Source organism: Methanosphaera cuniculi (genome assembly GCF_003149675.1).
GTDB lineage: Archaea > Methanobacteriota > Methanobacteria > Methanobacteriales > Methanobacteriaceae > Methanosphaera > Methanosphaera cuniculi.
The window spans coordinates 115,343-173,013 of sequence record NZ_LWMS01000031.1 but is presented as its reverse complement, the minus strand read 5'-3'; the positions used below and the strand labels follow the sequence as shown (position 1 = coordinate 173,013).

The window sequence follows — 57,671 nt, the reverse complement described above, 5'->3', positions numbered from 1 at the left end:
GTAATTTCTTTTTGTTTTGTTGTATTTTCTCATTAATGGGAGTTATACCTACATAATGTTGTGCATCAGCAAGTTTACTAAATTTCTTATCAGGTTCTTCTATTATACAGTAACCATCTTCTAGTATTTGGATTCCTTGTAAGGGGTGTGGACTTGTTACATCTTTTGTTTCATGCCATTCATAGTTTCCTAGTATTTTCTTAAATTCTTCTGCTTCTTCATATGATTCAAAATGATCTCCATAAATAAATGTTGGGTTAAGTTGTACACATAATAAGTAACCTTCACAAGTTTGTTGTATAAATGGTAGTTCTGATTGTACTCCTTTTATTGGTTCATGGAATATTTCTTTATATTCAACTTTAGTATTGTTTTGTTTCTGTGCTGGCTTGTATTTTTTTGTAGATTTCCAGATTGTATTTTCTAGTTCTTTTACTTTTTGTTGTGCTTGTATTAATGAAGGATAACGTCCATAACTTTCAATTGAGCCACCCTTTCCTGTTCGTTCTATGTAGTATAATATTCCACGTTTTTTAATATATTGTCCGATAGGTTGTTCTTGAGTTTCACTAATTATCATGACTTTGTTGAATCCTCCTTTTTCCACCCTGAACGTATAAGTTTATCACGTTCATGTTGGGCTGTTTGTAAGTTTTTGTAGCAGCCATAATATACTGGTCGTCCATTTAATGACTTACTTATATGATAGTATCCGTTGCATGAGTAGATGTAATGTGTATTTTCTACTTCTTTTTTTAGTATTCCTCGTGTGTTTTGAAGTGTGTGTATTGTATCATGAATTTTCACAATTAATATAACTCCTTTAATAATTTTTTTATTTTTGAAAAGAAATTTGTTATAAATAATAAAAAAAGGGGATAGATTAGGATTGTTTTTTTATCTGCCACATGAAATAATTCCAATTAATATTTTCAAGCTCATCTATTGCATTATGAATATTTTCAAGTGAATCAGTAATTAAGTATATACGTTCATCACCATTACGATCAAGCTTACTTAAAATATACTTCTCAGATTCAATTCGAATTTTATGCTTAACTTTAATGTAAGGATTAGGAGAGAACTCTACATGTTTGTTTTTGTAGAGTTCATGTACTTCACACTTCATTTTTATGATCCACCAACAATAGGTGTAAGTCCTAACATTATTTCATATGCAGGATATTCACGACTTTCAAGTAATCCTTCTTCTTTCCACATATCAAGTATTAATCTACGATTTTTTGGCTCTGATGGATTTAATTTCTTGTTTTGAAGTTCATTATTCATTTGTATTGATACTTTTCGTTCTAGTTCTGGTGAAATTTGGTCGTAGATTTCTTGTTTAGATAGTTTTGGTATATCATCAGGTTTAGTTTTTTGTACTTCTTGAACTGGTTTAGTATTCTTAGGTGTTGTTGTTTTACTTGTTTTTGTTTGTTTTGCACAGTCTACAGCATCAGGTTCTACAATATCAAGGAATAACATGTAAAGGTATCGTCGTGCATAAGTGATTGTTTTTCCTAGATTTTGTATTTGTTGATTAATATTATCAGGACAATCATCAGTAAGTTGAATACTGAATTTAAAGTCTATACTACGTCCTGTTTCAATATCTACTACTTGCATTGTAGCAGTATTATTTGTAACATCTGTAAGTGTTAGTAATCCAAGTTCATTACAGATACCATCTGCTACAGGCACTATATCATCAAGTGTGTAGTACTTGAATTTGTGAAAGCGGTTAAATCCACTTTTTTGTACTCCACTTTCAAGATACATGGTACGTGCTTGTTTTACTTTTTGGAAGAGTTGTATTTCTGCTTTTTTTCCTTCTATTATACAATTATCAAGTGTCATTTTATTTCATTCCTATATTAGTTATAAAAAAAATTTATTAAATAAAAAATATGGGGGTTAGTATTCTTTTAAGGGCTCATCCCAGAATTGATCATCATAAAGACATAATTTATCATGATAACATAAATTATTCATACATGCAAAGTATTTACTTATACGTCTACTTTTTTCACAAAGTTTACCAAAAGCACATCGTACTTCATCAATTGTAATACTACATAATTCTTTTTTAATGTCTATAGTTTCAGGATTATACGTGAAATCCTGGTAGATATGTCCACGTGTATAATTTACATCAGTAAATCCTTTGTATCTTAGTATTAATGCCATTAGCAGAGCATCACCAGTATCATATGTGTGAATATGATATGTATCATCATTTTCATCATGTTCCATATTGTACCTTGAAAGATGTGTTTTAAAGTCACGTGCAATTAATGGTTCGTTGTAGTATAATTGTTGGAAGAGTTCTGCTACTACTTCATTGGATAAATGTCGTAGTTGTTCTTTCAGTGTATTTAATGGTATTCCATGTATTATGAGAGTATTGGAATTAACATAGGTAACATTGTCTTTTTGATTCATATAAGCTGTTAGTATTGTATAAGCAATTACTCCCACGTTTCTATGAGTGTTAATTATGCAAATATTGTTTGTACGGTCAACTTCATCAATTTTTACTTCAGTATCCATCATTTCTTGTAAATCCATGCAAGGGCACTGGATCATACTTTCTTTATACAACATATATATCACCAAATCCAATTATTTCAATAATCTTAATATAATCAGGCTTATTATCAATGTGTATACAATGATATTCATCGTCTTTACAATATTGGATAGCTTTATTGTTCATGTTAAATTTGCCATGAATCTTATTCCCATTATTTAAGGTTATTTTAATATCCATTAAATTATTCATTGTAATCCTAACTCCTTTTCATCTTCATTAATTTCTTCACGTAGTAAATCCATCATATTTTTAAGTTCTGCACAATGTTCTCGTAGATCATCACGTATTTTTTCAATTTCTATTAAATCTTCAATTAGAACTCTACGTTGATTTTGAAGAAATTCTGTGGAACGTGTACATCCTCCATTAAGGTCAGATTCAATGATTCCAACTGCTTGAGTTGATGTTAATCCACTTTTGTTAATGATATTTTTTGTATCACTTGTTATTCTAGCTCCGAATGATTCTTTTTTCAAATTTGTTTTCAATTTTCACATCTCCATTATTTTGAACTATTTTTGCATTTAATAAATCTTGTATGTCTTGATGGTACTTCTTAGGCGTAACTTTTTCTTTCTGGACGTATTTATCATAATTTTCAAGTGCTTCCCAGTATTTTTCGGGGATGGCTTTCATTATTTCACAAGGATTAACATTGTAATTCTTAGATACATCAGTTAATACACATTCATGTGCTTTACGAACAAATCCTTTTTGACTTGCTTCATATTTTGCACGAAGAGGTTGTTTTACACGTTCTACTGCTTCATTGAATCGTGTATCTTTTGCAATTTGTACTTCTTCTGCAGATACTTTTATTGCTTCAAGTTGTGTGTCAAGGTTATTGATTTGTTGTTTTCTCATCTGGACTAACTCAGTTGTTTTTTCAAGTCGTTTTAGTGTTTTATTGTAGAGTTTTTCTATTTTTTTTAGTTGATTTTGTTTGTTTTTAATCCGTTTTTGTAATTTTTTCTCCATTCCACGTGGATTGATGTGGATTTGGTTTTCTTCTATGTTATCTAGTATTTCTAATAATTTTTCTAGTCCACTTCCTACATTGTATCCATAATCATACAGTTTCTTTTTGTCTTCTTCACTTAGTCGTCCTGTTACTCCTTTTTTTGCCATAATATTATACGCTCCTTAAAGTAAAATCATGATATGTTTTAGGAGATATCCTATGAATATTGCTCCTAGAAACATTGCCACATATTCGTATAGCTTTATAAAATGTATCCTACCAGACTTCCTATGAATACTAGAATGAATGTTATAGCATATGCTATCATTGTTGATTCTTCTATGTGTGGTTCTACAGGGCTGAATTCATATTCATTTTGTACTTTATTTAATCGTGGTTTATTCTGCATTTTTCACTTGCTCCATTTTTTTGAAATGTATTTATGAAATTACAAGTGTGCATTTGAAAAAAAGTAATAGAATTATTCATTTATAGTAAAAAAAAGAGTGATAATTTATTTTTTAGATACTATAATTTATAAAAAAAAATGATAAAAAATAGAGTTATTTTGATATTAAAATATTAAATACTTTTCAAAAGCATTTATTTTATGGTATACAAGGAGTTATTTTTTTTGTTCTTAAATATAATTGTCAGTCATTTATTTTTTTTTGTAAATATGGATAGTGGATTCTTATATTCCTACTTCTCATTTTACTTTAAAGTTTCTTGACTGTACATTATACAAAAAAATATATACATAATATATAACAAAAATAGTACATGAGGTGTATGGCTACAATTTATTTGTATTTCCTACATCATTGATAATCATTAATGACTTATTGAAACTATATTTTTGTTATAAATATAAAAAATATACTTCTTGTAAGGTATATGATAATTTGAGGAAAAATAAATAAATAGTTGAATTATCAAAATTTCCTAAGTCCTGATAAATCGACTTGATGATGTTTTATGTTTTTCTTCAAATTATAATTAATGATTTTTTGATTAAGTTAAATAATATCAAAATATCATTCTTTTTATCTATTATTTTTAATAAAGTATTAATATGCTCTTTTTTTTATTAATTTTAAATGTTTTCCATTGACTTTTTATTTTTTTTAATAGCTAATTAGATGGAAAGTAATTCCCCTTATTGCTATTTTTTGATATTTTTTACAAAGAATAGTGATTAGTGGGTAAGTAATACCTTCTAATTAATATTTTCTTTTACATACTTTATATATTTTTTTCATATGCTTTTTGTAATTTCTATATTATATTATAATATCCATACTATATAAATGTTTTGGTTAAAAGTAGTGTCAAAAAGAAGAATATCTAAAAAAATCAACTAAACTTTAACACAACATTCAATTAAACCAACATCACCAGATACAAAATCACACTTCTCCAAAAATACAATAAATTCAAGATAAGAAACATTATCAAGACACGGGAATATTGATTTAGGCAATGCAATCAAAAAACCTCCACGCTTATTTATAACACGACGACGTGCATAAATAATATCATCATCTGGACAAACATTAGTTAAATAAATATTATTATCATGCAGATACCAATATAAAACAATATCATTATCAAATAACTTAACAATACTTTCTGGTAAATTTGTACGATAATTTACATAATGAATATTCTCACCAGAACTATTTTGTTTAATTGTTTTTGATGAATAAATTTTAGAATAAGTACATGTAATCATACCATCATCTGTAGTTATTATTTTATCCATAAAAATAAAAGTCCTCCCAATTTAAATTAATCAATAGTTACACTAATTTCTCCCTTTTTCCCTGTAAAGAAATCTGTATTATCTGGATTTAATATGAATGTTATATTATTACATCCAGGGAATAATTTAGTAATATTAATAGGTACATTTAATTTACTGGATGTATTACTGATTTTAGTTAATGTTGTAGGAAATGATTCATATATTCCACCAGGTGAATGACTTGTAAGGTATATCCTGTTATTTTTAATGTAAAAATATAATATATTTTCTTCTGGTTGTAAATATTCTGTTAATACGTGTGGTAGTATTGTATCATAATGTGTGTATTTTTTTGTTCCATCGTGTTTTGTTTTGTATGATTCTGTTTTTAGCAGTAGTTTTTGGTGTATTTCTAGTGTTAAATGGTCTTCTTTGCGTGTGTATGTTATCATTTTGTTTTTTCATCTCCCTTTATTTTATTTATTTTATTGGGTTTAGTATTTAAATGTGTGTATTACGTATTACGGGGTAATTTTGTTTTTGTTTAACGTTTAACATTTTCTATTTTTGTTGTAAATGGATATATTGTTATTGGATAAATATTATATTGTTCGTATTTATGTAAACTATGTATTACGTATTACGATCTTAAATTTTTTTTGTTAAACGTTATACAAAAGTTATTTTATACGAATGTATCAGACAATAAGCCATGGTTCAAACTTATACGAACCATGTATTACGTATTACGATCTTAAATTTTTTTTGTTAAACGTTATACAAAAGTTATTTTATACGAATGTATCAGACAATAAGCCATGGTTCAAACTTATACGAACCATGTATTACGTATTACGAAGTAACATGAAAAATGTAAAACGTTATACAAAATATATTTTCCACGAAAGTATCTAGGAGTTTGGCACAGGAATTAAATTATATTATCTATATTTTATATTACATTAAATTATATGATACATATTATCTTTTACCTATTATTTATACTTAACTATAATTTATATATGTGTTTTAAAACAGCGAATAATATGTCAAACAAACAAAACAAGCCCGCACTGATGAAATAACTATTTTTTAATAATGAAATATTACATGAAATATAAATAATATTAAATGTGTTTCTGCTGTACATCTTCGGAGAAATTATAAAATGTTTAACGTTTTACAAAAAATTATTTGGTTTGTAATACGTATTACATATTTCGTATTTTATAGAACTATTATTATATGTTTATGATATGCAGTAGATACATTTGGAAGATTTCAAAAATGTATAACGTATTACAAAAAAATAACAGCAGCGTAATACGTAATACATAATTCGTATAACAACAAACAATAAATAATGTAAAAAATTGATAAAGTCAAAAAATATATTAAAAAAAATAGAAAATTTATTTATTTAGATTCATATTTAATCTCTGTACCATTTGGATACATAATCTTAGTAATTACATTAGCATTATTATTAGCACCAACAGTTTGGTTAGTCTTATACTCTGCTACGAAAGGTTGTCCTTCAAAATCAAATTCATTGACGCCTTTTTTATCATGAAGCCATAAATTATACTCTTTTTTAACATTTGAACTGATTGTTATAAGATCTTCAAATTCATACATATTCATATAATAACTTTCTTTATCTTTAGTTATGGATAAAGGATATTCATTATTTTCTCCTGCAGGCGTATCTGTCCCGTACATTACCATTGTTTCATTTCCTGTGAAGTTTATTGTTTTTACATCTTCATTGTCTCCAAATAGCCATGCACTTGCACTTGATATTGATAGAAGTGTTATTATGGATATTAGGAGTACTGTATATAGTTTCTTGTTCATTTTATCTTTGACTCCTTTAAGTTTTATTTATTTTATAATTATATATACTTGATTGAACATTATATATATTTTAGTATAATTATTATCCAAAGTATTATATAATAATATGTAGTATAACATATTAATGGAGGCACACATATTATGAGTATAACATATAAGACAACATCAACTGGAACAAATATAATATACAGACATCAAATATATCCTACTCAAAATATATATAAAGACAAAATATACAAAGGATACGAAACTTACATACCAAGAAGCCTAATTGAATACATGAATACAAATACAATACATATATATATCCAAGATGAAGAATATAGAATATCACCAGTTACACCAACAACACTAGAAAAATATCATACAATAAAAATTAAACAAAATAATATGATAAACATACCAATTAGTATAATTCCTGATAATGCAGATCATATTATATATACATTAAATATGAATAAAGTTGATATAAATACTGGACGGCTTGGAGAAATAACATTAAAAATTATAGGAGATGACAATACAATATGAATATCCAAATACAAGATGGAAAACCTATAGCAACATATACATATAAAATAATGGAAAATAAGATCCGACAAAAAAACAAAAATGGTGAAACAAAAATATTCACTAGTTATAAAGTAAGTATTCCTAAAGAATTATTAGAAGTGGTCAGTGATAATTTAGTAACTTATATCTATGAAAGAAATGGACATACATATATGACTTGTTGTGAACCTGATACTCTTACTCCTTACATGAAACGAAAAATATATCCTATTCCTAATGGTTATACTTTTACATTGCCGAAGAAGTTATTTAATTTAGGCAGTGAAAATGATTGTTGTGAATATATTTTGTATTTGTCTGAATTTGATGTTTTTTGTAAGGATAATGTTTTGGTTGAAATTATTGTTAAATAATTTTTTAATTTTTTTATAATAAAATTTACTTTTATAATTTTTAAACAAAAACATTTATATACTAGTTAAACTATATTATTATATAGAAAAATAAAACCTAAAAGGAGACATATCAAAAATGGAATCAAAACAAAAAATAATACAAAACATAAATCCAGACACTGAAAAAAATCAATTTATAAAAGATTACATTGAAAAAACACAATTCCAGCCACAAATTCAAAATGGAATTAAAGAATTCATAGAACATCATAAAAAAGAAATAGAAAACACACCAATTGAATATCCGGTTACTGAAACTCAAATTAATCATGTTAGACTATTGTTAGATAAAATAAGAGTAGCTAAAATAGATTCTGAATTATGTGATTCATTTGTAAATGATGTTCAATTTATTGATTTAATGGATATAGAATCAATTAAATATAATATCAGAGAACTTAACTGGTTCTATGAATTATATGTACCGTATTGTAAAATTTAGTAATAATATATTTTTATTACCAAATTTACTTTTATAATTTTTAAACAAAAACATTTATATACTATAAAAAATATAATAATAAATACAAAACTAAAGGAATGAACAAAAATGGAAACAAAACAAAAATTTGAATTTATAAACAATATGACAAACAAAATAGGAAAAATAAACACTCAACTAATAAACATATCAGAAACACTAAACACACACCCAGATGAAAAAACAATAACAATATACAACGATGCACTAGAATACATGGAACAACTAGACCAAAAACTAGACACATGCAGAAGAGAACTAGAACCTGAAAAATATGAACTAATTGACACATTCAGAAAACAAACATATAGGTTCGGAAGTATTAAACATGGAATAAAAGAATTCATACAATCACAAAAAAACAACCAACAACTATTAGAACCACAATTAAAAGAATACAAAAGAATACAAGAAAACTTAGAAAAATCAACACATATGGATATGGAATACTATGATGAAATAACCAACAAGGTTGAATTAGTTGAGGAACATATACAAATATGTGAAAGTTGTATCAGTGAATCAAAAGTAGACATGGAGATTTGTGAAATGATAGAAGAAGAATGTGAATATCTGGAAGAATACAGTATACAAGGAATTCAAGATATGTATGATCGTTTCATTAATTTATGTGAAGATTATGTAGCATTTTATGGATTAAGTGAAGATAATTGGTGGTAATTTTTAATTACACATTTATTTTTATAATTTTTAAACTAAAAAATATATTATGGAGAAAATGAAATGAATAGAAAGGAAATAATACAAAATATTGAAAATAAAATACCCCTCATACCATCAATACAAAACACATTAAATGATATGACAACATATGCAGAAGAAAACATACAACAATATGAAAAACAATTAAACAACTTAAACAAACAATTAGCAACATTAAACAATGAAATAGATAAGAAACCAGATAACATAGGTATTAAAATAAAAAAAATGAAAATAATCATGAAAAAAGCAACTCCGGAAAAAGCAATTCAATTTCATAAAACAATTTTATTTGAAAATATAGAACTTCGAAATATCTGTCATTCAATACAGGAAATGAGTAAGAAATTAAATTCATTTGATGATGAAGAGCTTGAAAATTTACATAATTTCTTAGAATATTTATGTATAGAATATGTACAAGAGTATACTTTATAAATAATTTTATTTTTATAATAAATAAACTAAAACATTTATATACTAAGAAAAATATATTAAGTAATAGAAACAAAAAAACAAAAAGGAGACAAAATACAAAATGAAACAAATCACCCAACGAAATATAGACCACACATGCCATGAAATACTCATGGCAATAAAAAACAAATGCGAAGGAGAACAACTAACACAAGAAGAAATAAACCGCTACAACAAAGCAGTAGATGACTTCGCCGTAAACTGTGAATCATACAATACAGGAGAACGAAAAGAAATAGTACAAAAAATACTCCCAGACACAAAAATCGATGAAATAGCAGCAAAAGTACAAGGACAAACATTCAGAGAATACCGAAAAACACTACCAAAAATAATAACACCAATACTACTAGAAATCCATGATGCAATCAAATATGCAGAAATCCAAAACCTACCACCCGAAAATGAAGAATTAGAACTGGTAGAAGTAGAACAAGGAATATACCAATTCAACAATAGAACATCATATGAACTATGGACACTAATAAAAGACTACTTCACATGGAACAAAGAATATGATGGATGGACATGCACCAGAGAACATGCAAAAATCATATCTGAAAAATACAACATTCAAACAACACAATAGGAGATGAAACAACAATGGAATTAAAAATAATACCTTTTAAATTAAGCATAAACGAAGCAGAATTAGAATATAAAGTATACATCAACAATTATGGAAGTATAAACGATGTAGAAGCAAGACACCCAGAAACCGGAGCATGGGACGGAACACCCCTACTAGGATGGACAAGCAACAACAAACAAGACTACCTAACACTTGAACACTGCAGAGACCAAGACAACACAGACTTTTACAATACACTAATAAACAATGAAAACAACACATTCGAATACAAATACACAGACCTCACAGGAACATACACTATACAAGTAGAGCGTGAATAATCATGCCAAAAATATACACAGGTGAAGATGTACTAACCGCTGCACGTAAACGGTTAGAATTCATCTTCAACGAATTTGACAACGTATGCCTCAGCCTAAGTGGTGGTAAAGATAGTAGTGTAATGGTACAACTAGCAGACAAAGTAGCACAAGAAATGGGCGTAAAATATGATATACTCAGCATACACCTAGAAGCACAATACAAGGATACTATAGACCATATAGAATACCTACGAAGCAATATGAAATGTATTCGTGACTTCTACTGGGTATGCTTACCCCTTAGTCTTCGTAATGCAGTAAGTGTTTTTGAACCAAAATGGACATGCTGGGATGAAAACAAGAAAGACAAATGGATCTGCGAAATACCAGAAGATGCAATTACAACCGACAACAACCCCTTTCCATTCTTCTATGAAGGCATGGAATTCGAAGAATTCACACCCAAATTCGGAGAATGGTACACCAACACACACAATGGAAGTTGTTGTCAAGGAGTAGCTATCCGATCTGATGAAAGCCTTAACCGTTTTCGTACTATTATATCCACAGCTAAAAACACATACAAGGATAAACAATGGACTACTCAACTAAAAATCAATGGAAAACCAGTAGACATATACAACTTCTACCCAATCTATGATTGGAGTACACGTGACATCTGGGGAGTAGTAGAAAAATACGACTGGCAATACAACCAAGTATACGAAAAACTATGGAAAAACGGTGTAGGAATACACAGCCAAAGACTATGTCAATTCTTCGGAGATGACCAAAAAGGAGGACTAGACCAGATAAGAGTAATTGAACCTGAAACATGGGAACGTGCATTACAACGATTAGCAGGTGTTAATTTTGGTAACATCTACGCCCGTACATCATTACTAGGAAATATTAAGAGTGAAAAACCCGAACACATGACATGGCAAGAATACAGCGTATTTCTACTTGAAAGTTTAGGATTATATGCACCTGAGTTACGTGATCATTATGTACGAAAAATACAGAAATTCCTTACATGGCATGAAGAACATAATGGAGTAAAAATAGAAGATATCCCAGATACTGCTGATAAAAAATTAGAATCACAAAAAAAGGTAGCAAGTTGGAGACGTGTAGCAAGAGCAATAGAACGTAATGATTTTTGGATGAGTAGATTATCTTTTGGTGAAACAAAACGAGACAAAGAATTATTACTAGAAATGAAAGAAAAGTATAAAGGAAATTTAATTAAAGAAGAAAATACAAATAGTAAACCTTTAAAACGTGTTGCTAAGGAGTTGAACTTATAAAATGATAGAAGACACTATTAAACAATTAAAAAAAGAACTAAATGATATAGATAACATCGACGAAAAAGTAGAAAAAATAAACATGATAAACAAGGAAATTGCAGAGTGCATGCCATTTGATGAACCAATCAGTCATGTTCAATGGATACAAGGAGATCAAATAGAAGCTAATGAATACAATCCAAACAAAGTAGCAACACCAGAAATGAACTTATTATATGAATCAATACGGGTTGATGGATATACACAACCTATAGTAGCATATAAAAAAGAAGATGGATATGAAATAGTGGATGGTTTCCACCGTAACCGTGTAGGAAAGGAACATGAAGATATCAAAGAACGATTACATGGATACTTACCATTAACTGTGATTGATAAACCATTAGATGAAAGAATGGGTAGTACTATCAGGCATAACAGAGCAAGAGGAACTCATCAAATACGTAGTATGAGTGATATAGTAATAGAATTATCTAGTGAAGGATGGAGTGATGATCGTATCTGTAAGAGTCTTGGTATGGAAATGGATGAAGTACTACGATTAAAACAGATTAGTGGACTTAAAAAAGCATTCAGTAATCATAAATTTAGTAAGTCATGGACTGAGTTTATTAGTAAAACATATGATGAATAAGAAGCTTTAACCACCCAATATACTACTTTTTTTAGATGAATATTCCATGATGATTTTCCAGTGTATCAAATTCAGGGTCATTAAATGTAACAAATCTTATCTTATCCCATCCTTCATAATCACCCATTAAATCATAACTACTAGGATAATTTAACTTATTTTTAATAATATAAGCCCATATATCATCAACTGTTAATTTAAGTAATGGATAACAACAATCATTCATAAAATAATCAGTATATGTTTGTCGACGATTACATGATTCTTGTTGTCTAATACCTATAAGTCCTATATCCCAGCCATATTTATCTTTATTTTCTGCAATTGTTCCAAAAAATTGTTTATATCCACTACTAGTATTTTCTCCTTTTCCTTTTCTTTTATTTACAATTAGATGCTTACAACCCATATCATGAATATTAACTAGTACTTCTTTTTCATATTTACGAGGCATAAGATCATCACCATAATCCCAATGCCATACATTAGCATCTGGATACATACTTAGTACCATATGACTTAGTACTATACTATCTTTTCCACCACTATATGCTATGTAAGGATTTTCATAATTGTTGTAGCATTTTTTTATTATTCTTCTTGCTTGTCTTATTCTTTGTTTATAATCTTCATGTCTACTATGCCAAATATAGGCTTGTTTTTGTCTACGATTCATAATAATTCTATATAACTCCATTTTAATTATTTTTTTTTAGTTGTAGTAGTATGGTTCATCACGGATCATCATTATTCTATGATCCCGGTGATGAAACATTGTTATTTTTATACGATCCGTGTCACGAATTCCTTCACGCTGAGGCTTCACATTACCCGGTGTACATGTTACATTATTAGCAGAGGACTTATTCGTCACTACTGGTTGTTCTACGTGACAGGACGTGTATGGTTTTGGTACTTCATTGTATATCATTACATTATTCATGTGTTCTATGTACATTTGCTTTAACTTCTCTGGGTTACTCTTGATATATGCTTCATGAACCATGCTTTTAGAACGTCCCTCCAGATCATCAACAATATTTGGTGGTAATCCTATATTACTTGCATAATATTTCCTCATAACATGACTTCGGAAAAAACGGAAACGTCCAACTTTACCCCATCTCATTTCATCATTTATCTTCTGAAAACGTACCTCTGATGCTCCAGGCGTAATGTTAAATAATGAATCTCCTAGTTGAATGTTACGACGGTGAATTAATACTTCAATGATACACTTTGAAGCTTCAGGACTACAGAAAGTATGATAATATTTATCCGTTTTAATCCGGCGTAGATACAATGTAGGTACAACATCATCTCTGTACCTTAATTCTTGGAGTGCTTCATGTATATCTGTTTTAGTAGTGTAATCCTTACAACCTTTAATAAAATCACCAACAGTTAAAGAAAGTGTTTCAGCCCGTGCAGTTCCACTACTACTCATGAAAAGAATAAGGGCTTTAAATTCTTGATCTGCAAGGTCGCAAGCTTGTCTTAACTGTTCCTTCGTAGGCAAATCATCATAAGTAGATTTATATGCAGAAGGCAGTTTCACATTAGGAAGGTTAGGTATTTCTATTTCGTAATGATTATAAAAAGTTTGAACTTTTGCAATATATCCTTTTATTGTTTCTGAACTATGATGTTTCGAGTTATTTATCAGGTATGATCTGTATTTGAGGAGTCTTTGTTTAATTGTACGATTCTTTTTAACATGTATAGTTTCTTCGTCATGTTGGGCTTCTTGTAGTAATTCTTGTATGGTCATCTTATGAAAATTACAATAATCCATGAGTACTGTGAGATATCCTTGAAATGTGCTTGGTGCTATATTTCTTTCTACACGTATTTGTCGTATTTCTTCTATTTTTTCGAGTTCATGACTATTTGGGTAAATGTCATCATTATTCTTTTTAATTAATCCAAAATGTTTATAAAAACGTCTTACACAACCAACATGATCATAACACGTCCTAAGACTAGGAATGGTTTTATTTAACTCCATTTTATATACTTCTAATTCATCTAATATTTCATCCGTGTTCTTCGTGGTTTTTAGTATTTCATCTAATGTATTACCAGTCCATTTCATGTATTCATCAAGACATAACCCGTAATGTCTTCGGGTTTGTTTCTTTAATCCTTTACAAAAATCATCAAACACAGTATACTTAAATGAGTCTGGGTCACGGGTTCTTTTAGAAGCTTTTTTAGGAAATACTACGCCATGTATTAGTTGGTAGTATTGTTTTATTGGCGTGAATTCTTTTCGTATTTTATCAAAGGTTTTCTTAGGGTTTTCTTCTGTCAGGTATTCTCCGTACCTGTCTAGTTCATGTTGTAGTTCATCTACTGTGAGTGGTGGTAATTTATCAATTGTTAAATTTTTATACTTTAAGTACTTGTTGAGCCCCTTGGCATATTGTTCTATTGTTCTAAATGATGTTATATTACTTTTATTTATATAGGTGATGAAAAGGGGGTTATTTAGTAATTCTTCTACTTCTTCATTCATTAGTAATCATGTACCCCCATTTTATCCTGTTGTAAAGAAACTAATACGTTTATCTCCACCATTAAGACTACATGCCTTACCAGTACCAGATTTAATATTAGCACGTGGAGTACGTCCAACAACACGTGTCCAAACACCTTGATTACCACCATTATTAGTTACACTTGTTTGATTTGATGATAAGTTAAAATTAAGTGTAGGATCATAACTTTGAGTTAATGGTGCTGGTTTTCTTTCACTACCCATTTGTGCACGTGGAGCAGGCTTAATTGTTTCAGGTGAAAGAGGTATTGCACCTATCATAACATTTCCCATACATTCTAAATATTTCTCTTTAAGCTTTTCAGGATTTGTTTTAATATATGTTTCATGTACTTTATTTTTACTTCGTCCTTCAAGTGCATCAACAAACTCTGTAGGTAGCCCGATATTACTTGCATGGAATTTTCTCAGTGCATGACTGCGGAAAAATCTGTATTTACCTACCCTTCCCCAATTTTTAGTATCATTTATACTCTGGAAAAAGTGAAGCATCGCACCGTCAGACCAATTAAATAAGGCATCATCATAGTTTACTTCTGGACGTAATAATAATTCTCTTATAATATGATATGATGCTTCAGGACTACAAAATGTATAATATTGCTTATCTGTTTTGATACGTCGAAGATGGATTGTTGGCACTACATCATTACGGTATTGTAATTCTTCCAGTATTTCTTTTAAATTTGTCTTTGTAGTATATTCCTTACATCCATTAATAAAATCACGTACTGTAAGTGATAATGTTTCAGCTCTTGCTGTTCCACTACTTGACATAAATAAGATAAGTGCCTTTCCTTTTAGATCACATAATTCAAGTGCTTCTCTTATATGATCACGTGTAGGAAGATCAAAATATGTTACTTGTCTTTCATTTTTCATTTTAACTCTTGGTAAATCAGGGATTTCTATTTCAAAGTGACTATATACTGTTTTAGTTTTACTTAGATATGTATTAATAGTTGTTCGAGTCATATTCTGTTTTATTAAAAAGGTTCTATAATCCATTAATCTTTGTTTAATTTTCCTATTTTTCATTCTGATTCCTTGTTCTTCTTCTTCTTCTGCTTCATCAACGATTTCTTTTAATGTCATATTATGAAATACTAAATACTCTTTTAACGAAGAAGAATAACATTTTATTGTATTTCGGGAAAGATTCCTCTCCTCACACATTTTCTTAAAAAGTGGATCATCATCTACATTATATGAAGGATCTTTTTCAAGAACTAATAGTTTAGGATTACCTTTTTTATTTAGTGGATAAATTTCTTTTTCAGGCTCTGGTAACTCAAAACACAAATGTTTACATAATTTTTTGACTTTTCCAACCATAATACGTACACTACTTTCAGCCATTCCATCTAAGTACATGTATCCCTGGAATTTATTAAAATATGACTTTAATAATAGGGGTGATGGATTACTTTTGATAAATTCATTAAAAGTCATTCCTATTGTATTAAGAAAATGTGAAAGTGCAGCTTTATAAGTAAGTTTGTTTTGTTTTGTTTTTATATTAAGTTCTTGACATGCTTTTTTAAAAATAGGATCATAATATATATCTAATTGCCCATTTTTATCAAATTGTGGAATTTCTTCTTTTTCATCCTCTTTTTTTGCTCTTATTTGTGCAGGGGAGGGTGTGCTTGTTTTTATTTTCTTCTTTATCCTTGAATTTAATCCATTACCAAGAGTATGTCCATTCTTTATTTTATTAAAGTGCCTGTATACTATTTTTACATGTTGTAATTTATTGTTTATAGTTTTCACTGCATAGCCGTCTTCTGATAATATATTTTCGTATTTTCGTATTTCTTCTTCTATTTCATCAGATGTCCTTTGAGAATCTAATGCTTCATCTAATGAAATATCCATAACTTCAACGTATGTTTTGAGATGATCAATGTAATTCTTTTTTGATCTCTCCCCTAAATTTCTATCATTACAAAATTTTTTAAAGTAATAATTATCTTTTATTTCATATTTTGAATTATCAATTACATTAAATGAATTATATATTTCTCTAATTTGATTAAGAGATCTTTTACGTAAATTTAATGCCATATCTTCCGTTTTAAGATTGTTTTTAAATAATTTTATTGTTTGTTTTGCTTCTTTTTCTGTCTGGTGCACCATATCATCTATTGTGATATTCATGGTTTCATGAAGCATGCTCAATACAATTTTGTAATTATGTTTTTGATAAACTTTGGTAATTCCATTTTTTTCACAGAATTCCTTAAAATATTTATTATCTTCCAGTGATTCCATTTATTCTTCCTCCATTTCATTTAATAAATCATTTTAAATATATCTAAATAATTTAATTCATTGTAGTTTTTCTATCATCCACTACTTATATTTCTTCTAATTTATCCATTGATCTAGTCCATCATCATCCTTAGATTCCTCCCCAGTACTAGTCATATAACTATCATCTTTCACCGGAAAAGGCGGTTTAATTCCTAATTCATTACAATATTTTAATAATTCCTTATCTATCTTCTCCATTTCAGCATCAATCCTACATATCTCATCATGTACTTCATCAAGATCTATTTCAGGTTCAGGTATAAAAGTATCTACATAACGTGGAATATTCAAATTAAAATCATTTTCTATTATTTCATCCATAGAAGCAAGATAAGAATATCTTTCAATCTCTTCACGATTAACATACGTATCGACAATCTTATCCACATGCTCATCTGTTAATATGTTTTGTTTTTTTCCTTTTTCAAATTCCTCTGAAGCATCAATAAATAATACAGGTTCATCAAGGCTACGATTCTTCTTCATCACATAAATCATAGTTGGTATACCAGTACCATAAAACAAATTAGCAGGTAAACCTATAACTGCATCTAAATAATTCTTTTCTATAATATGTTTTCTTATACTTGCCTCCCCACTACCCCTAAATAATACACCATGAGGTAAAACTGCTGTCATAATTCCATCATCTGCTAATAAATATAACATATGCTGTATAAAGGCATAATCTGCTTTACTTTTTGGTGCTAGTTTATCATACTCATTAAATCGTGGATCTTCTTTCAAGTACTCTTTGCTACTACTCCAATGTGCAGAGTACGGTGGATTACTTACTATTGCATCAAAACGTTCATCTAAGAATTGTGGTTCTTCAAGTGTATTTCCTTGTCTTATATCAAATTTTGTTGTAGGTACATTGTGTAACATAAGATTCATTCTTGCAAGATTATATGTTGTAGTGTTTAATTCTTGTCCCCTGTATTCTTCTACATTTGTTTCTTTACTTATTCTAAGTAAAAGTGAGCCACTTCCACATGTTGGATCATATGCTTTTTTAATAGTTTCTTTTCCATGTGATACAATACGTGCTAATATTGTACTTACTGTTTGAGGTGTATAGAATTCTCCACCTTTCTTACCAGCTGTTGCTGCAAACATACCTATTAAGTATTCATAAGCATCTCCTAGTACATCTGTTTCTGTATCTTCAAGACGGAAGTCTACTTCATCTAGTTTTAATAGTACTTTTCCTATTATGGTATTTCTTGCTTCTTTTGTTTTTCCTAGTTTTGTGGTTTCTAAGTCTAAGTCTTCAAATATATTTAATGGATCTTTTATGTCTTTATTTATACTTTCTTCTATTGCTTTTAATGATGTGTGTAATAGGTCTAGTATGTATTCATCATTGTTGACTTTATCAATTATTGACTTAAAATAATATTCCTTTGGTATATAATATCCAATTTTTTCACGTACTAGTTTTTCTTCATCTTGTCCTACTTCTTGTACTGTTTTTTCTACATTTTCTGATAAATATTTGTAGAATATGAAACTCAGCATATAACTTTTATATTCATTAGCATCCATGTGTCCACGTAGTATATCTGTTATACTCCATAGTTTGGATTCCATTACTTGTTCTGCCATTTTGTTTTGTTCCTCCTCATTTTATTTGTTTTAGAATATTATTAGGTTTCCTTATTGATGAAATTCAAAATAATACTTTGTAGATTTATCAATTAAAAAAAGAGTATGAATAGGGTGGGGAAGGTGCGAATAAATTTTTTTTTATGAATTTTGGATTTGACTATTTTATATTTCATTTTTTTTATGGATAATACTATAATGAGTATAATATAATGAAATGTATGTTTTATTTTTTACTTTCCCAAAATTAATATTGGAATTCATTTTATTTTTAACAATAATATTTAAATATATAAAGAGTTGATTTTATAAAAATAATAAAACAAAATTGTAAGCGTCTAATTATTCTAATTTCATTTTTTTTCAAAAGAAACCTGATTTTTTTTTTACAAGTAAAAAATAAACAATATTTGGTGTAATATTTTTTTTCGTTTTGGATTATTCTTTTTTTTTATTTAATTGGCATACACTAGAACCAATTCCCATAATGATTTTTCTCATTTGATTTAAAAAATCTTTTTAATGATAAATAAAAAATTAATTTATTTTTTTCGTATAAATAACATAAAATGCTAATTTGTTATGGAATATAATTTTTTAGATATTTTTTTCCTAATTTTAATTAAAGAATATTAATACTCATGTCCTTATTTTATCTTTTTGTTAATACCTAGAAAGGAAACTTATTTTTATGTAGTATAAGTATTCATTTTTTCCCTTAAACAATAATTTAGGAAAGTAAATAAATTGATTAAAACAATAATTTCATTTAAACTTATAATTTTTATATACTTCAATAAGATTATTTTATGAAAGGAGCAATTTCAAAAAAATAATATCATCCCTCAAAAAAAAGATGTACCATCATAATATTCAAATCCTTAATCCTTTTCTTCTACACCTCTTTAATTTTTTCTCCATATATTCCCCATTCCATCTTTCCTTTTTTTTGAAAGTGTTGGGTGATTCAAAGTTGGAATTTATTTTCTAATTAATACTTTCAAAAAATAAAAAAACCAATTTTTTGTTACATAATAATATGTTAATATCAAATGCCATTTTTTTTAATAACAAATCAAAAAAAAATATGAACACAAAATTATAATGTATTTTTAATTCTACTAATTTTTCATAGATTTGAATTCACAAATTCGAAGATTTCCTTAAAACCATCTTTACATTCACGTAGAGTTGTAAATTCCCTATATTCTTCAGGTGTTATAAGCCATCCATCCATGTTGCTTCGTTGGTTTTTAGCGATTTTCTCCAAATTTGTTTCCTCCAAAAATCTTAAATTTAGAACTATATATTTTAGTAAAGGGTATTAATCCCTATTAAGGTAACTTTTTTGTAATTACCTATATTATACTTTATTAATTACCTTTATTATACTTTATTCACATTTTAGCTAAATAACATTGTTAATTAAAGTAATATGGAACAAGTATTCAGTAAAATAAGAACATAATAAAAAAAATATAAAATAGAAAAAACAAACACCCACAAAATACCATAAACAAATAACTTGACCTATATTGAATCAATACGTTTCTTCAAGGTAAACAACATTCCTTTTAATTCTTCAAGTTCCTTCTCATTATTAGAATATTTCTGTTTTAATGATTCATATTCCATACGTTCACTGCGATTTAAAGCACTATTTATCCCACCAGTATTATAAACAGTCAACTTATCCATAAAGTACATATACTTATTCTTCAACTTCTCAGGATCAGCCTTAAAATAAGCATCATGGGTCGAATCAATAGAACGGCCAGATAAAAAATCAATAGTCATCGGATCAAGATTAGAATTATACAGCGTAGTAGCAAAAGCTTTACGTAAACTATGAGAATGAAAAAAACGCCTATTCTTCTTCCATCCAAGATTGAGTTTATCATTCAAACGTATAAACATACCACCAATACCTCCAACGTCCATGCCAAATAATGGACTCTCTTTATCCATGCATCTTAAATTACCTTTTAAATATCTTATAATTGCATTTGTTGCTTCAGGTGTGCAAAATGTAAAATATGGTGTATTTGTTTTTTTTCGTACTATTTGAAATGTTGGAACAATATAATTTTTATTTTCTAAAACTTCAATTACTTTTTTAATATTTGTTTCATCATGATAATCTTTTGTTGCTTCAATAAAATCTCCTATTGTAATATTACTCACTTCATTTCTTGCACATCCGCTGCTAAACATAAATAATATTATTGCTTTATGTTTTAAATTATTTGTTGATTCTAAAACATTTTTTATATCCTTTTTTGTTGGAATATCCTTTATAGTTTCATGTACTTCTTTTTTTATACTTATTATATTTGGTATTTCAATATCATAATGTCTATAAAATGATTTTATAATAGTAAGTTGCGTATTAATTGTTGTTGATGATAATTCATTTTTTATTAAATATTTTTTAAAATTATTTATTCTTTGTTTTATTTTCCGTTTTTTCATTCTTATTCCTTGTTCTTCCTCAATATCTGCTTCATCAAGTAATTCCTGTAATGTCATTTTATTAAATCTTGAATATTTATTTAATACACCCCGTTTACTTTTTCTAGTCTTTTTTCCTAAATTTCTTTCCATAAAATATTCATTTAGTATTTCTTCATTCATATTTTATTATATTAATAATAATCATATAAAAACTAACAGTATCATTAAGAGTTGAAAGTAAACTATTAACAATTACATAAAAAGTAGGTAGTAAATATGAAATAATACCATCACATGTAAAATTATCAAGAAAACTTGGAATAAGTAGAGTTGTAATGGCAGTAATTAGTTTAACATCACCACCTGCCCATAATCCAAAATGCCATAAAATATATGAAAATATGAAAATACAAACTATAGCTATATAATATTAAATTTGAAAATTTCCTGTAATATAAAAGTAATATGTTATAGTTGTTATTCCTATTATAATCATTGGAAATGTCAGATAGTTTGGTATTATTTTCCATTTAATATCTGTGTATGTTGCAATGCTACAACATATAAAAAGAGTTGTTAATGTGAATAATCTTATAAAATTTAAATCCATAAATTAAATTATTATTATTTTATATTTAGTTAGAATTATTTATTATTTTTTTTTAATTGTTTTTTTTGGAGGTTAATATGTTTTTTGCCCATTTTTATTTTTTAATCTTTGAAAAAAAAATACTTATCATCAACTATTAAATATTTTTTTACCACATACATCTCCCATCTTATGAGAAAATGGGGGATTATGAGGGATGATAATTTATTTTAAAAGAAAAAAAGAGGTTCTTTTTTTTATTTATTTTCTTTTTTATCTTTTGCTGCTTTTATGAATGATTTAAATAATGGATGTGCATTATTTGGTCTTGATTTGAACTCTGGATGGAATTGACATCCAAGGAACCAGGAGTGGTCTTTAAGTTCAATCATTTCAACAAGGAAGTCATCTGGTGATGTTCCTGAAATTACTGCTCCAAAGTCTTCTAATACATCACGATATTCATTATTTACTTCATATCTGTGTCTGTGTCTTTCTGAGATATTGGTATCTTTGTATGCATCATATGCTATTGTTTCTTCACGGATTTTACATGGATATGCTCCGAGTCTCATTGTTCCTCCCATATTATTGATTTTCTTCTGCTCTTCCATCATATCAATAACTGGGTATTCACATTCTACGTCAAATTCAGTACTATTTGCCTCAGGATGTCCGTTAAGTTGTGCTATTGCAATAGTCATTGCATGAAGACCTAGACATATTCCAAATATTGGTATGTCATTTTCTATTGCATATTTTACAGCTTCAATTTTACCATTTATTCCACGTTCACCAAATCCACCAGGTATTAGTATTCCATCATATTGATTTAGTTGTTCTGTGTCATAGTTATCATCTGCTTTTATCCAGTCAATATCTACTTCTACTTTGTTTGCTGCTCCTGCATGTTTTAGAGCTTCACGTATACTAATATATGCATCTTCTAGTTCTATGTATTTTCCTACAACTCCTATTTTTACTTTTGGTGAGTCGATTTTTAGGTCTTTTACAATTTCACTCCACTGGTATAAGTCTGCATTTTTTGCTGGTGCTTCTATGTTTAAGCGATTTAATACATATTTTCCAACGTTTGCTGAATACATTATGAGTGGTACTTCATATATTGAGTTTGCATCTGGTGTGTTTATTACTGCTTGTTGTGGTACATCACAAAAGTGTGCTATTTTTTCTTTAAGATTATCATCAAGTGGAAGTTCTGATCTGCATACAATCATGTCAGGATTTATTCCAAGTCCTCTTAATTCTTTTGTACTGTGTTGTGTTGGCTTGGTTTTAAATTCTTTTGCAGCTTTTAGGTATGGTACGTATGTTACATGTACAAACATACAGTTATCATGTCCTTCTTCATTTTTAAGTTGTCGTACAGCTTCGATGAATGGTTGACTTTCTATGTCTCCTACTGTTCCACCAATTTCTACTAGTACTACTTCTGCTTTTGATTTTTCTGCTACATCTCGTATCATGAGTTTTATTTCATCTGTTATGTGTGGTATGATTTGTACACATGATCCGAGGTATTCTCCTTTTCTTTCTTTTTCTATTACTGAGGAGTATACTTTTCCTGTTGTGATATTTGCTTTTCCTGATAAACTTACATCTAGGAATCTTTCATAGTGTCCTAAGTCTAGGTCGCATTCCATTCCATCATCTGTTACATATACTTCTCCGTGTTGGTATGGATTTAGTGTTCCTGAATCCCAGTTAAGATATGGGTCTATTTTAATTGCTGTTACACTTACACCGTATGATCTTAGGATTCTTCCTATTGATGCTGATGTTATTCCTTTACCTATTGAACTTACTACTCCACCTGTTACTACTATATACTTTGACAATATTATCATCCTTTCCATTAAAATTTTTTAATTAAAATCAAAATAAAGTTAAACAATGTATTATATAGTTATGTTAAACTTTGTTAAATGTTCATATATAAATATTTTTATCAAAAAATAAGTAAAATATTTAAAGTTAATTAAATATTTGTAATTTAGAGTATATAGATGTTTTTATAATATACAAACTAAATTTAATGAAAAAAAATTAGATTATTAGAAAAAAAGAAAGAAAAAGGGGTAGTTATTAAATACTATTCTTCATTATTTGCAATCTTAATCATTTCAGATAAAAGATTATGTCCTACTAAAACATCACCATAACGACCATCAGTCATATCTTCAGAAAATACTTCAACACTATCAGGATCATCTATTGATGTACTATAAATTGCAAATGGCACAGGATTACGTGTATGTGTTTTAATATCAATAGGTGTTGGATGATCAGGAAGAACAGCTATAGTATATTCCTCATCAATTTCAGGTAGTTTTTCAAGTAGATCACCTAGTATTATACTATCAATATTTTCAATAGCACGTATTTTTTCAGGAAGATTACCTTCATGTCCTGCTTCATCTGGAGCTTCAATGTGTATGAATTGTACATCATGATCTTCTAGTGAGTTTAGTGCATAGTCAACCTTGTTTTGGTAGTTTGTATCAAAGTATGCTGTTGCACCAGGTACTTCTATAACATCAAGATTAATATATCCACTTATACCTTTAAGAAGATCTACACCTGTAATTGTTGCTCCACTAAGATTATATTTTTCAGGGAAGTTACCAATTTCAGGTTTTGCACCTTGCCCCCATAGCCAGATCATATTAGCTGGAAGTTTACCCTCAGCAACTCTTTTCTGGTTTACTTGGTGATTTTCAAGAAATTCAATTGAATCAAGCATTAATTGATTTAAAACTTCTGCTTTTTGAGGATATTTATCTGATTTAAGATTATATTCATTAATATCTCCACCCACTACATCATGAGGAGGTGTATTAATTAAATCTTCTGTATCAAGATCATCAATTACAAATAAGTTACGATAACTTACACCAGTATAAAATGATCCAATATCACCAAATTCTTCATTAAGTGCTTTAATTAATTTATCTGCTTCTTCGGTTGTTATGTGATCTGCTGTAAAATCATTGATTTTATTATCTTTTATGTTAATAAAGTTTAAACGGAATGCTACATCATCAGAGTTTAGGTCTACACCTACACTTGGTGCTTCAAGTGGTCCTCTTCCTTTTAGCATTGATGGGTTAAATCCCATAATTGATGTGTTTGCAACATCAGATCCTGGTGTCATACCTTCAGGTACATTTATTGTTAATCCTGTGTATCCATTTTTTGCAATAAAGTCCATGTTTGGTGTTTTAGCTTCCATTACAGGGGTTTTTCCATTAAGTTGTTCTAGTGGTTCATCTGCCATTCCATCTGCTATTACTATTACGTATTTCATTTTTAATCACGATCCTTATATTTTCTATTGTATAATATTTATTTTGGGGTGTAACTTTCTTTTTTAGTGTGTATGATGATTACACATGCATCTTTTTTTAGTATATGGTTCTCCTGATAAATCCCAGTCTATAAGATCATAGTTTGCATATACATCTTTTACTATATCTCGTATTTCCATCATTGCAAGTCCAAAGAGGTTTTTTCCAAATACTTTATCATTTTCCTGATCTATTCCCCATTCAAGATTTGCACTTTTAAATACTATTGGATTATTTCCTGTTTTTATTAGCTCATTTGTAAAGTTGATATCTGATACAATTTTATAGTATAATGCATTGATATAAAATGTATATTTTATTTCATCCCAGAATTCTTCTCCTAGTGATTTAAATTCACTTTCAAGTAGTGCTACTATTTCTTCTACTGAATCAAATTTATCTTTTCCAATGTGGATATGATTTGATGTATCAAATAGTATTTCATCATACATTATGATTGTGTTTGAATCTATCTTATCATCAAATGTGTATTTTGGTTTACCATCAGCTTGCCAGAGTTTTATAAATATTGGTTTTTTTGGATCATTAATAAAATCTCGTGTTACATTAGATAATATGTCACTTGGTGTAATTTCATCTGTAAATGATGGTGCTTCTGGAAATATTTTAAGATATTCTTCTTTATCATCTACATTTTTATTAAATTTAATTAAGTATTCAGCACAACTTCCTGTTCTCCACACATCTGATTTTTTAGGATTTGTTGGATATTTAATCCATGGTGGTGCTATATATTTTTTATCTGTCATTTTAATTTCATCCCTTTTTTTGTAATTCTTTTTTTTGTACTTATTTTATATTGATTTCAATTTTCTTTTAGAATAAAAATTTTTATTTTTTTTTCTATTTTAGTTATTTGTTAGATCTATTAAATTTTATACATATACTTTTTTTTTAAGTTATAAACTAAAAAAAAATAGAGTACGTTTAATTCATTTTTATTATAATAAAGAAAAGTAGATCTGGTATTTTTTTTATAATCTGTTAATAAAAATTTAAAGAAAAAAAAAGTAAGTATATAATTTTTTTTTTATGGGAAATTAAAAGATAAAGAATAAGAAAAAAAACTTATAATATTTCCCTTATTTTTTTATATTAACGTTTTCTTATCCCTTTTTTTAATACTATGGAAATTAGGAAATAAGTGAATATTTTCTTTTTATTCACTGTTTCGTTTTCCTATACTTATTATATCACTTAGTATTGCTGATGCTGTTTCTATTGATCCTGCACCTACACCTACTACTGTTACATCTTCTGATAAGTCAGTTTTAAGTGTGATTACATTTAATGTTCCATTTACTGCAAATGGTGAACCTTCTTTTACAAGCATCGGAGCTACTGTTAGTTTTCCATCTTTTGCTTCTGCAACTAGTTTTATTAGATATCCATCTTCTTGTGCTAGTTTTATTGCATTTGATGATATGTCTGATATTCCATGAAGTGATACATCATCAAGTGTTACATCCCATCCCATGAGGGAATTTGCAATAATTACAATTTTACAAGCAGCATCAAGTCCTTCAACATCCTGGTATGGATTTGTTTCTGCAATTCCTAGTTCTTGTGCTTCTTTTAGTGTTGGTTCATATTCTGTTCCTTCATTTGCCATACGTGATAGAATATAGTTGGTTGTTCCATTAAGTATTCCTTGAACAGAATGAATCTTATTACCTGCAAGAGCTTCACGACCTAGATTGATTACAGGCATTGTTCCTCCTACTGATGCTTCAAATCTGAATTTTACTCCATTTTTTTGTGCTGTTTGAATAAGTTCTTTGAAATTTAATGCAAGGGGTCCTTTATTTGATGTTACAACATCTTTTTTATCATTCATTGCTTTTAGGATATTTGATTGTGTAGGTTCTCCATCTTCAATATTTGTTGGTGTAACTTCAACTAGACAATCATAATCTGCTTTTTGTAGTACTTCTATTCCATCAATTCCTTTAATTCCATATTCTGGGTATTCGGATATTTTACCGGTTTCATCTTTTACATCTAATGCTTTTTGTGCATCTAGTCCATCGTTGTTTATTGCAGCTCCACTACTGTCTGAAATTGCTGTTATTATAAGGTCAAGTCCGTATCTTTCAATTAGTTCATCATGTTTCATGAGGATAACTTTTGCAAGTCCTTGTCCTACTGCTCCAAAACCAAGAATACATAGTTTCATTTTGTTTATATTCATATTAATTCAATACTCCCCTTTAATAACTTAGATTTGTTTTATTAAAACTAACTCATCATTCTCTGCAATTTCTTGTATTTGACGAATAGCTTCAAGTTGTTTGTTATTCATTGTTTCAATAATAACTTTACATACTGATTCTTCAAGGTCACTACCAATGTTAAGATCTATACTTTTTATTTTAACATCATTAATTTCATCAATTTTATTTACTGAATCCATAATTTCTTGTGGCTGTTTATTACTGATAAATAATAGTGTTTGTTTTTCTTTTTGAAGAACACCATCAATTTCTATTATATCAATACCTTCTTCACGTATTAGTTTAATTCCACGTTTTAGGATGTCACGTGATCCTTCAATACTAAGATGTACTGGTATTTTACCATCTGCGGTTCTACTATCATGTTCGTGAATTATGGTTGATATATTAGCACCAAGTGCTGATAAGGGTGTTAGTATGTTTACAAGTTGTCCTGGTGTATCTGGTAATTCTATTAATAGTTTTAGTCTCATTTTGTCCATTTCCCTTTTTCTGATATGACACTACCATTTTTGTCAACATGTGCATTTCGTAATATTTTTTCATAATCAGAGTTTTTAGAAATATCTTCTCGCATACGATTTAAGTTGTCAACTAGGTATTGTGTTTCTTCAAGATCTGGAATTTGATCTAGTTGTTCTGAGAATTTTTTTAGTATATTTTCTGCTTCTTGGTTAATTTCCATAATATGTTATGCTCCTTTTATTTATTATGATATTTTTTTTTATTTTAATTAAGAAAAAATAAAGTCTAATAATATATTCTATATTTTTTTTAAATTATTTTATTAGTATTTGTTATTTATATATGTTTAAAATTATTTTAATAGTTTTTGTATTTCTTCTTTTTTAAGTAGTTTTTTTCGTATGATTTTATCAATTCCTGTTGCATATTGTGCTGCTTTTTTAGGTCTAAGAGCAATTTCTGGAGGTACTCCTATTTTAAGAGCAACATCACGCAAGATATGTTTACGAATATTATCATCACTTGATTTAAGAAGATAATTATATGGCATTTTTAGTGCTATGTTTATTACATCTTTATCTAGATATGGTACTCTAAGTTCCACACCATTTGACATTGTAGCTTTATCATCACGTTCTAAGTTAGTATTATAAATATTATTTAAATCATCTGTTAACTCTTCATAGAGTAGTTCTGGTGTTTCATATTTACGTTTATAACGATTATATCCAGCAAATAATTCATCTGCTCCTTGTCCTGATAGAATTACTTTATAATCATCCTTAGATGCTAGGTATGATGTAAGTTTAATTGTCATTCCCACTCCTATTTTCATAAGATTAGTGGATTCTATCGTATTAATTGTGAAGGGTAGTTGTTCTTCTATTATTTCTTCATTAATTATCCATGTATGAAGTGGTAAATTAAATTCATCTGCTACTTTTCGGGCTACTTTTAGATCTTGACTATTTTCAACTCCAATTGTATATAAATCTACACTTTTTTTAAGATCTAATAGTATTTTTACAAGAATTGTACTATCTACTCCTCCTGAAAATAGTACTGCTACATTATCAAGGTTTTCTACTCTTTTTTGTACAGATTTTATAAGTGTATCTGTAAGATTATCTACTGCTATTTCATAGTCTATGTCTTCAGGTTTGTGTAGGTATTCATCACGAAATTTAATGATTTTATCATTCATTAACATACATCGTGGGTTAAGATTTTCTATATCATTTATGCCAATATGTTTTAATGCTTTTTGTTCTGATGCAAATGCAAAGAATTTACTATTTTTACCATAATAAATGGGCTTAACTCCACACATATCACGTAGTGTGATGTAATCTTTTCCATCATAAATTGTGAAAGCATAATCACCATCAAAAAAACCAACAGAATCAACTACAGCATCATAAAGATTACCATTATAATTTGACTCAATAACTTTAAGAATAACCTCACAATCAGAATGAGTATGAAGATCTGTTATATTAAATTTGTGTATTAAATCCTTATAATTATAAAGCTCAGCATTAGCAACAATAACTAGATTACCACTACATATTGGTTGAAGTTCACATTCACCTACTATTGAAAGAAGATTATGTGCCATAGCAAAATCTGTTTTTTTACTAAATTCAGAGGTATTATAATATACTTGATCATCATATATTCCAAAACCATCAGGTCCTCTGTGTTTTAGAATTTTAAGCATTTCTATGATATTATCTTCTGTGAAATTTCCATGTATTCCTATAATTGAACACATAAAATAAACCAATCCTCCATTTATATATCTTAAATTCTTTTTTTTATTGTATGTCTATTTTCATTTTTTCTGCAAGTTCTTTTATTTGTGAATTATTATCTTTTAAGTATATATTTTTAATATGTAACTGTTTTAAGATGTTAAAATATGTTAATTCTAAATCATCACTACAATTAAGTCCTATAATTTCTTTATATTCCATATTTGGACTAGTAATTTTATATAAAATATTGTCCTTACTTAGAATGTATATAATTACTGATTCTGTGTTTGGAATTTCCAGATTATTTATATCATCTACTACTAAAAGAACGTTTTGTTGTGCATTTTCAACTGCATTAGTGCTATTTAATTCATCATCTATCATTGATCTTAGATTTTGATATGATTGGTTATTAATAAATTCTTCTAGTTGTTGTTTATGATCAGGATACTTGTAATTTAAGTAGATGCTATCTTCATATTCAAGTTTTAATTCATCATCATTTAATGGTGTTGTTTTATTGTTGTAGAGGTATACTGTTGGATCAACTACATTTATCCATCCTGCATCCATAAGTCTTATTGCATAATCAACTTCTGAGTAGTTATAGTTATATTTAACATCAAACATTCCAACTGTATCTATTGCATCTTTTTTAATAAACATACAGAAATGATTTAAAGTTGGTGTTTTAATTGGCTTATAATTTTGTTTTTCGATAATAGTTACTATATCATTAATTGATAAATTTGAATTAATCTTATTTTCTTCATATATTTCAGGTACTGAAAATACTGATGCATTATTTGATATTGGAGTTACTGTTGCTATAGTATCATCTGTATATGCTGTGGATTTTAGTTTAGAAAGCCAGTTTGGTGTTAGTATAGTTGATGATTTAAGAATTACCATATCATTTTTTAGTGTTTTAATAATTTGATTTATAGTTTTTATAAATGATTGTTTTTTATCATTAAATATTATATGAATATTTTCATGTTTTTGCATATACTTTTCAATGAGTGATGTTATATGTTTGTTAGTTTTATCCTCTTGAATTATTATAAGATCATATGGCATGTTTGTGTTTTCAAATAATGAATCAAGACATGTTTTAAGGTTTTCATAGTTAGTATCTGCTTGTAGTATTATTGTTGTTGGCTCATCTAGTTTTGTTAGTATTTTTTGCATTACTGATTTTGTGTATGGATTGTTGTTTAGTTTTGATTCTGTTTTAAGTATTTGATCTTTTATATTGGTATCATGTATTTGATATTTATATTGATGTAAGTATTTTTGTGGTATTTTCTGTGTTTTTGAATATGTTTTCATATCCTCATCATTGATAATTATTATATCCCAGAAGTCTGATTTAATAGTTTCATCATTACTAAAGAGTACATAATCATAGTTTTCGTTAATATTTTCTGGAATTTCAAGTTGACTTTCATCAGCATCTACTACCCGGTAGAAGATAGTATCATTTGTATGTGTTTTCATATCTTCTATTGTTTCATCAAATGTTTTTATTGGATTTAGTTTTTCATCTATTTCAAATAGCATGTTAATAGATGTATCTTCATATACTACTGGTATTTCAAGAAGTTTTGATGCTTTCATTAGATCTTCATTCATATGAGATAGTATATTATTATCATAGTCTTTGTTTGTTAAGTAGATTAGATCAAATCTTGGTATTACCATAAAACGGAAGAATACACGGATAAATTCATCATCATCATATCCTATGAGAGTGTGTTCATAGATTTTTACAAAATTAAATATTCCATCATATAAGAATAGTTCTATTTCTTCATCATCTACTGTCATAATATATGTATCATATTTATCTGCTATTTTGTAGAATTCATCATTAACTTGAGGGTTTCCATTTTTATCTTTCTGTGTTACATATAGTATGCGTTCACCATTTGCATAGAAATCTATCTGGCTGGTTTGTTGTATTGCATTTTGTATTTTTTTATCTTTTATGAATTCATCCCATAAACGGAAGACGTCAGGGTGTCTTTTCATATTTATTTTCTTATTTTCAGCTTTTAACTTGTCTGTTTTTTCTTTTGTAAATGATGCATGACGTTGATGATATATGAATATATCAAAGCTTCTGATATTTATCCATCCGGCTTCTCGTGCTCGTGATGTAAAATCTGTTTCTTCACCATATCCTCGTTTAAATATTGGGTCAAATGATCCTACTTTATTAAGTGCTCCTCTTTTTATGTATAAACAGAAACCATTTCCTGTTGGTGCAATATGATAGCTGTTAAAGTCAAGCTTAGATAGTTGATATGCATTTTTATTTACGAATAGCTGATCATCACTTCTTCCTAGTCTTTCTACACTAATATCTGAGTTATTAGAAAGTGGTGTTACAGTAGCTGCTGATGGCTTATAATATGCAGCTACAACAAGACGTGTAAGCCAACGTGGAGTTACAATTGTATCACTATTAAGAAGTACAATATCATCATTTCCAGATTCTTTAATTCCTAGGTTAACATTTGCTACAAAACCCATATTTTCCTTATTATTAATAACATGAATACCAGGTATATCTTTGAGTGATTCAAGAAGTGGTATTATACGTTCATCTGTACTGCAATCATTAATAAGAATTAGTTCATAATTAAGATGAGTATTAAGAAGTACACTACGAATACATCTGCATGTTTCCTCATATGCATTAAATATTGGAATAATTATTGAAATTTTACGTTCAAGATGATCAAATATATCATCAATTGTTCCATGCTGTATACGTTTTATATCCATAATTCCCTGTGAATTATCTAAGAGAATATTTATCATTTTATCTGATGAAACTTTCTGTCCATATTTAAGATAATGATAAAGAGGATTTACTAATACTTTATTAAAGGATGTATTTTCTATATATTTATTTGTATTAAATTCCTGACTTGGATTATATCCACGAGATGCTCCTATTATAATATAATGTAATATTGGATCATAGCCTTCTAAGCTAAATTCTCCATTATTATTTAGGTAATAGTCTATATCAAAAAGTTCTGAGTGAAAAATTTGATTATATTCACGATGAACTTTATTTTTATTATCTATATCTATCATGTCAAAGTTTAGTAGGGTTGGTCTGTATAATCGTCCTTCTTTTCTTCCAAACTTAAGAAAATGTATAAGTGGATCAATATCCATTTCTTTAACATCAGGATTATGTGCAACATACCATCTAATATCAAAAAAACGGCTTGGTGGAGTTAATTGTTGTTTATTGTTTTTAATATAATATGTGAGTAATTCATCATCAGAAAGATTTAAGTTACGCACATTAGGATTAAATCTTTTATAAAATGATGGATTATAAAATTCTGAATTTCTAAGTAAAGTTTTTGATTCCTTATCTAGCTTATTTCTTGTTTCTTCAGTTAGTTTAATCATTATAGAAAATTCCCTTTAAATTAATTGTTTTATTATGTAAATTTCTATTTTTTATATGATATTAAATTTTATAAAAAAAAATGTGTGCATTAAATTATTTAAATAGAATAATTTTCTTTTTTTAAGTAAAATGATAATATATAAAAAAAAAGTAATATGTAAAGGAGGTTATGTTTTTTTTCTAATCTTTTTTTAAGTTATAATGTTATTGATGGGTAAAATGCAGGTATGTAGTTTAATAGTATAATCCATACTACCATCCACATAAAGTAGAATGGTACAATTCCATTCATAATCCATGTTCCTGTTGAAATTTCTTCACGCCCAAACTTATTTTCTGCATGTTTTCCGAGAAGATATACAATTATTATTGAAATAACAACTCCTAATGCTGCATTAGTTATAGGAAGTATACCTTTTACACTAAAAACAAATGAAATAATACCAGCGATAACTCCACCAATAATATGTTCATAAGACATTACACTGACTGCTTTCATTTTATCAACTTTATCTTAAGTAAGTTTTTTATTAAAAGAAAGAATTTTTATTAATTTATTTTATTTTTCTTTCTTTTAATTCCCTTAATTAAATTTTTTTTTAATTTATATTGTTTTTTATTATTAGATAATAAAAAAAATAAATACTATTATAAAGATCTATTTTTAATGTTATTAAAAACTTTTCATATAATCATATTAAAAAAAAAATGAGGATGAAGATTAAATATTAAAAAAAAAATATTTTTTCTATTTTTTATAAATACTAAGATATTCCTCTGCCATAGTAGATGCATCTTTAATATGTATATCTGCTATTTTTTTAGCTATGTTTTGATATTTTTCATTATCTTCTGATAATTTAATTACCTGTTTATATGCATCTTCTGGTTTATCTGATATTATGTATCCTCCACTATTATTTTTTATACGCTCACCAACTGCTCCTTTTGCTAGACTTAAAACTGGAATACCACTACTCCATGATTCAGTTAAAATATAAGAGTATGCTTCAGGTATTAATGAGAATAATCCAATAAAATGAGGATTTATTGATTTAACTTTATTTTTAAAGTTTTCACGTTTATATCCCCCATGTATTCGTCCTAAACTTCCAATATTATATTTTGTTTCATTCACACCCATAAAATGTAATTCAAGACGATTTTCTTTATCTTGTTTTTTAAGTTCATATATAAATTTAATTCCCTTCTCTAAACTTATATTACCAGGTATAAGTATTCGTATTGGCTCATTTTCATTTATCTGTGGTAAAATTATATCATCAACACTTGGCATGCTAATATCATAGCCATGTTCTATAACTTGTATTTTATCTTTAAGAGATGGATAGGTTTCTGTGTAAATATCATATATCACCTGTGATGGTGCAATAATATGATTAGGATATTGTAATGCTTTATTCCACCATTTATTCCAAATTGGCTTAAATACTTTAAAATCTGGATATAACACATCACTCATGACATCAACAACATTACTGTTTAAATAATCATCTTGAGGATTATTTTCATTATAATTCATATATTCATCATCAACTATACTTCGTGTTGGACAAATATAGTATAAATCATGAAGTGAAAGAATTGTATTTATACCTTTATCATATGCAATTTTCATAAGATCCATTGTATGATATGCCATATGCTCAATATGTATTACATTAATATTATATTGACATAAAACTCTTTTGTAAATTGTTTTATATTCAGCATTATAGTTAAAATATAAGGTAAAATCATGCTTTAAATACCATTTTTGAATAAATTTAAACACTCGAGTAAAATCATTATCAAAAAGATCTATTACATCATCATGTTTTTTTGGTATATATTCATATATATTAATAGTTGAATTATCATTTTTAAGAAGATAAATATTATAGTATTGTGAAATATTTCTCATAATATCTAAAGTTGCATACATAACTTCCTTATCATAATCATCATTAATTACATATAAGATATTAGGTTTATTTATTTTTTTGAAATCCTCACAAACTTTAACATCAGTTTTCTTAGGATAAACATCATTTTCTTCATAAATATCAATATATGCATCAACCATATTTTTTAAGGTAGATGCTTTAATGGTTTTAGTCATGTTTTCACCTTTATTCTATCTTCTATGATCTTACTTTTAATATTACTTATTTGTGGATATGTATTTAGATATTTATTATAAAGTTCTTCTGATTTAAAGATTAATTCTGATGAATTTTGAATTATTTTAGATATAATAGGATCTATACTAGTAGTTATTTCATCAGTATCTTTTTGTGTCTTTTGTACATCTTGTGTTTGAATTTGCTGTTCTTGGCGTATTTTTTGTGTAAATGAAAGATTATCTGGAGTAGTTGTGTTTTCATGTTTTGGTAGATATTTATCTGTATTTATTGATGTGACTAGTTTTATTTCATTATCATCTATTATATTTTCTAGTACTTGATTTATATTTTCATCAAAGTCCTCAACTTGTATAAGTTTTATATTAAATTTATCTCTTAGTTCTTCTGCTATTGTTTTATACTGTTGTTGTTTTAGATTTTCTGATTTTTCAATGTATCTAATATTCCATCTTTTAACATATTCATAATCATCCATAAAGTCATGATCTGGTAGTTTATTTATATAGTCTGGTTGCAGTTGATTATATTTGTATAATTTTATACTTTCTTTATTTGATGTTAAAGCGTATATATCATAGTAATCTGCAAGTTCAAATATGAGATTTTCTGTCATGTTTGAGTTTACATAATCTTCTTTTAGTCCTGTTATTAGAATACTTGGTTTTTCCTCATCTTCATAGATCTTAAGATAAGCATCAGCCATATCACGTGTACTTGGGAATTTTATATCCTCAATTTGCTTTCTGACTTGAACATATTCATCCTTATTTTCTACAAAATTGATTATTTGTTCATATGCTTCTTTTGGATCATCAGATACAATATATCCTCCACCATTATTTTTAACACGTTCACCAAGTGCTCCAATATCCATTGTTAGTACTGGTACTCCTGTACTCCATGCTTCTGTAAGTGTATGACAGTAAGTTTCAGGCCATATTGAAAATATTCCTATAAACATTGGATCAATACTTTCAACTATATCATTAAACTCTGATCTTTTATACTGCCCATGTTGTATTCCAAGCTTATTATATCGGAAATCATAATATGCATTTCCCATGAAATGAAATTCTAATCTATTATCAACATCTTGTTCTTTAAGTTTAATTATGAAGTTTATTCCTTTTCCCACATTCATATTTCCAGGAATTACTATTTTTATAGGCTCTTGTGGATCTATTTGTTCTGGTGTAATATCAATTACATCAGGTGTTTTTAGATCACGTCCATGTTCTATTATATGGAAAGGTTTTTCTTTAAGTTCAGGGTAGAACTCTGTATAAAGATCATATGTACTCTGGGATGTTGTTACAAATTCATCACAATACTTATACATTTCAGATACATTTTTACGCCATGTTGGAAGGAAATCTCTAAGATTTTCAGGTTCATTAATTCCTTTTATCACACTACAATTAGATCTTTCACGTTTTGGTATTAAAGGTGTACAATGTCCACCACAATACTGATTTCTATCATCAATAAGGTTGTGAGATGGACAAATATAATATAAATCATGGAAAGAAAGAATAACTTTAATTCCAAGAGCATGAGCAATACGTGGTAAATCAAAAGTATGACGTATTAAGTGTCTTATATGAACCACATCAATATGTAATCCAAGAAGAACATTAAAGTATCTTTGTTCAAATTCCTCATTATAAAGATTACTTATTGTATAGTATGACTTTATCTCCCACTTATAAAACTGGAATAAATCTTTCCGGAATTCAGCACCATTTTCAAGTCCTTTACTATTTTTAAGTTTCACAGGAACAAACTTATAAAGACGAATAAAGAATCGTCCAGCTGTTAACATGTAAATATTATAATCATCTATAACATGCTGCATTAAGTCATTTGTTGTATAAGGAGTTCCACCTTTACTTTCATGTATAACATAGAGAATATTTTTCTTATTATTATCAACTATCTTTTTATCAGCAAGAGCATCACCTATATCTTCACGTATTTCAAGAAACTCTTTATCTTCAAGGAATTCATCGATTCGTTCTTTATAATCAGGATGTTTTAAATCAAGAATTTCACGATTTCTACGAATACGTTCATCTCTTTTTTTACCAAAAGATGAACCTTGATTATGATAAATATAAGTTGTAGGATCTAAAACATTTTTCCATCCTGCATTAATTACTCTCATTGAAAAGTCATTTTCCTCACAGTATCCCATGTTAAATATAAGATCAAATAATCCTACCTCATCAATAACTTCACGTCTAATATACATACAAAATCCATGACCTGTAGGTATTTCTATAGATCTTTTTCCAAGTTTTTCAATTATATTTGCTGTTCCTTCAAGTCCTATTTTTGCATCAATATCATTTTTTTGACCAATTAATGGTACTGAAAATGCACCAGCATTATTTGATAATGGTGTTACAGTTCCTATATTCCAACTTTCATAAGCTGTAACTTTTAGTTTTCTAAGCCAATTAGGTGTTACTATTGTATCACTATTAAGAAGTACAACATCATTTTTAGTAGATAATATACCAAGATTTACATTAGCAACAAAACCCATATTTTTCTTATTTGTAATAAGTTTAATATGATCATATTTCTCACTAAACTCACGTAGCATAGGATTAATTCGAGGATCTGGACTATTATCATCAATTAAGAGTAACTCATAGGGAATATTTGTATATTTAAGTACAGATTTTATACATTTTTTTGTATCCTCATATGCATTATATACAGGCATTATAATAGTGGTTGGATTTTGAATATTTGAAAGTACACGTTTTTTAATTCCCCAACCATAGTTTCGTACTTCCTCTGTAATTCCATGAATTAACCTAGAGAAATACTGATTTCTGTGATAGAATATATCAGATGTATCATATTGGAAGTTATTTTTCCAGCATACATAATTGAAACTTAGCTGATCACGACGACTATAATTTCGTATTTCATCAAACCACATTTCCATAAGCTTAATTACTTCAGGATCATGATGATCACGGAATAATATTCCACTGGCAATTAATCCATTATGCTGTGGATATCCTTCCTCTTCATACTTTGCCATTTGTTCATTTATTATTTCTGGTGAATCTTTTTCTTTTTCAATACATACCTCTGCTTCTTCATATATACAATCTCTAACTTCATGAGGTATTGCAAGTAGTTTATGATTTTGTGAATAATCCTGGATGTAATCTGCTATGTTTGATATAATATCAAAGCTTCCATCTATCCATAAACTATAGTCATATTCAGGGAGATATTTATGAGGTAGAACTTTATATTTTCGAGCTCTTCGTATTGCATCTAGCTCTTCTTCATCTTCCATTAGACGTATTTCCCAGAAGTCAGATGTAAGATTAGGATTATCTGTAAAACATATATAGTCAAAGTTTCTATTTTCAATACTTGGAGTTTCTAGTACATCATATCCTCCAGTTATTGCTGTATATACTGCTACTTTCTTATCTTTTAAATCTAGTCTATTTTGAGCTTTTGTGATTGTTTCATCAAATGTTTCTATTGGGTTTAGTTTATAGTTTATATGAGTCATTAAATCTTCATAGAAATCATTTCCTTCATATACTATTGGTATTTCTAGTGGTTTTGCAATTTTTATAAATTGAGTCATTTCTAAAAAAACATGACTTGCATAATAGAAAATTGGTCTTATGTATAATAAATTATATTTAAGCATAGAAAGTAAGTTGAAGTATATAAGTTTAATTTGTGCTGAATCTTCTTCCATCACATCATTTTGATAAATCTTTCTAAATTTAAAAATTCCATCATATACATATAGTGATATACCTTTCTTATCAAGTGCTAAGACGTGTGTTTCATATTCTTGTGCCATCTTATAGTATTCTGGCGTAATTTCTGGATTTCCATTTCCATCAAATCCTGTAATATATAATAAGCGTTCTTTATTTCCATAAGATTGTGTTTTTTTGGTTTTATTTAGCAGATCTTTTACTCTGGAACTATTTTTAAATTTATTCCATTCTTTTAATGTTTGTGGATGTTTTTGTTGATTTAGTTTTTCATGTTCTTTGGTTAGTTTCTTTGTTTCATCTGGACTAAATGATGCTCCTCCTTGATGATATATGAATGTATCAAAGCTTCGCATGTTAAGCCAACCTTTCTCATAAGCATATGCTGAGAAATCTATAGCTTCACCATATCCCCGTTTAAATGAGGTGTTAAGATCTCCTAGCTTCTTAATTGCACCTGATTTTATATAGAAACAGATTCCATTTCCTATTGGTGCTAGTTGATTACTATTATAGTCTAGTTTTTCAAGTTGATAGGAGTTTTTATTTAAAAACAGCTGATCATCATCACGTCCTAGGTATGTTGCATTTAGATCTGAATTATTTGATAGTGGTGTTATAGTTGCTATTTCTTCATAACTATATGCTCCTATTACAAGTTTTGAAAGCCAGCGTGGTGTTACTATTGTATCACTTGTAAGAATTACCACATCATTTTCATTAGCTTCTCTTATTCCCCTATTTGCTGATTCAACAAAACCCATATTTTCATTATTGTTAATAATTCTTATGTTTTCAACGTTTTTAAGTGAACTTAGAAGTGTTTTGATGCGAGGATCATCACTTGCATCATTAACTAGTATAATTTCATAGTTTAGATGTGTGTTAAGAAGTACACTTTGAATACAACGAGTTAGCTCATCATATGCATTATATACTGGTATTATTATTGATATTTTACGACATAAATGATGTATTGTATCATTTATTGTTCCAACAATACTCGGTGTATGATCTTTTATTCCCGGTAGTTGTTGTTGTATGTAGATTTCCTTAAATCTTTCATCAGATATGTTTTTTCCATACTTAATATAGTGATAGAGTGGATTGACTGTCATTTGGTTAAATGGCTTGTTTTCTGTGTAGTAGAGTGTGTTAAATCTTCTGCTTGGATTATATCCACGTTCTGCTCCAATTAGTATGTAATGTATTATAGGATCATATCCTTCTAAGCTAAATTCTCCATTATTATTCAGGTAGTAATCTATGTCAAAAAGATCTGAGTGAAATATTGTCGTGTATTCTTCATATATTTTTGTTTTATCTGGTAGATCTAGCATGTCAAAGTTTAGTTGTGTTGGTCTATATAATCGTTCTTCATCTCGTCCAAATTTAAGAAAATGTATTAGAGGTTCTATTTGTTTATCTTTAACATCAGAGTTATGACTTAAATACCATTTTATGTCAAAGAATCGGCTTGGTGGTATTAGTTCTTCTTGGTTGTGTTTTACGTAGTAGTCTAGAAGTTCTTCGTCTGATAGGTTTTTGTTTTTAAGATTTGGATTGAATCTTTTGTAGAATTTTGGATTAAAGAATTTTGAGTTTCGTATTAAATTTTTGTTATCTTCTATAGTATTTTCTTTTATTTCTTCTTTTAACATTGTCATATGCTTTTAAACCTCTACCTTTAATTATATGTTCATATATAAAATGTTTTATTATTATTTTAATTTTTGTTATTTAGAATTATTATATTATTAGTATAAAAGTAGTGTAAAAATTTTAAAGATAATTTTAAATCTAAACATATAGGAAAAAAAATTAAGTACTTATATTAATGGTAGTAACATAAAATTTCGGGTAAAAAAAAATAGGTGGTGGAGAGAAGTAAGGTGGTTAGTGTGAAAAATTTCATCATTTAATCGTTTTTATTATGTATATATTATTTTATCATCTATTTCATCATCAGGTTCAAAGTGAATTAGTACATCTTTAATTTCTGGAATTTCAGTTTTTATTATATCTTCATATTTATGTGATAGTATATGAGCTTCCTCTAGTGTTAAATCACTTTTAACTACCATGTGCATGTCCATATAGATATTTGCTGGTGTTCCATGTGTTCGAACGTTATGTATATCTAAAATATTATCATCAGCTAGGCAGATATCAGAAATTTGTTTATCATCAATCATTTCTTTATCCATTAGAATATTAACATTTTCATATACTATACCAAGTCCTGTTTTAATAATAATTACAGCCATTACTATTGAAAGTAGAGGATCTAGTATTGGAAGACCAATTTTTATGAAAATCATACCTATAAGGATAATAGTAGTTGCATAAACATCTGATTTTGTATGTTTACTATCTGATATTAAAATATCACTTTTAAGTTCTTTTCCTTTTCTATTTTCATATACTGCTACTAGAATATTAATTACTAGTGTGGATGTAAGTATTATAAAACTTAGTGGTGTAACTGTAGGAATACCAATACCTTGGAATCTATCTATTACTGAGTGAAGTATTTCAAATGATACATAAAATAGCATTAATGCAATAAAGATTGATGCAAGAGTTTCAAATTTTGAATGACCATACCGGTGTTCTTTATCATGTGGTTTTTTTGCAAATCGTATTGCTATAATTCCAGTAATATTTGATATTCCATCAAAGAATGAATCATAACCATCTGAAACCATACTTAAAATGTTATAAAAACATCCAGTCATAATTTTAGCAAAAGCTACAAACAAATTAAGTACTAGAACCAAAATTAAAACACGATTAACCTTAGTATAATACTCATCATCAGTATTATTTTCATGTATACTACCCTGTGTTTCTTCCAATTACACTACCTCCTTTAGTTATTTAAAATTTTACTAAAAAGTTATTAGTTAATTATATATTCTATTCTAAATAGCCTTTATATATGTTCTTTTTTAAGTAAGCTTAAATTTACATGTTCTTTTTTAAGCATGCTTAAATTTATAAAAAAAGTTGGTAAAAAAAATTGAAACTAAAAAAAATAGATAAAAAAGGAGAGGATATAATTTTATATTTTAAATCTCCTAGTTTTTAAGATGAGGATTAAATTTTCTAAGATACTTCTGTTCATATTCACGTTCATCTAAAATATCACATTTACCACTAGGAAGACATCTTATAATATCATCTAAGTCAAACTTCTTATCAACATCAATAATACCTAGTATTTTACGTGAAATTGCTTCTTTTTTAGTAAATCCTGGCTTGATAATAACATAATTATTACACATAGCTTTTAGTGCTTCTACAGGTCCTGCCATGATAAGATCCTCATCATCATAGTTAACTACTCCTATTGCAATAAGAAGAGGAACATTACGTACATAATTACGTTTTCCACGAATTACAAAAGAACCTTTCTTAAGATATTCACCTGATACTGGTGTTTTTGAAACTTGATCCATGTGAACCCAGTAAACATCATATGATGAAAAACCATCATTCCATGCACTACTAAAACTTCCAGCAAAACATGCGGCATCATAAATAGTATCTTCAGGAATCTCAGATTCAGATGTATTTTGAATTATAGTAGATGGTGCACCATGAATATCACAGTGGAAGTAAATATCATAATTTGTTGAATGTTTTTTTACAAGCTGTTCATTACTAATAGCATCTCGTCCTCCAAGTACTAAGAATCCATCACGACTTACAAACCACCGGTATTTTTCAAACCATTTAAGCTTTCTTTTTTCACGACGTTTTTGTGATTCTTGAAGTTTTGTAATTGCAACAGTTTTTTTATCTTGTAATTTCTTAATTTCAGCTTTTGTATTTTCCATTGCTGTGTTAACACCACTAATTTTACGTTTTGCCTTTTTTCCTTTATTATAATACTTAGCAGCACTTTCAGCTATTGGAAGCTTACAGTCAACTAATACATTAATATCATCAAACTGTAGTGTTAAAACACCCATCTTATCAACTGATATAATGTTTTGAAGATCAATATTTGTTTTATCTTTCTTTGATTTTTTAATAATTTTAGCAATTTCCTGCCATGAATAGTTATTACGAGCATTTTGCATAACTTGAATAATTTCATCTATATCACTATAATGAGCATAAATTAAATCACCCTTAATTTGAGTATCTTCTATTGTCTTATAGAAACCATCAAGGGTATCTTGTTGCATTTTTAATCTTTTTTCATACTTACCAATACGTTTAGCCCAAGCTTTTTCTTCTTCTGATTGAATATCTCCCACAATCTTTTTACTATAAAATTCATCAGCTGTCTTATTAAAACTATCAAAGGATTCAGATTCAAAGTCTTTATACTTATTAAGATCAATTGGTACAAAGTCCTTATTTTTAAATGTATCATCATCTTGTTTTTCTTTGATTATTTGTGGTTTTGGATCATTTTCAATCTTACTAAAAAGCTCTTTTATTGCATTATTTAGATCTTCTATTTGATCATCAGACAACGTATTTGCCAAGGTTTCCTTGTTAATATCTGTGTAGCTGATAATTTCCTCAGCATATAAACCACCAAGACCATTAGTTGCAAGAGTACGTACAATATCCCTATCTGAATTCATACAAATACTTTTAATTTCATCAAAATTAGTATCACTAATTACAATACCTTTCTCTGGTGGATATTTATACATTTCATGTGCTGTAATATCACGGTCATGCCAGTGTTTATGTTTAAGAGGAGAAATAATCTTACCTTCTTCATCAAGCAAGATAACATTACCCTTACTAAATAACTCAACAACAAGAGTATAAGTACTATCACGCTTTTCAACCTTAATTTCAACAATACGATCAAAGTCATGTTGCTTGATTGATGAAATTCTACCACCACTTAAATGCTTACGTAGAAGCATTGGAAAATTAGGAGGAATAGTAGGATTAGGCTGAGGATAATCAGTAAGATGAATACGAACACCTGCCTGCATAACAATATCTTTTCTACCTTCACCAGGTTTTCTAAGCTTTATTCTAATAGTATCATAAGTAGGCTGGTATGCTTTATCAATACGAGCATCCAAAATCTCCTCATTTAACTCCCGAATAATAGTATAAATATCCACATTAGACATAGACTTCATAAATATATCCTCCTTTTAAGTTTTTTAATTATTTGATTATTTTAAATTATTCTATTATAATTCTATATCATTTAGTAGTATAAATAAATTCTAAAAAAAATAAAAAAAAGAAAAGTTAAGGGAGGTTAAATTTCCAGTTTTATTCTATGTTTAGTATACTGGTTAATTTACTTGTTGTGTATTGACTGTTTTCTCCACATATAAATGTTATTTCATATTGTGGGTTTTTGTATTTTGTTAAATCTAGGTTTATGTTTACTGTTCCATTTATTGCTTTTGTGTTTGTAATTGTACATCCATTGAATTTTAGGCATACTTTTTGATTTGAGTTGATTTTGTTTCCATTTTCATCTGTTATGTTTATTGTTATTTGTGTGTTTTTTGTTCTTTTTATTGTGTTTGGTATTTGTATTTTTGGTGTAGTTTTTGTTACTTTAAGTGTTGTGTTTGCTTCGATACGGTTGTATTTATTATCTGATGCTACAGCTGTTAGTGTGTAATCTTTTGGTGTGTAACTTGGTGGTATTGTATAGTTAATTGAAGCTATTCCATCAACTACATTTGCATAGATTGTTTTTCCATTAGCATCTTTTAGTGTACATCCGTTTAGTTTAAATACTGCACGTCCGCTATTTAACATGTTACCATTTGCATCTGTAACTGTTGCTTTAAGTGTTGTGGTTTTTCCTGCTGTTATATTTACAGGTTCTACAATTATGTTTGCATCAAATTTATTAACAGTTAATGTAGATGTTGTATTTGAAATAAGATATACTGTGTTACCATTATATTCTGCTATAAGTTTGTGTTCTCCTAATGTGATGTTTGCTACATTAATGGTAGTTTGTGCAATTCCATTTTGTATTTCGATTGTTTTAACTTCTATATCATCTACTTTAAATGTTACATTTCCATCATATATGATGTTTCCTTTCTCATCTATAATAATTGCTGTAATTAGAGTTGTAACTCCATTATTTGTAACATTTGCAAGTAATACTTTTGATTCTAGTTTTTGTGGTGTTATTGTGGTTGTTGTTAATGCTGGTTGATTTGTTAGTTTTGGATTTTCATATAGTGCTTCTATTGATAATGTTTCATCTTTTGGTGTTATTGTGTAGTTTGCTGTTGCTTTTCCATCTACTATTGTTATGTTTGCTATTTGTTCTCCATTTACTATGAATACTACATATCCATCAGTTGCTGTTACATAATTTGGTCTCCATGATCTTCCTGTGTTGTAGTCTACTGTTGCTGTTATTGTTATTGTATCAAGCATTTTTATATCAGGTGTTGTTATAATTAAACGTGTTATGTATCCTGTTGATTCTCCATTATTTCGTACTTGATTGTTTATTGTTTCATTTTTGTTTTCTTGTACTACTGCTTCATTTCCTTTAAATGATCCTGTAATTATAGCATTGTATTCTACTTTGTTTCCTACACTTTCTGTTATATTTATTGCATAATCATGTAAGTTAGTGAAGTTGTATGTATTATTATAGAATATATTATTATGTGAATCTATTAAAAGAATTGGTGTTGTAACTACATTTGTATTAATTATTCCCATGTTTTTAAATTCATTGAAATTTGAATTATCTTCTAATTTAATTATATAACTTACAGGTTGACTTTGTGTAATGTTACCATTTATTTTATTATATGATGAATTTATAAATAGTAATCCTTGATTTAATAGATTTCCATTAATTGTATATCTTTCTATGTTTAATGTGTTATTATTTGAGTTATTAAGAATAATTGCTGTTGCATTTATTCCACTTACAGATAATGAAGAACCTGTTATTATTGTATTATTTGCATTTTCAAGATTTATTGCTATAACCTTATTGAAGTTAGATGTCCTTAATGATGTTGTGATCTTATTATTATTATCTGTTATTTTAATTAAAGATGTATTTGTAGTATTTTCAACTGAATTTATATTCATATTGGATGTTATTATAGTATTGTTATTTCCATTTATTGTTAAAAATGGTTGATCAATTACAACATTTGTTATGTTAAGATTTAAATTACAATTATTTGCATTTACTACTATATTAGAGTTACCATTAAATGATAACCCTGTTATATTTGTATTATCTGCATTTTCTGATATGATTAATTTTACATTTGAATATACTATTGAATTTGATATAATGTTTATTGGTTTGTTTATATTTAATGTTTTGTTACTTAGTTGTCCTGTTACTTGTATTAAAATACCTTCAGGTATGTTATCTCGGAGATTTCCATTATCATCAAAGTATTTGCTGTATGTATTTTCATCAAGATAGAAGTATGTTAATTCATCAGGTAAATTATCCATTACTCTATTTTGGTGATTTGCATTTAATACAGTATCATCTGCCATAGTTTCATTTGTATATAAAACATTTCTTTCAACAAAGTTAAGAGATGATGTATTATTAAGAATTACTGAATATTTTCCTGCTGTTTGTATCATATTTTGAGTTATATTTGATCTTGTTGCATTATTTAATATTAAAGGTGCAATATTATCATTATTATTGTTTTTAAATAATGTAATATTATGTAAAACAATATAAATACTATCAGTATTATTTAATAGTAAAGCTATGTTATTATATCCATTAAGTGTGAAATCTGATGATGCTACAGTTACATCATATGTTGAATTAATAAAAGTTGCTACTGAATTATCACCATTTACAATAAAACTATTATATCCAATAGATACATTATTTGAAGATTCTACAAACATACCAATTGAATTTATCCCATTTGTTGTTATTATATTACTTCCTACAAAATAATTACTTCCAATATTTTTCTTAATATTTATTAATCTTGTTCCAATTGAATTATTAGCTAAAGTAGTTAAATTATTACCGCTTAATTCAACTAATCCTTTTTCTATTTTTACTAAAGTTATATATTCTGTAGTTGACTTAATATTATTTTTTTCCACTATACAACGATTGCTGAAGTTTTGGTTAATTATATTAATTGCAACTTTTTCATTTGTAGTATTTATATTTGAATTTATTGTTATGTTATTTAATGATACATTTAATTGTTTTGAAACACCATTTATGGATATTGATGTTACATTATCAAGACCTTTAGTTATAATGTTATTTGCAAATACAGTTGGTGTTACTGTGTTTGTTATGTTAATAGTTGTTATATTAGTATTTGTTATTGTTGTTATGTTATTATATGATATTGTTATTTTATTTGAGTCTACTGAGTTTATTGCATTATTATTTACTGTTATGTTATTGTATGATATATTGTTATTTGGTGTATTTAAGTTAGCTAAAACTTTACCATTTGTATTTTCAACTGTTAAGTATGTCATGTTTAATGATGATGTTCCTAATGTTTTTATTGTACAATTTAGGAGTTTTGCATCTTTATAGTTTGTTAGTGTGGTTGTTTTGTTATTATCAAGTATGATGTCTTTATTTTTTATTGTTCCAACTATCATGAAGTGTACTTCATTTATGTTAAGATCTTTTATTGATCCATTTGTATTAAAGTATGTGTTGTAGTTTTCTTCAGTTAGTATGAAGTTTTTATATAATGGTTTGTTTTTATCTACTTGATTTGTTTTTTCTGTTTTTACTGATTCATCTCCAACATATATGTCTGCAAGGAGTGTGTTATTTTCAATAATGTTGTTTTCTCCATTTACAATTATTGTATTGTTATTGTTTGTTGTCATGTTGGAATTTTTTATTATTCCATTATTTCCATTTAATATAAGTACTGGTTCTTTGTTTGTATTTGTAATATTTAGTAATGTTACATTAAGTTCTGCATTTGATGTGATTGTTATATTTTCACATAGGAATCTTCCTGTTTTTGTAATAAACATATTTTTATTAAGAATTATGTTCTTATTAGTAAGTATTCCTATTATTTGTATTTGATCTATATTATTATAGTTACTTAGTAAGTTTCCATCATCATCAAAGAATCTGTAGAAGTTTGAATCATTTACTTTTAGTTCTTTAAGTTCTGGTGTGTTTCTTTCAACAATATTTCCATTGTATGTATAGTTTACAGCAGAATTTCCCATATACATTGATGATATAAGATTATTGTCTGTTACAGAGTTATTTTTATAATCTTCTATGTCTACTGCAAATTGACTTTTTGAAGTTGTAATATTATTATAACGGATTGTGTTATTTGTTCCTTGTATAATTATTCTATGTTCTATTGTGTTATTTTCAATTATTACATTATCAGATTTTACATTTAGTGCTATTGAAAATGTTCCTGGGACATTAATTATAGTATTTGAATTAATAATATATGGATATGCTCCTTGTAATAGTATTGGAACACTATAAATATCATAGGAAACATCGTGTCCATATGGAATATCTATTGAATCAAATGTATTGTTAGTAATGTTAAATGTTTGTAATTTATTACCTGAAATACTACTAATTCCTTGTGATCTATTAAATATATTGTTTTTAATACTTGCTGATCCTGTATCTGCATATATATCTGATTGTGAATTGTTTATAAATATACATCCATCAACAACTGTTTCTACATTTTAAATTGTTAAGTTTGCATAGAAGTCTGTTGATTCTGTATTTATTGTTATACCTGCACCTGTTTTATATGTACTTCCTCCATCATATCCCATGTTATCACGGATTGTTGAGTTTATGATTGTTAATTTTTTATCATTTGTTATTGTTCCCCAACGTGCATAGTTTTTCTGGAAGGTACTGTTTATTATTGTTGCTGTTCCATTGTTATATATTCCACTTCCATAGTTACCAGTACTTGAAGATTTACGGTTTGCTTCAAAGAAACAATTTGTAACTGTAATGTTTGATCCATTGTTGTTACGTATACTTGCACCTACTCCTCCATGGTTAAATGTGAATGATACATTATTTACTTCAAGGTTTCCATAGTTATCTACTGTTGCTGTTTCATATAAACTTATACTACTTCCACCTTTATTCCAACAGTTTTTAATTGTAAAGTTAGTAATTGTTATAAGACCATTTCCACGAGTTATGTTCATAGCCCAGTTACCAGTAGCATTTAGGTATGGCATCCATACATCTGATGATCCCCAGTAGTATTCATCTTCACCAAGTTCTTTTATTAAATCATAGCTTACTTCTCCATCAATACTTGAATTTCCAACTCCTATGAAGTTAATGTGGAGGTTTCCTGGTACTGTAAGGTTAGTGTTTCCTACTCCTTTGAAATTTCCATCAAGATATATATTAGCTGGTTGTTTGTTATTTGTTACTGTTGTTATTGCTTTTTGTATTGTTTTAAATGGACTAGTTTGTGATCCTGTATTTGAATCTGATCCACTATTTGCTGATACGTAATAGTTGTTTATTGCTTCATCTGTTTTTGTTGTTTTTGTATTTGGTAGTGTTATTTTTGTTTTTATTTCCATTCTGCTTTCTTTATGGTTATTATTTTCTCCATATATTGCAAGTACTTTTATTTCTCGGTTATTCCAACTTTTTGGTATTGTGAAGTTAACTGTTGTTTTTCCTGTTATTTTTATGGTTTGTAGTGTTTTTCCTTCGATTTTTACACAGATTTTTCCATTTCTTACTGTGTTTCCATTTTCATCTTTTGGATCTACAGTTATTTTTAATGTATTTCCTTCAATAGTTGTTGTTAGATTTGTTTTTGTAGCGAGTTTTTCAAGATGTAGTGTTGCATTAGTACGTGCTTCGATGAATTTACTACTTCCACCATATGTAGTTGTAAGTATGTAATCTTTTTCTGAGTAATTATCAGGTATTGTGTAATTTAATTTTGCTGTTCCAAATTCTATTTGTGTGTGTCCTACTGTTTTTCCATTGATTTTAAATGCTACTTTACCATTTGGTATGAGTTTGTTATCTGATGTTTTAAATGTTGAACTTATTGTTATTGTACTTCCTGGTTTTGCTGTGATATTGTTAAATGTTACATTTGTATAGTCATATACAATTGTTGTAGCTTTTATATCTCCAACATATAATGTTATATTTTCATGATTTGCTGGAAGTTTACTAATATCAATTGTTTGTGAATAGTTATTTTCATGATTAAATGTTAGACCTGTTGTATTAATCAAGTCACTTGATGATTTTAAAGCTAAAGAATAACCTCGTCCTAAATATGTTAGATGTCCAAATGCTGTACTTGAACTAATCATACAATTAATTGTAATTGTTTTTGTTTTCTGATTAAATACATATTTTGAAGTTTTATCATTAGTTAAAACTAATATATCAGTTACATCTGAGTTATCAATATAAAGATTAGCACTATCACTTAATTTATGATAACTACCTTTATTATAGATATTTGTACTGTTTATTAAAGCTTTATTTTTATCAAATACACAACCCATTACATCTGCACTTACTTTACCGTATGTATCTTGAAAGTTTATTGCTCCACCAAAGTTTGCTTTATTTTCTATAAAATTACAAAATGAAATATTAACATATCCATTACCTGTGTTATATATAGCTCCTCCATTTGATTTTCGTGTATGAGTTTCTGGAGCTTTAATTGTGTTGTTTATAAATTCACATAAAGTAATTTTAATAGGTGCAGTTTTACTAGCACTTATATAGATTGCTCCTCCATAAGCTGTGAACTTTGAAGCTTCAGTATGGTCTATTATGTAATTGTTTGTGAAACTAGAATTATAAATATCTAAACTAGCAGTAGTTGAATATAATGCTCCACCATATGTAAAATTAAAACCTTCAATATTATTATTATCAAATATTGAATTTGCTATAATTGTTGGGTTACGTATATATAATGCTCCACCATGAGTATTTGTATTATTATCATTAGCAAATACTGTGTTGTTCATGAATTTTGTGTTATTAAATTCTGCTGTTGAATTAACATATATAGCTCCACCCATGGTGTTATTAAATCCATTTATGAATGTTATATTGTTAAATTTGATTACTTGGTTTGTGTTATTAAGATTAAATAATCTTGTCTTATTTTGTCCATCAAATATTGTTTGATCCCAGTTTTCACCATTTATTGTGATATATTTCGTATTTGATGTGCTGTTTGATTTGAGTTCTTCATCAAATGTGTATTTTCCATTTTTAATATTTATTATGTACTCTGTTGTATTATCTCCATCATTTTGAATATTATTCCATGATGTTTTTAGTGTTTCATAGTCAGTTGCAGTTTGTATTGTTTCAACTGCTTTTTTTGTTTGTTTATCAGTCTTTATTGTCTTTTGTGTAGTTGCATTTTTATTCACAGATTTTACATTACTTTTAACTTCAAAGTTTTTTTCTGAAGTGATTTTATTATTATTTGTTAATGTATCATGACTATTATCTACTGTATTATCTGATATGATGTTGTTTGTTGAATCATCCATATCTACAGCACTAATTTCCCCTATTGATACAAATAAAACTAGTAATGTTAATCCTAAGAATAAAAAATTACTATTCTTATTCATAAAAAATCATTTTCCTCCAAAAATAAGGATTATTAAAATATTGATTAAAAAGATCCATGTAACTATTAATTTAAGAAATAATAATCATTATAGAAATTTTTAATCAAACTAAACAAAGATTGAATAGTTATATTAAATCTATACAAAAAACAGGTATATAATAATGAGTAATATAAAGAATGCTCAAATTTATTAAAACATATGCTTTCCCCCCCCCCCTTGATAGGATTTAAAATAAAAAAACAGTAATTAAAAAAGCTTAAATTAAAAATAACTAAATTAATAGTAGAAAAAATATAAAATTTTAAAAAAAATAAAAGGGGAAAGAAAAAATAGGATTATTTTTTTGTAATTATAATTTCAAAAAAAAAAGTATAAAAGTAGGGTGGTTATATTTTTTGTTAATATTTTTTTCTAGTTTATTGTTCCTTTATTGTAGTTGATGTTTTGTTTGTTTGCTGCTTTGTTATTTTTGTAGTGTGTGTTTTTATTGTTTATTTCACCTAAGTTGTAGTTTACTCCACCATTAATTTTTGCATTGTTGTTAGTGCATGTTATGTTGTTTGTATAGATTTTTCCTTGGTTGTAATTTACAGCTCCATTGTTTGCATTATTTTGGTTAAATGTTGTATTTTCTATTGTTATGTTTCCTGTTTTATCGTTGTAGTTACATCCACCATTTAATGTTGCTGTATTTTTATTAAAGGTACTGTTTTGTATTTGTAGGTTTCCAAGGTTGTAGTTAGATGCTCCTCTTTTTGCTTTGTTTTGGTTTAGTGTGGTGTTGATTATGTAGATTTTTCCATCTTTTGTGTTGTAGTTGCATGCTCCGTTTTCATTTGCTTTATTTTCTGTGATTTTGCTGTTTATGATGGTTATTTCTCCTTTTTCATTGTAGTTTACTGCTCCATTTTTTGTTGCATAATTTGATGTTAGATTACAGTTTCCTATTCCTAGTTCTCCTCGATTGTAGTTTACACTACCACGTGTTGCTGTGTTGTTGTTTGCTTTTGTTTTTATTATTGTTATTTTTCCTTCGTTGTTGTAGTTACATCCACCATTTAATGTTGCTGTATTTTTATTAAAGGTACTGTTTTGTATTTGTAGGTTTCCAAGGTTGTAGTTAGATGCTCCTCTTTTTGCTTTGTTTTGGTTTAGTGTGGTGTTGATTATGTAGATTTTTCCATCTTTTGTGTTGTAGTTGCATGCTCCGTTTTCATTTGCTTTATTTTCTGTGATTTTGCTGTTTATGATGGTTATTTCTCCTTTTTCATTGTAGTTTACTGCTCCATTTTTTGTTGCATAATTTGATGTTAGATTACAGTTTCCTATTCCTAGTTCTCCTCGATTGTAGTTTACACTACCACGTGTTGCTGTGTTGTTGTTTGCTTTTGTTTTTATTATTGTTATTTTTCCTTCGTTGTTGTAGTTACATCCACCATTTGTATTTGCTATGTTTTCATTTAATGTTGAATCTAATATTAGTATTTCAGCTTGTTTATCGTTGTAGTTACATCCACCATTTAATGTTGCCTTGTTTTGGTTGAGTGTGGTTTTTCCTATGTCCATACTTCTGAGGTTGTAGTTTGCACCTCCTCTGGTTGCTGTGTTTTGGTTTATGTTACATTGTTGTAGCATTGTATATCCATAGTTTGCAGTTGCTCCTCCATTGTTTGCTTTGTTTCCTATCATATCTGATTTATATATTTCAGTTGATAGTCCTAGATTGTATATGCATCCTCCATAATTTAAAGCTGTGTTGTTGTAGAAGTTGGAGTATTGTATGTTTGTTCCTGCTGATCTTTCATTGTATATTACTCCACCATTTTCTGTTGCTTTATTATTTTTAAATGTTGAGTTCATAATGAGTGTATCATGTATGTTATATAGTACTCCTCCACGTTTTGCTATGTTAAATGATGCATATGTTTTTGTTAAATTTAGTGTTCCTTGGTTGTTGTATATGCATGCTCCATTTTCTGCTTTGTTGTTGGAAAAGGAGTTGTTTTTTAGTTTTATGTTTCCATGGTCGTTATATATTACTCCACCATTTTTTAATGCTGTACTATTTAGGAATATTGAATCGTATATGTTTATTGTTCCTTTGTTGTTATAGATTACAGATCCTCTGGTTGCGTTGGCATATCTGATTTTGAAGTTGTATAATTCTAGTGTGTAACCATTTTCTACTGTTATAAATTGTGTTTTGTTTTGTGCATCAAATAGGTTGTTATTTGCATATATTTTAAGGGTTTTTATGTTTCCTTTTGTATTTCCCCAGTTAATTGGTTTTGTGATGTTGTAGTTTCCACGTTTTAGATTTAATTCTGCTGTTGTCTGGTTTGGGTTTTTATTATTTTTAATTGTTTCTATTTTATCATATAAGTCATTATATCCTGTTACATCTGATTTTATAGTTGTACTTTGTGCTTTTTTAATTTGTTTATTATTTACTTCTTTTTTAATTTGTGTTTCTTGCTTAATTTCTTTTTGTGTATCTATATTAGCTTGATTTGTATTATCATATGTTGTGATAGTATCCAGATTATCTGATTGTGTTTTATTTAAATCAGTTGCACATACACATGATAGTGTTAAAATTAAGCTAAAAGTAATTAAGATAAGAAAAATATTTCTATGATTTCTCATTTAAAAATCACATCCTCCAAGAAAAAAAATATTGTTTCATCTTTTATTTTTTTTAAATAATTAGTAATTTCATAGTTTCTCTAATAAATTCCATCCTTTTTGCTGTTTAAAAAAAAATAAAAAATATTTTAAACTATTCAAATAAAATAGAATTAAACTATAAATTTACTTTAAATAAGTAATTATTAACTCTATAAAACTAAACTAATAAAACTTATCCATAATAATTAGTACAATCTCTATAAGTTCATACCCTTAGTGTTGTATAAACTTAAAAAAAGTAGTAAATTAATAGTTTTTAGAGAAAAAAATTAATTAACAAAAAAAAAGGTATTGGTATAAAATTTTAAAAAAAATCAATGAAAAAAATAATAAAAAAAAGAGGAGGAGAATTAGATTAATACATTCTCTTTTTTTAGAATATAAATATTATCTATTTTATATTTACTTTTAAATTTATTTTATATGTTGAACTTGGATATGTTATTGTAACAGTTTTACTTCCACGTGTTGTATATTTATGGTTCATGTAGAATGTATTATCTGATTTTTTAGTTACATAATATGTTGTTGAACCTAGCTTAAATGGTATCTTAATTCGTGAAGATATTGTTGTATCTTTTAATGGTGAAAGTAACTTAGTTTTTACATTAACTTTACCATTGAGTGTTAAATTAAATGTATTATTTTGTATATGAAGAGCTTTATCTGAATATATTTGTATGTGATTATTATAGTTATCTTGTATAGTTTCTGTGTTTATTAAAAGACATTTATCACTTTTTTTATTTACAATATTATCAGCAAGATCATCTGCTTTGTTATTTTTCATTTGTGTTTTATTTATGATGAGTGTTGCATTATAGCTATATGTATCTGCTGCTATTTTTGCTGTGTTGTTTTCAGAATATAAATTAATTAGATATAATTCTGCATTTTTATCATTATAGTTACATCCACCATACTCTGTTGCATGATTTTTTTCAAATAAAGTATTATATATTTGAAGTTCCTTTTGTATTGTAGTTTGCTGCACCATTTTTTGCATAGTTTTGTATTAAATCACAGTATTCAATTAGCATTGATGCTTTGTTATAATTACTTCCACCATTTTTATATGCTTGATTATTTTGATATTTTGATAGTGAGGTAATTATTGCACCTTTTTCATTAAAGTTTACTCCACCATTTACTGCTTTGTTGTTTGTGAAGTTTGTTTTGTTTATTTGAAGTTTTCCTGTGTTATAATTACATCCTCCACGTGTTGCACTATTATAGTCTAGGTTTGAGTTTTCTATTTTTAAAGTTCCATTGTTATTATAGTTGCATCCACCATTTACTGCTGTATTTTTATCTAGTTTTGATTGTGTTATTGTTATGTTGTTTTTATCATTGTATATTACTCCACCATTTTGTGTTGCTTTGTTATTTGTTAGTGTGGATTGTTCTATTGTTATAATGTTGAAGTTGTATATAACTCCTCCTCGTGTTGCATTGTTTTGTGTCATGTTTGAATTTGTTATGGTTATGTTTCCATAGTTTGCACATACTCCTCCATTTGCTGCTGTGTTTTTTGTATGGTTGGATTGTGTTATGTTAAGATATGTTTTTGGATTGTTATAGTTACATCCTCCATATTTAGAAGCAGTATTTGAAGTAAACTGTGATCTTATTATGCTCATATTTTTATCATTGAAGTTTACAGCTCCATTAACTTGTGCTTTATTGTTTGTGAAGGTTGAATTGGTTATGTTCATTTTTTTATTGTTGTAGTTACATCCTCCACGTTCTGCTTTGTTGTTTGTATGTTTGGATGATATGATTAATATTTCTCCATTGTTGTTGTAGTTTACTCCACCATTAATTGATGCAATGTTATTATTAAGTGTAGATTCTGAGATTATTGTGGTGTTATGATCGTTGTAGTTTACTCCTCCATGTTTTGTTGCTTTATTGTTGTTTTGTGTGGTTTTAATTATGTTAAGTATTGCATTATTGTAATTACATCCTCCACGTGTTGCATTATTGTTGTTTATGTTGCATGATTCAATTGATAGAATTTTATTATTATAGTTTACTCCACCATTAATTGCACTATTATATGTGAGTGATGTTTTTAGTATGTCCATTTGACCATTATTATAGTTACATCCACCATTGTTTAATGCTTTGTTTTTTGTGTAATTTGATTTTAGAATTATTGTAGTGTTTTTATCATTAAATATACATCCACCATTAACTTCTGCTATGTTATTTTTAAAAGTTGTGCTTGTTATATTTAAAAGACCAAATGTATAACATACACCACCACGTTTTGCTATGTTAAATGAGAAGTATGATGAATTAATAAATGTTTTTGCATTATTATTATAGATACATCCACCATATTGTGCTTTGTTATTTGAAAATGATGAATTAATAATTGTCATATTTGAATGATCATTATATATTACTCCACCATTACTTGTTGCTGTGTTATTTAGAAATATTGAATTTTTAATTGTTATATTTCCATTATTATATATTGCTCCTCCACGACTACTATTAGCGTACCTAATTTTAATGTTGTTTAAATTAACATTAAATCCTGCTTTTATAGATATAAACTGGGAGTTATTATTACAATCAACTAAAATATTACCTGCATTAATTGTAAGATTTCGTATAGTTTGTCCTTTTATTCCCCATTGTATAGGTTTAGTAACATTATAATTTCCATGTTTCATGTTAATAATCATAGAAGATTTATCTTTAATTATGTATGATTTATTAATTGTATCATATAATTCATTATAACTACTTACATTACGTTCTAAAATATTTGATTTATCTTCTTTTTTCACTGTTTTTGTATTTGATTGAATCTGTGTATTTTCTATATTACTATTATCATCAATTTTCACATTATTATCTGATACTATCTTATCATGAGTTACAGCCTTATCTGATAATGTTGATGTTGCATTATCATCTGCAGCTGATAAGGAAGATAAGCTAATAAATAAGCTAAATATGATAAATAATAGTAGTA

The 57,671-nt window shown here is 27.6% G+C and carries 48 protein-coding genes (2 of these 48 running past the window's edge); 10 read left to right on the top strand and 38 right to left on the bottom strand.

All coding sequences use genetic code 11. The features are described from left to right. The 12 genes from MSCUN_RS05390 to MSCUN_RS05340 all read right to left on the bottom strand — a co-directional run. On the bottom strand, nucleotides 1-580 hold the beginning of the coding sequence (locus tag MSCUN_RS05390) for a hypothetical protein (RefSeq protein WP_095608418.1). 845 nt of this gene lie to the left of the window's left edge; the window shows 580 of its 1,425 coding nt (coding positions 1-580); it begins with the start codon at nucleotides 578-580; its stop codon lies beyond the left edge, outside the window. Further along, on the bottom strand, nucleotides 577-807 hold the full coding sequence (locus MSCUN_RS05385; RefSeq protein ID WP_095608419.1) for a hypothetical protein: 231 nt from the start codon (nucleotides 805-807) through the stop codon (nucleotides 577-579). The genes MSCUN_RS05390 and MSCUN_RS05385 overlap by 4 nt, the downstream gene beginning before the upstream one ends. Before the next feature lie 76 nt (nucleotides 808-883). Next, the gene (locus MSCUN_RS05380) at nucleotides 884-1,129 is read right to left on the bottom strand and encodes a hypothetical protein (protein WP_095608420.1); all 246 of its coding nucleotides are present in this window, start codon (nucleotides 1,127-1,129) and stop codon (nucleotides 884-886) included. A 2-nt stretch (nucleotides 1,130-1,131) separates the two neighbouring features. Then, nucleotides 1,132-1,860, bottom strand: coding sequence for an ERF family protein (locus tag MSCUN_RS05375; RefSeq protein WP_095608421.1), 729 nt, complete (start codon nucleotides 1,858-1,860; stop codon nucleotides 1,132-1,134). A gap of 57 nt (nucleotides 1,861-1,917) precedes the next feature. Further along, on the bottom strand, nucleotides 1,918-2,571 hold the full coding sequence (locus tag MSCUN_RS05370; RefSeq protein WP_143744851.1) for a hypothetical protein: 654 nt from the start codon (nucleotides 2,569-2,571) through the stop codon (nucleotides 1,918-1,920). Between the two features lie 25 nt (nucleotides 2,572-2,596). Beyond that, nucleotides 2,597-2,785 carry a hypothetical protein gene (locus tag MSCUN_RS05365; RefSeq protein ID WP_095608423.1) on the bottom strand — a complete coding sequence of 63 codons (189 nt, stop codon included), beginning with the start codon at nucleotides 2,783-2,785 and terminating at the stop codon, nucleotides 2,597-2,599. Further along, on the bottom strand, nucleotides 2,782-3,084 hold the full coding sequence (locus tag MSCUN_RS05360) for a hypothetical protein (protein WP_095608424.1): 303 nt from the start codon (nucleotides 3,082-3,084) through the stop codon (nucleotides 2,782-2,784). Before MSCUN_RS05360 ends, MSCUN_RS05365 begins: the two co-directional genes overlap by 4 nt. Continuing rightward, nucleotides 3,047-3,724, bottom strand: coding sequence for a coiled-coil domain-containing protein (locus tag MSCUN_RS05355; protein WP_095608425.1), 678 nt, complete (start codon nucleotides 3,722-3,724; stop codon nucleotides 3,047-3,049). The genes MSCUN_RS05360 and MSCUN_RS05355 overlap by 38 nt, the downstream gene beginning before the upstream one ends. 95 nt (nucleotides 3,725-3,819) lie before the next feature. Next, nucleotides 3,820-3,966: a hypothetical protein gene (locus MSCUN_RS08315; protein ID WP_170104061.1), complete on the bottom strand. Its 147-nt coding sequence runs from the start codon at nucleotides 3,964-3,966 to the stop codon at nucleotides 3,820-3,822. Nucleotides 3,967-4,917: 951 nt separating this feature from the next. Continuing rightward, nucleotides 4,918-5,322 (bottom strand): hypothetical protein, encoded by a 405-nt coding sequence (locus MSCUN_RS05350; protein WP_095608426.1) that lies wholly within the window; start codon nucleotides 5,320-5,322, stop codon nucleotides 4,918-4,920. A 26-nt stretch (nucleotides 5,323-5,348) separates the two neighbouring features. Further along, nucleotides 5,349-5,756 carry a hypothetical protein gene (locus tag MSCUN_RS05345; protein WP_095608427.1) on the bottom strand — a complete coding sequence of 136 codons (408 nt, stop codon included), beginning with the start codon at nucleotides 5,754-5,756 and terminating at the stop codon, nucleotides 5,349-5,351. A 964-nt stretch (nucleotides 5,757-6,720) separates the two neighbouring features. Continuing rightward, entirely contained in the window at nucleotides 6,721-7,161 is a 441-nt protein-coding gene (locus tag MSCUN_RS05340; RefSeq protein ID WP_095608428.1) for a hypothetical protein, read from the bottom strand. A gap of 141 nt (nucleotides 7,162-7,302) precedes the next feature. On the opposite strand from MSCUN_RS05340, the gene MSCUN_RS05335 reads away from it, so the two are divergent. The 9 genes from MSCUN_RS05335 (at nucleotide 7,303) to MSCUN_RS05300 (ending at nucleotide 12,651) form a co-directional block, all read left to right on the top strand. After that, nucleotides 7,303-7,692, top strand: a complete 390-nt coding sequence (locus MSCUN_RS05335) for a hypothetical protein (RefSeq protein WP_095608429.1) — start codon at nucleotides 7,303-7,305, stop codon at nucleotides 7,690-7,692. Beyond that, nucleotides 7,689-8,087, top strand: coding sequence for a hypothetical protein (locus MSCUN_RS05330; RefSeq protein ID WP_095608430.1), 399 nt, complete (start codon nucleotides 7,689-7,691; stop codon nucleotides 8,085-8,087). The genes MSCUN_RS05335 and MSCUN_RS05330 overlap by 4 nt, the downstream gene beginning before the upstream one ends. A 118-nt stretch (nucleotides 8,088-8,205) precedes the next feature. Further along, entirely contained in the window at nucleotides 8,206-8,571 is a 366-nt protein-coding gene (locus MSCUN_RS05325) for a hypothetical protein (RefSeq protein WP_095608431.1), read from the top strand. A 108-nt stretch (nucleotides 8,572-8,679) separates the two neighbouring features. After that, on the top strand, nucleotides 8,680-9,291 hold the full coding sequence (locus MSCUN_RS05320; RefSeq protein ID WP_095608432.1) for a hypothetical protein: 612 nt from the start codon (nucleotides 8,680-8,682) through the stop codon (nucleotides 9,289-9,291). Between the two features lie 63 nt (nucleotides 9,292-9,354). Then, on the top strand, nucleotides 9,355-9,771 hold the full coding sequence (locus tag MSCUN_RS08310) for a hypothetical protein (RefSeq protein WP_095608433.1): 417 nt from the start codon (nucleotides 9,355-9,357) through the stop codon (nucleotides 9,769-9,771). 100 nt (nucleotides 9,772-9,871) lie between these two features. Continuing rightward, the gene (locus tag MSCUN_RS05315; protein WP_095608434.1) at nucleotides 9,872-10,399 is read left to right on the top strand and encodes a hypothetical protein; all 528 of its coding nucleotides are present in this window, start codon (nucleotides 9,872-9,874) and stop codon (nucleotides 10,397-10,399) included. Nucleotides 10,400-10,413: 14 nt separating this feature from the next. After that, nucleotides 10,414-10,722: a hypothetical protein gene (locus MSCUN_RS05310; protein ID WP_095608435.1), complete on the top strand. Its 309-nt coding sequence runs from the start codon at nucleotides 10,414-10,416 to the stop codon at nucleotides 10,720-10,722. A 2-nt stretch (nucleotides 10,723-10,724) separates the two neighbouring features. After that, a complete protein-coding gene (locus MSCUN_RS05305; protein ID WP_095608436.1) occupies nucleotides 10,725-12,014 on the top strand; it encodes a DUF3440 domain-containing protein in 1,290 nt (429 codons plus the stop codon). A gap of 1 nt (nucleotide 12,015) precedes the next feature. Beyond that, on the top strand, nucleotides 12,016-12,651 hold the full coding sequence (locus MSCUN_RS05300; RefSeq protein WP_095608437.1) for an IbrB-like domain-containing protein: 636 nt from the start codon (nucleotides 12,016-12,018) through the stop codon (nucleotides 12,649-12,651). Between the two features lie 31 nt (nucleotides 12,652-12,682). Here the strand turns inward: MSCUN_RS05300 and MSCUN_RS05295 are convergent, their stop codons facing one another. From MSCUN_RS05295 to MSCUN_RS05200, 21 genes are all read right to left on the bottom strand, one after another. After that, nucleotides 12,683-13,327: a phosphoadenosine phosphosulfate reductase domain-containing protein gene (locus tag MSCUN_RS05295; protein WP_170104059.1), complete on the bottom strand. Its 645-nt coding sequence runs from the start codon at nucleotides 13,325-13,327 to the stop codon at nucleotides 12,683-12,685. Between the two features lie 36 nt (nucleotides 13,328-13,363). Continuing rightward, on the bottom strand, nucleotides 13,364-15,169 hold the full coding sequence (locus tag MSCUN_RS05290) for a hypothetical protein (RefSeq protein ID WP_095608439.1): 1,806 nt from the start codon (nucleotides 15,167-15,169) through the stop codon (nucleotides 13,364-13,366). A 21-nt stretch (nucleotides 15,170-15,190) separates the two neighbouring features. Then, nucleotides 15,191-17,485: a hypothetical protein gene (locus MSCUN_RS05285; protein WP_109582999.1), complete on the bottom strand. Its 2,295-nt coding sequence runs from the start codon at nucleotides 17,483-17,485 to the stop codon at nucleotides 15,191-15,193. Between the two features lie 96 nt (nucleotides 17,486-17,581). Continuing rightward, a complete protein-coding gene (locus MSCUN_RS05280) occupies nucleotides 17,582-19,135 on the bottom strand; it encodes a type I restriction-modification system subunit M (RefSeq protein ID WP_095608441.1) in 1,554 nt (517 codons plus the stop codon). A gap of 1,129 nt (nucleotides 19,136-20,264) precedes the next feature. Beyond that, nucleotides 20,265-20,405 carry a hypothetical protein gene (locus MSCUN_RS08305; protein ID WP_170104057.1) on the bottom strand — a complete coding sequence of 47 codons (141 nt, stop codon included), beginning with the start codon at nucleotides 20,403-20,405 and terminating at the stop codon, nucleotides 20,265-20,267. 260 nt (nucleotides 20,406-20,665) lie between these two features. After that, nucleotides 20,666-21,769: a tyrosine-type recombinase/integrase gene (locus MSCUN_RS05275; RefSeq protein WP_095608442.1), complete on the bottom strand. Its 1,104-nt coding sequence runs from the start codon at nucleotides 21,767-21,769 to the stop codon at nucleotides 20,666-20,668. Nucleotides 21,770-22,019: 250 nt separating this feature from the next. Further along, nucleotides 22,020-22,199: a prepilin peptidase gene (locus MSCUN_RS05270; protein ID WP_109582997.1), complete on the bottom strand. Its 180-nt coding sequence runs from the start codon at nucleotides 22,197-22,199 to the stop codon at nucleotides 22,020-22,022. Between the two features lie 236 nt (nucleotides 22,200-22,435). Further along, complete coding sequence (locus tag MSCUN_RS05265; RefSeq protein ID WP_095608443.1) at nucleotides 22,436-24,055, bottom strand: CTP synthase; 1,620 nt, start codon at nucleotides 24,053-24,055, stop codon at nucleotides 22,436-22,438. Between the two features lie 236 nt (nucleotides 24,056-24,291). Then, on the bottom strand, nucleotides 24,292-25,506 hold the full coding sequence (locus MSCUN_RS05260) for a cofactor-independent phosphoglycerate mutase (RefSeq protein WP_095608444.1): 1,215 nt from the start codon (nucleotides 25,504-25,506) through the stop codon (nucleotides 24,292-24,294). A 63-nt stretch (nucleotides 25,507-25,569) separates the two neighbouring features. Then, nucleotides 25,570-26,316, bottom strand: a complete 747-nt coding sequence (locus MSCUN_RS05255; protein WP_095608445.1) for an NADAR domain-containing protein — start codon at nucleotides 26,314-26,316, stop codon at nucleotides 25,570-25,572. A gap of 410 nt (nucleotides 26,317-26,726) precedes the next feature. Beyond that, nucleotides 26,727-27,752, bottom strand: coding sequence for a homoserine dehydrogenase (locus MSCUN_RS05250; RefSeq protein WP_095608552.1), 1,026 nt, complete (start codon nucleotides 27,750-27,752; stop codon nucleotides 26,727-26,729). Between the two features lie 33 nt (nucleotides 27,753-27,785). Next, nucleotides 27,786-28,274 (bottom strand): hypothetical protein, encoded by a 489-nt coding sequence (locus MSCUN_RS05245; protein WP_095608446.1) that lies wholly within the window; start codon nucleotides 28,272-28,274, stop codon nucleotides 27,786-27,788. After that, nucleotides 28,271-28,486 (bottom strand): Asp-tRNA(Asn) amidotransferase subunit GatC, encoded by a 216-nt coding sequence (gene gatC / locus MSCUN_RS05240; protein WP_095608447.1) that lies wholly within the window; start codon nucleotides 28,484-28,486, stop codon nucleotides 28,271-28,273. The genes MSCUN_RS05245 and gatC overlap by 4 nt, the downstream gene beginning before the upstream one ends. 132 nt (nucleotides 28,487-28,618) lie before the next feature. Continuing rightward, nucleotides 28,619-30,040: an asparagine synthetase B family protein gene (locus MSCUN_RS05235; protein ID WP_095608448.1), complete on the bottom strand. Its 1,422-nt coding sequence runs from the start codon at nucleotides 30,038-30,040 to the stop codon at nucleotides 28,619-28,621. Between the two features lie 43 nt (nucleotides 30,041-30,083). Continuing rightward, on the bottom strand, nucleotides 30,084-33,461 hold the full coding sequence (locus MSCUN_RS05230; RefSeq protein WP_095608449.1) for a glycosyltransferase family 2 protein: 3,378 nt from the start codon (nucleotides 33,459-33,461) through the stop codon (nucleotides 30,084-30,086). Nucleotides 33,462-33,658: 197 nt separating this feature from the next. Then, entirely contained in the window at nucleotides 33,659-33,961 is a 303-nt protein-coding gene (locus tag MSCUN_RS05225; RefSeq protein ID WP_095608450.1) for an EMC6-like membrane protein, read from the bottom strand. Between the two features lie 249 nt (nucleotides 33,962-34,210). Next, nucleotides 34,211-35,584, bottom strand: a complete 1,374-nt coding sequence (locus MSCUN_RS05220) for a glycosyltransferase (protein ID WP_095608451.1) — start codon at nucleotides 35,582-35,584, stop codon at nucleotides 34,211-34,213. Continuing rightward, complete coding sequence (locus tag MSCUN_RS05215; RefSeq protein WP_095608452.1) at nucleotides 35,581-41,043, bottom strand: glycosyltransferase; 5,463 nt, start codon at nucleotides 41,041-41,043, stop codon at nucleotides 35,581-35,583. The genes MSCUN_RS05220 and MSCUN_RS05215 overlap by 4 nt, the downstream gene beginning before the upstream one ends. Nucleotides 41,044-41,307: 264 nt before the next feature. Beyond that, the gene (locus MSCUN_RS05210; protein ID WP_095608453.1) at nucleotides 41,308-42,234 is read right to left on the bottom strand and encodes a cation diffusion facilitator family transporter; all 927 of its coding nucleotides are present in this window, start codon (nucleotides 42,232-42,234) and stop codon (nucleotides 41,308-41,310) included. A 222-nt stretch (nucleotides 42,235-42,456) separates the two neighbouring features. After that, nucleotides 42,457-44,499 carry a ribosome rescue protein RqcH gene (gene rqcH, locus MSCUN_RS05205; protein ID WP_095608454.1) on the bottom strand — a complete coding sequence of 681 codons (2,043 nt, stop codon included), beginning with the start codon at nucleotides 44,497-44,499 and terminating at the stop codon, nucleotides 42,457-42,459. Nucleotides 44,500-44,638: 139 nt separating this feature from the next. Continuing rightward, entirely contained in the window at nucleotides 44,639-48,580 is a 3,942-nt protein-coding gene (locus tag MSCUN_RS05200; protein WP_095608455.1) for a beta strand repeat-containing protein, read from the bottom strand. Nucleotides 48,581-48,719: 139 nt separating this feature from the next. Between MSCUN_RS05200 and MSCUN_RS08450 the strand changes: the two genes are divergently transcribed. Then, nucleotides 48,720-48,851 carry a hypothetical protein gene (locus tag MSCUN_RS08450; protein ID WP_275542259.1) on the top strand — a complete coding sequence of 44 codons (132 nt, stop codon included), beginning with the start codon at nucleotides 48,720-48,722 and terminating at the stop codon, nucleotides 48,849-48,851. Between the two features lie 34 nt (nucleotides 48,852-48,885). Here MSCUN_RS08450 and MSCUN_RS08445 read toward each other — a convergent pair whose 3' ends face one another. The 5 genes from MSCUN_RS08445 to MSCUN_RS05180 form a co-directional block, all read right to left on the bottom strand. After that, nucleotides 48,886-49,008: a hypothetical protein gene (locus MSCUN_RS08445; protein ID WP_275542260.1), complete on the bottom strand. Its 123-nt coding sequence runs from the start codon at nucleotides 49,006-49,008 to the stop codon at nucleotides 48,886-48,888. A gap of 58 nt (nucleotides 49,009-49,066) precedes the next feature. Continuing rightward, on the bottom strand, nucleotides 49,067-51,991 hold the full coding sequence (locus tag MSCUN_RS05195; RefSeq protein WP_095608456.1) for a hypothetical protein: 2,925 nt from the start codon (nucleotides 51,989-51,991) through the stop codon (nucleotides 49,067-49,069). A 414-nt stretch (nucleotides 51,992-52,405) separates the two neighbouring features. Then, entirely contained in the window at nucleotides 52,406-54,640 is a 2,235-nt protein-coding gene (locus tag MSCUN_RS05190; protein WP_095608457.1) for an autotransporter outer membrane beta-barrel domain-containing protein, read from the bottom strand. A gap of 433 nt (nucleotides 54,641-55,073) precedes the next feature. Then, the gene (locus tag MSCUN_RS05185; RefSeq protein WP_146192113.1) at nucleotides 55,074-55,679 is read right to left on the bottom strand and encodes a hypothetical protein; all 606 of its coding nucleotides are present in this window, start codon (nucleotides 55,677-55,679) and stop codon (nucleotides 55,074-55,076) included. Continuing rightward, nucleotides 55,636-57,671, bottom strand: the 3' portion of a protein-coding gene (locus MSCUN_RS05180; RefSeq protein WP_095608459.1) for a hypothetical protein. Its footprint extends 25 nt past the window's final position; only the last 2,036 of its 2,061 coding nucleotides appear in the window; its start codon lies off the right edge, out of view; the stop codon is at nucleotides 55,636-55,638. The genes MSCUN_RS05185 and MSCUN_RS05180 overlap by 44 nt, the downstream gene beginning before the upstream one ends.

Bases quoted from the DNA above. Each gene is read 5' to 3' on its own strand.
- MSCUN_RS08315 (WP_170104061.1), bottom strand. From the start codon at position 3,966: ATGCAGAATAAACCACGATTAAATAAAGTACAAAATGAATATGAATTC.
- MSCUN_RS05370 (WP_143744851.1), bottom strand. From the start codon at position 2,571: ATGGATTTACAAGAAATGATGGATACTGAAGTAAAAATTGATGAAGTT.
- MSCUN_RS05335 (WP_095608429.1), top strand. From the start codon at position 7,303: ATGAGTATAACATATAAGACAACATCAACTGGAACAAATATAATATAC.
- MSCUN_RS05320 (WP_095608432.1), top strand. From the start codon at position 8,680: ATGGAAACAAAACAAAAATTTGAATTTATAAACAATATGACAAACAAA.
- MSCUN_RS05350 (WP_095608426.1), bottom strand. From the start codon at position 5,322: ATGGATAAAATAATAACTACAGATGATGGTATGATTACATGTACTTAT.
- MSCUN_RS05190 (WP_095608457.1), bottom strand. From the start codon at position 54,640: ATGAGAAATCATAGAAATATTTTTCTTATCTTAATTACTTTTAGCTTA.
- MSCUN_RS05255 (WP_095608445.1), bottom strand. From the start codon at position 26,316: ATGACAGATAAAAAATATATAGCACCACCATGGATTAAATATCCAACA.
- MSCUN_RS05375 (WP_095608421.1), bottom strand. From the start codon at position 1,860: ATGACACTTGATAATTGTATAATAGAAGGAAAAAAAGCAGAAATACAA.
- MSCUN_RS05275 (WP_095608442.1), bottom strand. From the start codon at position 21,769: ATGAATGAAGAAATACTAAATGAATATTTTATGGAAAGAAATTTAGGA.
- MSCUN_RS05380 (WP_095608420.1), bottom strand. From the start codon at position 1,129: ATGAAGTGTGAAGTACATGAACTCTACAAAAACAAACATGTAGAGTTC.
- MSCUN_RS05365 (WP_095608423.1), bottom strand. From the start codon at position 2,785: ATGAATAATTTAATGGATATTAAAATAACCTTAAATAATGGGAATAAG.
- MSCUN_RS05330 (WP_095608430.1), top strand. From the start codon at position 7,689: ATGAATATCCAAATACAAGATGGAAAACCTATAGCAACATATACATAT.
- MSCUN_RS05220 (WP_095608451.1), bottom strand. From the start codon at position 35,584: ATGACTAAAACCATTAAAGCATCTACCTTAAAAAATATGGTTGATGCA.
- MSCUN_RS05235 (WP_095608448.1), bottom strand. From the start codon at position 30,040: ATGTGTTCAATTATAGGAATACATGGAAATTTCACAGAAGATAATATC.
- MSCUN_RS05290 (WP_095608439.1), bottom strand. From the start codon at position 15,169: ATGAATGAAGAAGTAGAAGAATTACTAAATAACCCCCTTTTCATCACC.
- MSCUN_RS05325 (WP_095608431.1), top strand. From the start codon at position 8,206: ATGGAATCAAAACAAAAAATAATACAAAACATAAATCCAGACACTGAA.
- rqcH (WP_095608454.1), bottom strand. From the start codon at position 44,499: ATGAAGTCTATGTCTAATGTGGATATTTATACTATTATTCGGGAGTTA.
- MSCUN_RS05355 (WP_095608425.1), bottom strand. From the start codon at position 3,724: ATGGCAAAAAAAGGAGTAACAGGACGACTAAGTGAAGAAGACAAAAAG.
- MSCUN_RS05260 (WP_095608444.1), bottom strand. From the start codon at position 25,506: ATGAAATACGTAATAGTAATAGCAGATGGAATGGCAGATGAACCACTA.
- MSCUN_RS05315 (WP_095608434.1), top strand. From the start codon at position 9,872: ATGAAACAAATCACCCAACGAAATATAGACCACACATGCCATGAAATA.
- MSCUN_RS05185 (WP_146192113.1), bottom strand. From the start codon at position 55,679: ATGGTGCAGCAAACTACAATACAAAAGGAACTTCAAATATATAATACT.
- MSCUN_RS05195 (WP_095608456.1), bottom strand. From the start codon at position 51,991: ATGAATAAGAATAGTAATTTTTTATTCTTAGGATTAACATTACTAGTT.
- MSCUN_RS05245 (WP_095608446.1), bottom strand. From the start codon at position 28,274: ATGAGACTAAAACTATTAATAGAATTACCAGATACACCAGGACAACTT.
- MSCUN_RS05305 (WP_095608436.1), top strand. From the start codon at position 10,725: ATGCCAAAAATATACACAGGTGAAGATGTACTAACCGCTGCACGTAAA.
- MSCUN_RS05300 (WP_095608437.1), top strand. From the start codon at position 12,016: ATGATAGAAGACACTATTAAACAATTAAAAAAAGAACTAAATGATATA.
- MSCUN_RS05230 (WP_095608449.1), bottom strand. From the start codon at position 33,461: ATGATTAAACTAACTGAAGAAACAAGAAATAAGCTAGATAAGGAATCA.
- MSCUN_RS05215 (WP_095608452.1), bottom strand. From the start codon at position 41,043: ATGACAATGTTAAAAGAAGAAATAAAAGAAAATACTATAGAAGATAAC.
- MSCUN_RS05225 (WP_095608450.1), bottom strand. From the start codon at position 33,961: ATGAAAGCAGTCAGTGTAATGTCTTATGAACATATTATTGGTGGAGTT.
- MSCUN_RS05270 (WP_109582997.1), bottom strand. From the start codon at position 22,199: ATGGATTTAAATTTTATAAGATTATTCACATTAACAACTCTTTTTATA.
- MSCUN_RS05285 (WP_109582999.1), bottom strand. From the start codon at position 17,485: ATGGAATCACTGGAAGATAATAAATATTTTAAGGAATTCTGTGAAAAA.
- MSCUN_RS05345 (WP_095608427.1), bottom strand. From the start codon at position 5,756: ATGATAACATACACACGCAAAGAAGACCATTTAACACTAGAAATACAC.
- MSCUN_RS05265 (WP_095608443.1), bottom strand. From the start codon at position 24,055: ATGGAAAGGATGATAATATTGTCAAAGTATATAGTAGTAACAGGTGGA.
- MSCUN_RS05295 (WP_170104059.1), bottom strand. From the start codon at position 13,327: ATGAATCGTAGACAAAAACAAGCCTATATTTGGCATAGTAGACATGAA.
- MSCUN_RS08445 (WP_275542260.1), bottom strand. From the start codon at position 49,008: ATGCAGATACAGGATCAGCAAGTATTAAAAACAATATATTTAATAGAT.
- MSCUN_RS05310 (WP_095608435.1), top strand. From the start codon at position 10,414: ATGGAATTAAAAATAATACCTTTTAAATTAAGCATAAACGAAGCAGAA.
- MSCUN_RS05340 (WP_095608428.1), bottom strand. From the start codon at position 7,161: ATGAACAAGAAACTATATACAGTACTCCTAATATCCATAATAACACTT.
- MSCUN_RS08310 (WP_095608433.1), top strand. From the start codon at position 9,355: ATGAATAGAAAGGAAATAATACAAAATATTGAAAATAAAATACCCCTC.
- MSCUN_RS05200 (WP_095608455.1), bottom strand. From the start codon at position 48,580: ATGTATATGGGAAATTCTGCTGTAAACTATACATACAATGGAAATATT.
- MSCUN_RS05280 (WP_095608441.1), bottom strand. From the start codon at position 19,135: ATGGCAGAACAAGTAATGGAATCCAAACTATGGAGTATAACAGATATA.
- gatC (WP_095608447.1), bottom strand. From the start codon at position 28,486: ATGGAAATTAACCAAGAAGCAGAAAATATACTAAAAAAATTCTCAGAA.